Below are 57494 nucleotides of genomic sequence, written 5' to 3'. Positions count from 1 at the left end.
GCGGCGGAGGGCATCTATGAAGCCATGCGCGACAGCCTGATGCGCGCAAACCGGGCCCATGATCCCCATCAGCAACGCCGGATCGCCGAATGCGCGATCGCACTGGAAACCATGCGACTATGGATAAGCCGCGCTGCCCGCGAAGTCGAAGCCGAAGGCGCGCCCGCGGGCAAGGCAGCGCTGTCGCTGCTCGCCCGCGATGTGACCGAGACGAATTGCCTGCTCGTCATGGATCGGGCAGAGCGCGCCCTCGGCACCGTAGCCTATATCGAGGGTTCGCTGATCGAGCGCAGTTGCAGGGATCTGCGTCTGTTCCTGCGTCAGGCCGCGCCCGACGCCAAACGCGCAAAGGCCGTCGCACAGCTTCTGGAAAGCAGCACTTTGGTCGAGGGGCTGTGAGCCTGCCGGATGCCGTTGCGGGAACCGTCTTGTCGAAAGCGCAGGCCGCCCCGTTCATCGCAATCGAAGAACTCGCGCCCGGGCCTTGCCTGTTGCTCGTCGTTCCACACCCTGATGACGAGACCTTAGGATGTGGCATGGCGCTGGCTGCTGCCGCGGCGCGCGGGACACGGATCGTCATCGTCCTCCTCACCGATGGCGAGGCATCGCACCCATCGTCCGTCCGCTTCGACCGTGACGCACTCGCGCGAGTGCGGCGGCGGGAACTGTCACAGGCGCTGGCGCATCTGTGTCCCGGCAAATCTGTTACCGTCCACCGGCTCGGCTTGCCGGACGGGACGAGCCGACCATCGGACATCGGACCGCACACCATGGAACGGGTCGTTACGCTGGCCGCGGCCGCCGGAGCGTCGGCGATCTGGACGACCTGGGCCGGCGATCCGCATTGCGATCATCAGACTGCCGCTGCCCTCTGCCGCCATGTGGCATTGCGTCTTGGCGTGCCCCATTTCGCGTTTCCCGTATGGGGTCGTTTCGGAAAATCGCATCCCCCCGCCCATCTTTTCCGGTTTCACGATACACGTTTCCTCGATTGCAAGCACGCGGCCGTTGCGTGCTATCGCTCGCAAACCGGCGAGCTGATTGCCGATGATCCGGGCGGCTTCATCATGCCCCCGGCCTTCCTCGATCATTTCGCGAACCATTCGGAGATTTTCATCCGTGAATACCCAGAATGACAAGCGAACCACGTTCGAAACGCTTTACGATAACCGCCCCGATCCGTGGAATGTCGAGACAAGCGAATATGAGCGCCACAAGCGTTCCGCGACGCTCGCCGCCCTTCCACGGGACCGCTTCGCGAATGTCCTCGATATCGGTTGTTCTATCGGCGTTCTTACCGCCCATCTTTCTGGGTTAGCGGATCGTCTCGTCGCGCTCGACGTTGCGCAGAACGCGCTCGATGCGGCGCGTGGACGCCTGGGCGACAGCCGCAGCGTAGAATTCGTACGGGGTGAAGTACCGCGCGACTGGCCGGCGGGGCGCTTTGATCTGATCGTGATGTCCGAGGTCTTGTACTTTCTTTCGGCCGAAGACGTTGCGCTTGCCGCGCGCATGGCATGGGGATGTCTTGAGGCCGGCGGAACCTGCCTGCTCGTAAACTGGATTGGGCCGAACGATCTGCCGGTCACCGGTCAACGCGCGGTCGAAATCTTTGCCGATGCCGCGGATTGGACGACTGACTTCGAACTGGTCGAGCCTCGATACCGTATCGACCGGCTTCGCAAGGGGCCCTCTATCGGGGAAAAGTAAGGAGATTGGACGGAAATTGTCCGTCGTTTTCAAATCCCTCTTTGTTTTGCAGGGCGCGCCCTTCTCCGCCGATCCTCCGGCATTGAAGGCCCGCTAGTGAGTGTGTCGGTCGACAAGATGACGTTCAGAGATCGAGGTCGTTTTGAAAGGAAACATGAACCGAGGTGTTTTTTTGTAACGCCCCTTTCGCCTCAAGCCGATCATGATTCAAAGGTATGCCTAGATCGGCAAACAAACGGACCTGTTCAAACCCGAAAATGCCGCCCACATCGCAATACAGGTAAGATGCGTCTGTTGTTTCTATCGTTGTCTGGCAACCTGTTCGGCCGTTACCATGCCGGCATTGTTGTCAAAGCTGCTGCGGAGATATGTCGCGAGATTTGCGATATCCTCGTCCGAAAGACGCTTCCCATAAGCTGGCATTTTTGTGCGATTGCTCGTGAATGGCGGCGGCGGCAATTCCGGCCCGTACAGAATGACGTTGATGAGCGTGGAGGGATCCTTCGCCTGTACAAGCGGGTTTTGCCGTAGCGACACGCCCAAATTTTCGGCACCGTTCCCGTCGGGAAGATGGCAGGTCCCGCAATGAACGGTGTAAACCCTTTCACCGCTTTGTATCCCCGACCGAAGCCATGACAAGTCCAGTCGTCGTGCGGCTGGTTCGACCTCGGACAGGTAGATTCCGATTGCAGCTGCATCCTTTTCTTCGAGGTTTTTCGTCGCCTCGAATACCTCACCCATCGGCCCATGGATCACCGTATGGCGGTTGCGACCTTCCTTCAGATAGAGCGCAATATCGGATGCGTCCCATTTTGCGAGGCCGTGCGGGCCGCCTGTAATATCCGCTGCCGCCCATTGCCGATAGGCGCCGTTTGCCACCTGATCGACATAAGTTCCCCCTTGCAGAGCCTTGCCCTCATTCAATCCGCCAAGGGCGTTGCGCGGCGTATGGCACGCACTGCAATGCAGGATACTTTCGACAAGATATCGACCGCGATCATGCGCCGTATTTTGCGGATTGCCGGGTGAAGCGGTCCCATCGTGGAAAAGCCGTTTCCAGAAATAGAGCAAATCGCGATGATTGAAAGGAAAGCGCATGGCATTGTCGCGGTTTTTGACGAATTGCGCCTCTACCGTGCGGAAATAGGCATAGAGCGACGCGATGTCGCGATCATCCATCTTCGCAAAATGCGTGTAGGGAAACGCGGGGTAAAGATGCTCGCCCCCGTCGCCGACGCCCTCTTTCATCGCGCGATAGAATTGCGCGAAGTCCCATGTCCCGATTCCATAGGTCGTATCGGGGGTGATATTCGTCGAATACAGCGTTCCGAAATCCGTCTTGAATTTGACGCCGCCGGCAAATTGCCGACCTCCCTTTGCGGTATGGCAAGCATTGCAGCTGCCGATGGAGGCGAGATACGCGCCCCGCTGTGCCGAATGATCGAGCGTGGCCAACGCAGGCACAGCCATCGGCGGATGGGGGCGAAAGAAGAATGCAGCGCCGCCTGCGACCGCGAGCACCAGGACCAAAAGGACGATTGCCGCGGATTTGCGCCCGATACGCCTCGGTCCAACAGGTTTCACTGCCTCATCCCCGCTCACATGCATCCCCTGAATTCTTGTCGAGCCTTGCCATGGGTCGCTTTGTGAGCGCGGATCATCACCGGCATCCCACCGCGCCTTGTCCCAGGTCGATCGATATTGGCCGGATCGCGATCCGGCACGCGGACCTGCCTATGTCAGGCAACAAGCTCGGTTATGGTCCGGTTGGTTTCCATGGCCTGATGCCCCCATCTTTCGACCTGCACCCCCATGGCCTGCTGCACGCTCAAGCCCAGACGTGCGATGGAATCGCCGTTTCCAGCCATGTGATAGCCGGTGCGCACGGCGCCGCCCGCATTGCCGGCGACCATCGCGGGAATGCCTTCGACCGCGTGGGATTTTGCAATCGAGCAATCCGAATGGGCAAGCACCAGGCAATTGTCGAGCAGCGTGCCGTCGCCCTCTGGAATCTTGTCGAGCTCGTCTAGAAACTCTTTCCATGCCACCATGCTGTCGGTCGCGAACAGGCTATGCTGCTTTTGAAAGCCAAGCTGGCGATCGACCGGCTCTTCGTGGGTCAAGGTATGGTGCGTCGCGGTTTCGCCCGGACGGCGCAGGTTCGACGTGGTGTCGGAAAACAGCATGTTGAAAACATTGGTCTGATTGGCCTGCAACGCCTTGGCCAGAAGCTGCGCCATCAGCCGGTGGGTTTCCATCACCGTGACCACATCCGATCCGTTTTCATAAGCACCGGGTTCGTCCGGACTGACGAAGTTTTCCACCGGCGTGGGTGCCTGCAATTGCAGGTCGAGCTGCTGTTCGATCTGGCGGATCGAGGTGAAATATTCGTCCAGCCTTTGCCGGTCGCTGCTACCGACCGTTTGCATCAGCTTGCGCCGCTCATCGCCGATGGACGACAGGACGCTCCTGCGGACCATCGTGCGCGTATCGGGTTCGAAATCGAGCGAGTTGGGGTCCTGAAACCCCTCACCGAAAATACGGCGATAGAGCGCCAGCGGCGAAGTCTCGCTCGGATTGGGGGAGCCGGCCGATTGATAGGAATAAGAGCGTTGCAGTCCGCAACTGCTCATTTCGAGCGAGCGAAACCGCGTGTCGCCGCCGATTTCCTGCCCGATCAGCACGTCGAGCGTCGGCGCCTTCACGTCGAGATCGGGCACCGGTATCCCGGTACGCAGCCCAAGGCACCCTGTAATATGCGGCTTGTTCGCAACCCCGTTCAGCTTGACATCATACCCCGAAAAGATCGCCAGCCTGTCCCTGTAGGGTTCGAGCGGCGCAAGATCCTCCGGCATGAGATATTCGCGCCCGGAGGAGGTGGGTATCCATTTTTCCGGGATGAAACCGCATCCCCAGATCCACGTCCCGAACCGCACTGGAATACGCTGTCCGGTCGCGGCCAGGGCCGTTCCGTTACCGTCGAGAAAACTGTCGAGGAAAGGCAAGGCCACACCGACGGCCCCGCCGCCCATGATGCCGCGCAACACGTTCCTGCGTGAAAACCTGGTCATGTGCTCTCTCCTTTGCGTGCCGGCCCTTCTGTCATTCTTGTGCGAGGCGCCTGTGCGGGTGCTGTAACGGTAAAGAAATTCTCGCTCATCGCGATCTTGCGCATCAAGTCCGGGACGCGATAACCATCGTCGGCAAAAGCTTCGATCAGCCAATCGAGATAATAACGCTCCCCCCATGTAATATCACGTCCGACCGCACTATTATACAACCGCTCGGCAACGCAGCGCGGCGTTTCGGGATGATTGTATAATGCTTCGGCAAGCCCGTCCGGACTATCGAACTGTGTTCCGTCGAGGAATCCTTCGGTATTAATGGTGGCACCGTTCTCCTGCGTGCGAAAGCCGCCCAGCCCGTCGAAATTCTCCATCGTCAGGCCGAGCGGGTCCATGACCTTGTGGCACCCCGCACAAGACGGTTCGGTGGCATGCATCTTCAGCCGGTCGCGCGCGGTCACCATCTGGACATTGGCGTTCTGTTCCACAGCGCTGAAATCGACATTGGGCGGAGGATCGGGCACATGCTGACACAGGAAAATTTCGCGCGCCGCATATCCGCGCAATGTCGGGACGAACGCCCCGGATGCGAGTGCAGAGCCAGAAACGAGATATGCGATTGGATGCCCGCGCGGTGGGCATTCTTTGCAAAGGTCACCGGCTGCCACTCGCTGCGCGGCGCAACGGGGGTGCGATAGATAACGCCGAGATCGCGGTTCAGGAATGTATCGCGCGTCGTGAACAGCTCCCGGTAATCGCCATCGCGGTCGATAAGATGTTCCGCAATGGTTCGCAGGGTCTGTTCCTGCGCGGCGTCGGCCACGTCCGAATTGAACGCCGGGAATATCTCCGGGTCTTTCGACAGGTCCGAGAACCGGTCGAATTGCAGCATGTCGCGAAAAAACGCGGTGACCGCCACGCGATAGCGCGGCGATTCCATCAATCGGGCCACTTGCCGTTCGACACCGGCGCTGTCGTTCAGCTCCCCATCCTCGGCCGCGCGCAGCAATTCGTCGTCCGGGGTCGAATTGGTGAGGAAATAGCTCAGCCGGGATGCCTTGGAAAATGCGTCCAGCTGCCGGGTCGGTCCCTCCCCCGGTTCCGCGCGTTCGATCCTGAACAGGAAATCGGGCGACACCAGCATGGTATAGAGGCCGAGCTCCAACCCTTCGTAAAATCCGCCCAGTCGCGCATGCGCCGTGCGCGCGATCGACACGAACCTGTCCAATTCACGGGGCGCCAGCGGACGGCGAAACAGCATGCGACCTTTCTGACCCAGAAATTCGCGCGCGCATTTCTCGTCGAAACGGGCCGGGTCCGCGGGGCGGCAGGACATGAACTGATTGCGGCGTTTTTTCGATGTGACGGAAGCGGCGATGGACTGTGCGGCGGCATCGTATTGCTCCACCGCGAAGGGCGACATTCCCGCCTCGCCCGTGCCGATCGCGATCAGCCCGTCTGCGCGCACCGGCCGTTCGAACCGTGCGGCGATTTCGATATCGTCTGCGAATATGTCGGCGATCGTTGCCCGGTACTGATCCTCCGTCAGGCGCCGCATCATGGCCGGGCCGCCGACCGGTTCCGGTTCGCCCGACCCCATGCCGGACGCAATCAGCACCAGCGCCAGCAAGCCGAGCACCAACGCCATCGCAACGCGCTTTCGATCGCGCAGCAGGGCGGTGGCATCGAACGCAGAGAGATATTGCCTCATGATGTCACCGCATCCCGATCCGCTTCGGCACTGTCGACGACGAAGGCGGGGCGCGCCTCGAACGTGTACTGGGTCGAGATCGAGGTGTATTTGCCGTTCCTGGGATGACCGTCGGCAAGGCTGTTGAGCGATTGATATATGCCGGGGCACGTATGGCCAAGCGCGCCCGCCGCCCCGTTGGCGGACCCGACACGCCGGCCCAAATCCGCCAGCGTGCCATCGGCATTCTTGCCATTACGATACCCGAACTGGTAATTGTAAAGCTCTTCCACCGGCGCATATCCGCCAAGGTAGCCTGCAAGCACGCCATCGGGCGAAAGCCTGGCCCGGATGACCGCATCGCGCAGCGGTCTTTCAAGGTGCATGGCATTCACCACATTGTGAAACCGCACATCGACCGGATCGGTATGAAGTACGCCATTGCGGATCCGCCCTGTCGTTCTGGCGACAAAACGTTCGTCCGGATCGAGCGCATAGGTCGCATATTCCAATGCCTCGCGCGATGGGCTGACGCGGATGGGGTCCGCATTCGCCGCGATGACGACCTCGACATGGTCATCGTTCGTCAGATCGCCGACATCGTCCAGCCTTACCAGAATGCCCCACGATCCGGTGTACATCTCCGTCTGAAAACCATTGGCCAGACCCGACGACTGATATCCCGTATTGCACCCCACGGCGCGCCGGAACTGATTGTCGATGCCCTCGGTCCCATCGGCGCCCCTGAAATCCAGCCGTCCGCTTTTTGCATCGGTCCGGGACCGCGATATTCGGCCATCGAGGTTCATCCCCTCGGCCGTGGCCGCGGCACTGCGCAGTATTCGCGTGTGCGGATCGAATGGCGCAAGTTCGGGGTGCAGGCAGTAATCCTCGCCGCTCGGCGACGACGATATTGCACGGCTTTCCTGCTTGATCCGCTGGCCATATGCCTCATCACTTTCGCCGGGACGCTTTTGCCCGGCTTGCGATCCGGCATAGATCTGTTCGGTCGTGAGCGTGACACCGCCGCCACATTGCGCCGTTCCCGCAGCGTCCGGCCCAAGCGCATAGGCAAAGCGCGTTACGACGAAGCCAGCCTTCCCATCGCGCAGGAACGATCCCACTTCGGCCGTGGCGCGGTCTGGCGATGCGAGCGCCAATATGGCGCCGCCCACCACGATCGCACCGCCAATCCCGTACAAAAGGATTTTTTTCATCCGCCCCGAAAGGCCGCCACGGTGATTTTCCATCGTTTTATCCTATCCCAAAATCGAACGTGCCGACCAAAGCGGAATAAGACAACCGATCATCCGGTATGAATTTGTATCAGAATGTTCGCGATCGATGTTTTGATTCAGAAGATAAACGCGCCCTATGGCTATGCTTCGCGCCACTATTGTCCGAGCAGGAACTGTCAGATTTCAATGCGGCGATGACGGATGGCGCGGCCGACAAGCTCCTCGTTGGCGCCGACGCCATACATATCGGCCGTGTCGAGCAGGGTGACGCCGCGATCAAGCGCGAGATCGATTGTCGCCAGCGCTTCTGTTTCGTCACTGGCCTCGTAAAATTCGTTCATCCCGATGCAGCCGAGGCCAAGTGCCGAAACTTCGAGCCCTTGGAACCCGAGCTGGACACCCGTAACAACCGTGATTTCGGCCGCATGATGATCCGTTCGGTGTTTGAAGAGGTCAGCGTCGGCATTTGATCGGGCTAACGGGCATTGCTGGGATGCCTTTTTGTAAGCCTTTCAGCCCTTTCTGGGGATTTCAGTCGCACCTATCCCGTGGCTGCGCACCGTTGATGGAAAATCAGGCGATCGAAGTTGTAGGCGAGGTTGGCCAGCGTGAGTTTTGCCTGCGCACGGGCAATGCCGATGGTGCGGATGAACAGGCCGTAGCGGTTTTTCTGGTGCGCGAAGACATGCTCGACGCGGACGCGGATTGCTGATTTTGCCGCATTGGCCCGCGCCATTTGCTCGGGCATCGGTCTGCCCTTGGGCTTACGGCGATGGATGCGGCTCTTAAGCATTTTGGCCTTGATCGTTGAGGAACATGAGGTCGAACATTTCCGGCGGTGACACATTGGCCGAAAAGCGGGACACCTCGACCTCATCGGGCGCCTTCTTCCATTCGATATCCGCAATTGCCGTCTGCGCATTGCCGAGAATGCCATCGTGCAGGAACGACACATGGCTGAGATCGAGCAGGTTCGAGATGATCAGCCGGTAGTCCACCCGCATATGCAGATGGTCGCGCGGGACGACCGCGAAATCGTTTGCCGGATCCAGGAAATGATAGTCGGGAATCAGGGCGGGATCGGGCGTTTCGTCCCCCATCCAGATCCACAACATGCTTGTCGCGCGCGACCAGCGGATAGCTGCGAACCTTGCAGGCCGAGGGGATACGATCCTCGTGCGGATTGGCGATGCATCGCCCGTCGTCGCCGAACCGCAATCCGTGATAGCCGCACATCACCCCCCTTGCGGAAGCAGCGTCCCACGATGAAGCGGTACGAAGCGATGGGGACAGATGTCGGACAAGGCCACCGCCTCCCCGTCCGGATTGCGGTAGAACACGAAGGGTTCGTCGAGCAAGGTTCGGGCGATCAGTTCGCCGGCGGGCAGATCGTCTTCCCACATCGCGCCGTACCAGCAGTTCCGTAAAAAAGGCATTCGATCCTCCTTTTCCATACGCACCGACACGGATCGCGCGTGTCATGCTCCCGCGTCGAAGCGATCCGATAGCAATTGGGCCAAGGGTGTGTTGCTATCGGCGAGCACGGATGGATCGACCGTGAGTTGCGCCTCGACCAGCTTGCGACCCTGCACATAATCTTTGGAGGCGTTGACGCAGTCGATCGCGACGGTTTTCCCATCTTTGAGATACACGACCGAAAATCGTCCCGTGGCCGGTTCACCGCGAAGCACCGAAGCGTCATAGCCGTGATTAAGGCCCACCGTTTGCAGCTTGAGATCATATTGGTTGGACCAGAACCACGGCGTCGCGCGATAAGGTTCGCGCTTACCGATAATTGCCCTTGCCGCGGTTATCGCCATGTCATTGGCGTTCTGTACGCTTTCCAGACGGATCATCGCACCATCTGCAAAACCATTCGCATGGCATGCGCAATCTCCGATCGCATACACATGGGGCAAGCTCGTCTCGCAAAACGGGTCCACTTCGACGCCGTTCGACACGCGCGCCCCCGCCTTGACCAGAGGGTCGACCACCGGAACGATACCGATGCCGACAATCGCAAGGTCGCATGAAATCACTTGCCCATCGTCGAGCTTCACACCGCCGATCCTGCCGTCCGCATTGCCTTGAAGGCAATCGACCGTCGTCCGGAGACGTATGTCGACGCCATGGGCGCGGTGCTCCCGTTCGATGCAGCGCGAAATATCATGCCCGGCAACCCGGGCCAGCACCCTGTCGAGCGTTTCGAGCAGGACGACCTCGTGCCCGAATTTCCGCAGGACGGCGGCCGCCTCAAGGCCGATATAGCCGCCGCCGATCACGACGACGCGTTTTGGCCCGTTTGCGAGTTCCGCCATGATCGCATCGACATCCGGCCGATCGCGAACCGCACGAACACCGGCAAGTTCGTTCCCGACGCACGAAAGGCGCCGTGCCTCTCCTCCCGCCGACCAGATGAGATCGCCATAGCCGATCCGGCGTCCGTCGATGAGGGTCACCACATTTGCATTCGGGTTCACATCCACGACTTCGCAGCCGGGCAGCAGATCGACCTTCTTTTGAAGCCAGAAAGCTTCGGGGCGGATCAGGATCCTTTCGAACGGCTTTTCCCGTGCGAGATAATCCTTCGACAGTGGGGGGCGTTCATATGGCGGCTCGACCCCCTTCCCGATCATGCCGATCGTACCGCCAAAACCCAGCTGCCGCAGCGCGATCGCGGCCTGCGCACCGCCATGCCCTGCCCCTACGATCAGGGCGTCGAAATGATCCATCGCTACATTATCCCCCGAGCTTGCAAACGCGAGGATCGACCGCGCGTTCGTTCGATGACAATCCGCCTGCCGAACACCGTGCGAAATCCCCTGCCGGTTGAGCCATGCCTTTTTCGGCTTTCTATTTGTTGAGGTTGATCACGGCGTTTGCGGAACTCGCCGTCGCGACCAGCTTTTGATCTGCGTCGAAGAGACGTGCGCTGGCGAAACAGACGGTGCGCCCCGCCTTGTCGAGCGTCGCCTCGGCATAAAGGTCGCCGACCATCGCCGGACGGACCATGTTCACGGTGAAAGTGATCGACGTACAGGTCTGACCCTGCCGCAATTTGGCGAGCACGGCGACCACCATGGCCGTATCGAGGCAGCTTGTCAGTGGCCCGCCGGCGGCTATCCCGTCTCCGCGCGACATCGCATCGGGCAAGGTGAAGCGCAACCTGACCGAGGCGTCGTAACCGTCGATCAGGCGCGCTCCGATGCTGGCAAATCCTGGATTCCTATCGAGAGCGACATCGCGGGCTCCCGACGCGAGAGCCTGCGCGATCTTCACCCGGTCGTCACTGTCTGAAAACGGTTGTGAGGCATGATCCTCTTCATTCGGGTGCAAACCGCTTTTCCGCTTTGCAGTGTGCGTCCTTCCCGCGCACTTCTTGCGGCCAGCAGATTTTGCCGCTCAGCCAATGCGACTGAGCGGCGGTCTTGTATTTTCCTCTGTAGGCGAAATGGCGGTCCGAATGGAAATGCCTGTCAAAGAAGGCGTGTACCGATGCGAAGATTTGGAGCGAATTCATCTTCCGCCTGCGTAGACGGCGCTTTCTGACAGGTCTTCACAAGAGTGCTCATTGTATCACTCTCGTCAAAAACTGTGGGGTCAGTTCGGTCCTGGGCTTCGTTTGCCTGACAGCTTTTGCATCGTCGAAATCACGCGGCCCGCGAGCCCCATCGATCGGCGCGATCCGGTGAGCTTGAGAACGGCTCCCTGCAGCGTGTCGCCCACGATGGTCTTTACCCCGCCCCTGCTGCCCGCAAGCTCGCTCTCGCGCCCCATCCGCGGGTCGACCGTGCAGCGCACGGGCATGTTCGTCATCAGGCGGCGAACGCATTGGTTCTCCCGGTCGCAGCGGACGATATCGTCGGCGCGACCCGAGGCGACCTTGTCGGCATATTCCGGATCCGCCAATAAAGGCCGCGCAAGCATGGTGAGGTCGCAATAGCCCTCTTCGATCGCGCGCGGCATCGGCCGGCTCATGCAGGCCCAGAATGAGGAGCGGTACGCCGAGCGCCCTGCGGAACGCGGCGGCGTCTCCATTGACGATCGCGTCGCCGTCCTTCACGCTCATGCTCTTGTCCATCGTTTCATAGCAACCCGGAGCTATGGCCACATAGTCCAGCCCAGCGCGCTCGATTTCGGCCGCAACTTCAGCATATCCCCCGGCCCCTTGCCCGCCCTCGACATATTCATCCGAGGTGATGCGCAGGCCGATCACGAAATCGAGGCCTGCTTGCGTGCGGATCTCCTAGACTATCTCGTACAGCAACCTGGCCCGATTGGCGACGTTTCCGCCATACATGTCCGTCCGCCAGTTCGTGCGCGGAGAGAGGAAGGACGCTGCGAAATAGCTCATATGCGCGGCAAGCTCGATGCCGTCCCATCCCGCGCGTTGCATTCGCAAGGCAGCCTCGATGGTCTTTGCGCTCAGCTCCGCGATCTGCGCGGCCGTCGCGGCATCAGGAACGGGTGTTCGCTTGCCGCCCGGAACATAGATTCCTCTGGGAAAGCGGTCTTTCGCGATGAAGACTTCCAGGGGACTGGCGGAAATATTCGGCCGTTCCCATATCGCTGTTGCCATCCGACCGAAGCCCAGCGTCAGTTCCGCGATGATGGGAACACCGCATGCATGAACGGCCTCACCCAATCGGCGAAGACCGGGAAGCGCTTCTTCGTTATCCATTCTCAGCACCGGACGGAATGGAGATTCGTCCCACCCCCGCGCCGTGGCGACCGATCCGCCGACGATGACAAGGCCAACGCCGCCGCGCGCCCTCTCCTCAAAGAACGCGACCGTCTGGTCGGTGAGGCGACCTTCCGCATCGGGTGCCGTGACCGCCATCGGCCCAAAAACCATACGGTTGGCGAGTTCGAGCGTATTGATTTTGAATGGTGCGAGCAATGGACTAAGATCGGAAATAACGATAACCCGTGGTTCATTTCACGGCATTGGTCCGACAAATCCGAATGTGTCATGCCGACAAACAGGTTGGAACGGTATCATGCTCAACAGCGCAACCATGCCTGATCGTGCCTGATCCGGTTGCCTCTTCCGGCTCGAAATTTTTGCCCAGCGACGCGCGAGCGGGCACCTTGTCGAACGTCCTTAAAACACACGCCCTTTTGCCCGTAACCTTGACGTCACCGTTGAGCCGCGCCTCCGTGGGAACGGCGTAGAGATCGTCAAACTCGTCCTTGATCGTGATGCCCGGTCCGATGCCCTCGGCGAAATTCTTGCTTCTGGTGCATCCCATGCCGATCGGAAGTTCGTCCGGTTGCAGATCGCGCCCTCTGAAGTCATCGTAGATCGTGACGCCGAACAGATCGTGCGGAGTGTTTTCGGGCGTCGGATCGCTTGCATGCTGTCCTATCACTCGGCAAGGCTCCAGCTCGTAATTGATGCTCCTGACGTGTCCTGCCATGGCACCATCGCTTCGTGAGCTACCGCCATCGACCCCGCCTTGTGCGTATGAGAACAAATCCGTTCGATTGAATCGGGCGAAGGCCGACCGGTTTTTCTGGTCCAACCCTTATGGTGGCCATGCAATATCCCCAATCGCTATCGCAGCCTCATCACCGTGCGCGGTCATGACATTTTCGGCATGGTCAGTGAGGAACGATTCCAGAGACAAGGCAGTCCGCCGGGGAAATCAGTTACCGCATAGCGGCGTCCTGCGTCGCGCTTGCCGGCAAAGTAAAGCGGCGCAGAACGCGCAATATCTACGACGCGACCTCGATCCGGCTCCACAACAATTGACCGGGCGACTTCATCGTCGGGCGTGTCCAGCGCAATCCTTCCAGACTTCATTTCAAACCAGCCTCCGCGACACCTTATTATACGATTCGTATCGTATTTGTTTGCGTAGGAGTGTCGATTGCCATTGTCGGGTTGAGCTGATGCCGCTTCCAATGGCGGGGCAAGTGGCAGTAGCTGTCATTCAGAAGCAGACTGCTCTCCGTTTTGCAAAGTCCGCCCCCGGGCCATTCTTACCATGAGATGTTGCCGTTAAGCGAGCGCACTTGAGCGGCGGTTCTTGTAAGTTTCTCAATCAACGATGTCTCGTTCGGGATTGACGGGGTTGCGAAAGGTTGCGTGACCGAGGCGAACTTCTGTCGCGACTTCATTTGCCTGAAGCGCAGCATTGCTCGTTCCCTTCGATGGAATAGTCGAGGTACCATTGCTATTTTCGAAAACCGCGCATCCGATGCATGCGCTGGCGGCGCATGTTGGCCGCGAACATCGGACCAAAGCTGTTCCACCATAACCGCGCCGTCTCATGGCAGATATCAATGCCGCGCTCCGACTGTAGATTTTCGACGTTTCGTAAAGGAAGCGGGAAACGAACGCACATCATAACGACCCGTCGAATCACCTCCATCGAAGAATGGAAACACCGAACGGGTTTCCTGGTTTTCCGGCTCGGGGCATTCGCTTTCCCCCACCCTGCGCCGCGGCTTTCGTCACATGTACCATCCTTCTTACAGCGCCGGAGGATCGGACCCTTGGCGAATTTCTAAATGCCAGACTCGCCCATTGAACCGAAGTCTTTCGTATTTTCCTGTTGCGCCGCAACATCGTTTCAATTAGACAATGGTTATCGGATTCGCCCAACGTCGGGCGCAATCATTTTCGATATGATCAAACAATTTGCTGGCAACGGTGCCGCTCGACCGATCCATGGGGATCATGCGTCTGAGCGGCTTTTTTGCGTTTGCCTTTCACACCGGGAGGTCGGGAATGCGCATGGTTCGGATAGTCGGTTCGCCGACAGACTTAGGGAACGGTCGTCCTGCGTGATGGCGGATGACGGCATCTGGAGCGACTACGGATCGGTCTGGCTCGCTGGCGCCGGACCGGGCGATCCCGATCTGCTGACGCGTAAAGCGGAGCGCCTTTTGCAATCGGCCGACGTCGTGTTCCACGACGCGTTGGTTGGCATCGGCGTCCTCGATCTCATCCCCGCAAGTGTCGAACGCATTTCGGTCGGCAAGCGCTCTGGTCGGCATTCGAAAGATCAGCGTTCCATTGACCAGATGATCGTCGATGCTGCCTTGGCCGGCAAAAAAGTAGTTCGGCTCAAGGGCGGCGACCCGTCGATCTTCGGGCGCGCAACCGAGGAGCTGGCGGCATGCCGGGCGGCAGGCATTGCGGTCCGGATTTGCCCCGGCGTCACGGCAGCAAGCGCGGCAGCGGCCGATCTTGGTGTGTCGCTGACGCTGCGGGGCCTTGCACGAAGGCTGACCTTCGTGACGGCGCATGTCGTGCGCGGCGCAGTGCCGGATGTCGATTGGGCGGCACTGGCCGACCGGCAGGCAACACTGGCGGTCTATATGGGCAAGGCGGCGGCGGCTCATGTCTCGGCCGGGCTGATCGGTGCCGGCCTGCCGCCCGATACGCCGGTGGCGCTGGTGGAAAATGCCAGCCTGCCCGAACGGCTGACTTTCCTGACGCGGCTGGATCTTCTGCCGCTGGCCGCGAAATCGGCGCTGCGCGACGGGCCGGCTGTCATTCTGATCGGAGAGGCGCTGCGCGGCGCATGCCCGGTCGATCAATCCCCTTTGGGCGAGGTGCTTCATGCCGGCAACTGATATCACAACCGAGCGGGCAAATTGCTTCATCAAGGCGGCCGAGATCTGGTTGCCGGACGATGGCGTTTTGACGCTCGCCATGGCCGATCACGGTTCTGCGCATGGTTTCGCCGATGTGACGGCGCGCACGACCTTCGCCAAGGCAGAGGGCTTGCCGGGCAAGGCTTGGGAACAAGGCAGCCCGATCGTTCTGACAGATTTGAACGCGGCGAATTTCGTCCGGCACGAGGCCGCGCGGGAAGCGGGAATGACCTGCGCGATTGCGGTTCCGATCTTTGCCGGAAACGCGTTGAAGGCCGTCCTCGTCATCTTCTGCGGCGATGGTGAGAAGGCGGTGGGCGCGATCGAGCTATGGGGCGAGCGGGACGCGCGCCTTCGCCTTGAAGCGGGATATTACGGCTCCGCCACCGATTTCGAGAGTGTTTCCCAGGACGTAGTCTTTGCACGCGGACACGGCCTGCCCGGCGGCGTATGGTCGGCCGACATGCCCGTCCTCATGCGGGAGATCGGCACATCGCACGCCTTTGTCCGCAGCGAGGTGGCGCAGCAGGCGGGGCTCGATACAGGGCTCGGCATACCCTTGACGGGACCCGGCGGCGAAAACCGCGTCGTCACCCTATTGTCGGGTGGCGACACGCCCCTCGCCCGCCGTTTCGAAATCTGGGACGCGCGGGAAGAGCGGGTGGGTCCGCATCGACGCGCCGTCCGTCTTGACGGAATCTGCGAGCGAGAAGGCCCTCTCTGGCCAAAGCAGAATCCGCCGGTCGATATCGTTACCATCAATGCCTGGCAGGGTCCCGTGGGACAGGTGCTCGGCACCGGGGTTCCGCATATCGTCAACGACGGGGTCGGCCTGCCCGCAGGCTATCGCAGCATGGTCGCTCTGCCCGTGTATCGCGCAGAGACCCTCGCCTTCATCACCGCCTGGTATCTGTAAAGGAGAGCACGGCATGGAAAAACTGGTCGTCATCGGCGCAGGAATGGCTTCGGGCCGGGTGCTGGAGCATCTGTTCGAAGCGGACGCGCCCTATGAAGTCACGCTGTTCAACGCCGAGCCGCGCGGCAACTACAACCGCATCATGCTCTCCCCCGTCCTATCGGGAGAGAAAAGCTTTGCCGAGATCGTCACCCATGACGCGGCCTGGTATGAACGGCACGGCGTTACCTGCCGGTTTGGCGAAAAGGTTACGGCGATCGACCGGGCCCGCAAGGTCGTGATCGGCGCGAATGGCGACGTGCCTTACGACAAGCTGATCATCGCGACCGGCTCCGCCCCGTTCATCATCCCCCTGCCCGGGCACGATCTGCCGGGCGTGGTTGCCTATCGCGATTTGGAAGATACCAACGCGATGATCGAAGCGTCGGCAAAACCCGGTGCAAAGGCCGTGGTGATCGGCGGCGGTCTGCTGGGGCTGGAGGCGGCAGCGGGCTTGCGCCTGCGGGGGATGGACGTGACCGTCCTCCATCTGATGGGTCATCTCATGGAACGCCAGCTCGACGAGGCGGCGGGTTACCTGCTCAAGAAGGATCTCGAGAAGCGCGGCATCGAGGTGCTGCTCAAGGCATCGACCAAGGCGATCGAGGGCGATGGCAAGGTCGAACGGGTCGTGCTCGAAGATGGTACCGTGCTCGATGCGGACATCGTGTGCATGGCGGTGGGCATTCGTCCGGCCGGACAGATCGGCGCGGATGCAGGGCTGAGTTGCGGAAAGGCGATTACCGTCGATGCGCAGATGCGGACCTCCGATCCCGATATCTTCGCCGTGGGCGAATGCGTCGAGTTCGAGGGCAATCTCTTCGGTCTTGTCGCGCCGCTCTATGATCAGGCGCGGGTGCTGGCTCGGACGCTGATGGGGCAAGACGATGCGTTTGCCATGCGCGAACTTTCGACCAAGCTGAAGGTGACCGGCTGCGATCTGTTCAGCGCGGGCGAATTTGCAGAAGGAGAGGGACGCGAGGATATCGTGTTCCGCGATCCGGCGCGCGGGATCTATAAACGGCTGGTGATCGAGGATGATCGCCTGGTCGGCGCGGTCATGTATGGCGACACGGCGGACGGCAACTGGTTTTTCGGCCTCATCAAGGATCAGACCAATATCGACGATATGCGCGACACGCTGATTTATGGCCCCGCATTCCAGGGGGCTGGCGGTGCCGGCGCGGACCCTCTGGCAGCCGTTGCAGCATTGCCGCCTGAAGCGGAGATCTGCGGCTGCAACGGCGTATGCAAGGGACAGATCGTGGATGCCATCGGGGCGGGAGCGGACACGCTCGAAGGCTTGCGCGCCGAGACCAAGGCGTCGGCCAGTTGCGGCACGTGCACCGGCCTTGTCGAACAATTGCTCGCCGTGACGCTGGGCGACAGTTTCGACGCGGGCGGCGCCAAGCCGGTCTGTGGCTGCACCGATCTGACGCATGAGGACGTTCGCCGCCTGATCAAGGCGCGCAAGCTGCGCAGTCAGCCGGCCGTGTGGCAGGAGCTGGGCTGGAAGACGGTCAATGGCTGCCCCACCTGCCGCCCCGCGGTCAATTTCTACCTGCTCGCGGAATGGCCACTCGATTATCAGGACGATGCCCAATCGCGCTTCGTCAACGAACGCAATCACGCCAATATTCAGAAGGACGGCACCTATTCCGTAATGCCGCGCATGTGGGGCGGGATGACCACCCCGGACGAACTGCTGGCGATTGCGGCGGCGGCGAAGAAATACGATGCCGCGGTGAAGGTGACGGGCGGTCAAAGGATCGACCTCTTGGGCGTGAAGAAGGAAGACCTGCCCGCCATCTGGGCTGATCTCAATGCGGCGGGCATGGTTTCGGGCCACGCCTACTCCAAGGGGCTGCGGACGGTGAAGACCTGTGTGGGCACCGACTGGTGCCGGTTCGGAACGCAGGATTCCACCGGCCTCGGCATCAAGCTGGAGAAGAAGCTGTGGGGATCGTGGACACCGCACAAGGTGAAGCTGGGCGTGTCGGGATGCCCCCGCAATTGCGCCGAGGCGACGTGCAAGGACGTGGGCGTGGTTTGCGTCGATTCCGGCTATCAGATCGGCGTTGCGGGTGCAGCGGGCATGGATGTGCGCGAGACGCAGCGGCTCGTGGATGTGGCGACAGAGGACGAGGCGATCGAATGGACCGCCGCCTTCGTCCAGCTTTACCGCGAGCACGCCAAATATCTCGACCGGCCGTACAAGTGGGTCGACAAGGTCGGGCTGGACTGGGTGAAGGAGGTCCTTTCCGACCCGGCCGAGCGCGCCGCGCTGAACGAACGTTTTGAACTGTCGCAGTCCGTCTATCGCAAGGACCCCTGGGCCGAACGGGCAGCCGAGCCGGAAGCGGTCAAATTCCAGCCCCTTGCCGATCTCACGATGGAGCCTGCCGAATGAACTGGACCGATGTAGGCGCGCTGAGCGATATCCCCTTGCGCGGTGCGCGCATGGTGAAAACGGCGAAAGGCTGCGTCGCGATTTTCCGCACCGACGAGGAGGAGCTGTTCGCCACGTCCAACAGCTGTGCGCACAAGCAGGGCCCGCTGGCCGAAGGAATCGTGCACGGGCGCAAGGTGACCTGCCCGCTTCACAGCTGGACCTATTCGCTCGAAACAGGGGAAGCACAGGGCGCCGATGCGGGCAGCATCGCCACCTATCCCGTGCGGACCGAAGCAGGGCGGGTCTTGCTGGACGTGAGCACGCTGGCGCAGAAAGCCCCCGCCTGATGGTTTCTTGCGAGGCCGGAGAGGTTCGATCGACCTGCCCCTATTGCGGGGTCGGATGCGGCGTCTTGCTCAAGCCCGATGGGCAAGGCGGATTGTCGGTACGCGGCGACCCGGACCATCCGAACAATCGCGGGCGGTTGTGTTCAAAGGGCGCGGCGCTGGGCGAGACGGTGGGCCTCGCCGAGCGGCAGCTGGTTCCGCAGCTCGACGGGCAGGACGCACAATGGGACGCCGCGCTGGACCTTGTCGCCCGTCGTTTTTTGGAGGTGCGGGCCGAACACGGGCCGGACGCCACCGCGTTCTACGTGTCCGGGCAATTGCTCACCGAAGATTATTACGTCGCCAACAAGCTGATGAAGGGTTTCATCGGCAGCGCGAATATTGACACCAATTCGCGACTCTGCATGGCTTCTACCGTGGCCGGCCACAAGCGCGCCTTCGGCACCGACACCGTGCCGGGCATCTACGAGGATCTGGAAGAGGCGGACCTGGTGGTGCTGGTCGGCTCCAATCTCGCGTGGTGCCATCCGGTACTCTACCAGAGAATTGCCGCCGCGCGCCAGGCGCGCCCGCATATGAAGCTCGTCGTGATCGACCCGCGCCGTACCCCGACCTGCGACGATGCCGATCTGCATCTGCCGCTCGCCATCGGCAGCGACGTGGCGTTGTTCAACGGCCTGCTCGCCGAAATCGCCCGCCGCGGCGCCGTCGATGACACCTATGTCGATGCCCATACCCGCGGGTTCGACGAGGCTCTGGCCGCTGCCATGGCGGACAACCCGGCAACGACCGGCCTGTCTGGCGACGACATTACCGCCTTTTTCGATCTGTGGATCGGCACGCAAAAAACGGTCACCCTATTCAGCCAGGGGGTCAATCAATCCTCATCCGGCACCGACAAGGTCAATGCGATCATCAATTGTCATCTGGCGACCGGGCGGATCGGACGTCCCGGCATGGGGCCGTTTTCGATCACGGGACAACCCAATGCCATGGGCGGGCGCGAAGTCGGCGGTCTTGCCAACACGCTTGCCTGTCACATGGATCTGTCCAATTCCCGGCATCGGCAGGCGGTCGGCGAATTCTGGGGCACGCGATCTCTTCCGAAGGACGCCGGCCTGAAAGCCATCGACATGTTCGATGCCGTCGCCGACGGCCGGATCAAGGCTCTTTGGATCGTCCATTCGAACCCTGCGGTGACCATGCCCGATGCCGACCGGATCCGGCGGGCCATCGCCGACTGTCCGTTCGTGGTCGTCTCCGACATAACGCTGCGAACCGATACCGCGCGATTGGCCGACGTTTTCCTGCCGGCTGCGGCATGGGGGGAAAAATCCGGCACGGTCACCAATTCGGACCGCACGATCAGCCGGCAACGGGCGGCGCTTCCCATGCCCGGCAGCACGCGGCCCGACTGGCAAATCATGGCCGAGATCGGCCGGCGAATGGGCTGGCAAAAAGCATTCGCGTGGAATGGTCCACACGAGATTTTCGCCGAATACGCCCGTCTGTCGGCGATCGCGGGGGGCATGGCGCTCGATTTCGATATCTCTGCGATGGCGGACATGGATGCTTCCGCCTACGACCGGATGGCTCCCACGCGCTGGCCACAAGGCGCGAGCGGCGCGATCGATCGCTTCTTTGCGGACGGTCAATTCTTCCACGCGGACAAACGCGCGCGGATCGTCGCGGTGCGCTATCGCCCGCCTGCGATTGCCGCCTCGTACGATCGGCCGTTCCGGCTGAACACAGGGCGCCTGCGTGACCAGTGGCACACCATGACCCGCACCGCGCTGTCGCCCCGGCTTTCGGCGCATCTGCCCGAACCATTCGTGGATGTGCACAGCGAGGACGTCGAACGGCTCGGCCTGAAGCCTGCCGATCTGGTGCGCCTCTCGAACGATTACGGCAGCGCCATCCTGCGCCTTCGTCAGAGTGACGAGGTGCAACCCGGCACGCTTTTCGCGCCGATGCACTGGACGGGGGAAAACGCGCCCGCGTCTAGGATCGATGCGCTGGTCGCGTCGGTCACCGATCCTCTCTCGGGCCAGCCGGAAACGAAGGCGGCCACGGTGCGTGCCGACAGGTTCGATGCGCGCTGGCATGGTTTCGCAATCGCGCAGAAGCGCTTCACGCCCGATTGCGAATATTGGGCCCGGGCGCGCACGGGCGCGGGCTACAGGGCCGAGCTTGCCGGTCTGAAAAAACCGGAAAAATGGGAAGACTGGGCGCGACGCCTGTTCGACCTTCCCGATGCCGACGCGCAGATCATGGAGGATGCGGCACGCGGCTCGTGCAGGATCGGGTTCCTCGATGGCGAGATCCTTCTCGCCGCGCTTTATGTGGCGCGAAAGCCGATCGCATTGATGCGCGATTTCCTCGTCGGGCTGCCGGGCAGCGAGGCGAGCTGGGCGCTTGCGGGAAAGGCGCGCGGCGACGTACCCGATCCCGGACCGCTCGTTTGTTCATGCTTCTCGATCGGACGAAACACCATCGCGCGCGCCGTGGAAGCGGAAAAGTTGCTCAGCGTCGATGCCATCGGAGCGGCGACGTCGGCGGGCACCAATTGCGGATCGTGCAAGGCGGAATTGCGGCAGATCCTTTCGCAGTTCGTCCTAACCGAACCGGCCGAATAGCAGCACCGCCATCACCATCGACACGAGCGTCGCGATCAGGGCCCAGTTGCGCCACATCGCCTTCGACCCGCGTTCGATCAGCGGAACGAATTCGGTGGGACGCAAGGAACTGCTGCATGCCTCGCGCAACTCGCCGACAAATTCCGACATGGCCTGTTGCCGGTCGCATGGCTCGGACGACAGAGTCCTGGCGAGGACCGTGCCAACCGCAGGGGACATGTCGGGTCGCAACCGGGCGAATTCAGACCTCGTCCTTTCGCGCTGCGAAATGAGCGGCTTGCCACTCGCTTCGCGATCGAAAGGGACGGCGCCGGTCAGCATTTCCCAACAGATCACTGCAATCGAAAACAGGTCGGAGAGGTTTTGCGCCGCCTCCCCTGCGAGCACTTCGGGCGCGATATAGTTCAACGAACCCTCTGGCCATTGCGCGATTTCCGCCGATCGAAGGTCGGCGAATCCGGCAACCTGGACGGAACCGAAATCGATGATCTTCGCCGTACCATCCCGCGTCACGATGATATTCTCCGGCTTCAGATCGCGGTGGACCATCTCCATCCGGTGGAACACCCGCACCGCCGAAACGATCGACGCGACGAGCGGAAGGATGTCGTCGCACGCCGGCACTGGCTGATCGTTCATCCAGTGCCGCAGCGTCCGCCCTTCGACATGTTCCGCGACGAAATAGAGGAAACGGGTGTCCTGTGCGGGAAGCACCTGCATGACCTGCGCGTTACGAATTCGGCGCCCAACCCATTGTTCGACGGCAAAACCTTCAAGATAGCGCAAATCGTCGGCGAAATTGACAGATGGCGCCTTGAGCACATAGCGCCCCTCACGATCCGGATGCTCAACCAGATAGACATGGCTGCGTGCCGAACTGTGGAGCACCTCCACCACGCGCCAGTCGTCGAGGCGATTGCCGATTGCGAGCACAGGCGGAATAGCCCGGCGCGTCAGCCGGCCATGCGCCTCCGACAGCGTTTCTGAAGGCAGCCCTTCGATGCGCACCAGAATGCAAGAAACATTGTCCGTGCTGCCGGCCTTCAGCGCGGCATCGCACAGGCCGGATGCGGCGCGTTCCAGCTCCGCCCGGTCACGCGGCGCCGCCTCGCCCAGCATATCTTCAATGGCATCATGGGAAAGCGAACCGTGGACGCCGTCGCTGGTGAGAATAAACAGATCGTCCGCGCGCATCGGTTCCTGCCGGTAATCGACGCGCACGTTCGCATCGATACCCAGCGCCCTGGTCAAGACGTCGGCCCCGCCAAGATAGGGGGCGGTGTGATCTTCGGTCAGCAGGGCGAGCCGGCCGCCCCGGAGGCGATAGCAGCGCGTGTCCCCCACATGCACGATATGCGCCGTGGTCGAGCGCGCCACTATGCCGGTGAACGTGGTTGCGAAGCCTTCGCTATCGGCATTGCCGGAGCGGTTCTGCGAATGGAACCAGCTGCTGAGTGACGCGAGCAGGCGGGCAGCGCAATTCTGGACCGTCCAGCTTTCGGGCGCGTCATAATAATCGCGCGTGAATTGCAGGACGGCGAGCTGCGCCGCGCGATCGGCGTTGCGCGCACTCGACAGGCCGTCCGCAATACAGGCCACGATACCCTTGAAGTGCCGCTGTGCATCCCCGTCCGGCACTTTTCCGGCGATCGCGTCGTCGTTCCGAACCTTTGAACCGGCGGCACTGTAACCGCCGATGACGGCGCGCAAAGTCTGCGAGGGGAACTGGTCCGGCATTGCCGACAGGTCTGTGCTGGCCAAACTGCGTTCCCTCTCGCAATCGTTGCATTATGCGCGAAACATCACACGGCCTGCGGTTCGCCCACCGTCCGCCCGACCTGGATCATGGTCACCGTGCCGTGTTCGTCAATCTCGGCAATTTCACCGGTCGGTTCTTCCAGAAAGAGAAGCGCGATGAAACCGACAACCGCCGTACCGGCGATCACGAAGAAGAAGGTCGAGGCGTCCACCACCGAATAGACGATAAGATAGATGACCGCGCCCACATTGCCGTAGGCGCCCGTCATACCGGCGATCTGGCCGGTGAGCGAACGCTTGATGAGCGGAACGACCGCGAACACCGCGCCCTCGCCCGCCTGCACGAAGAACGAGCAGGCCATGGCAGCGACGACCGCCAGCCATAGCGGCCAGCTCGCATCGATGATGCCCATCGAAGCATAGCCGATCGCAAGCCCCCCGGTCAGGATCAGCAGCACGGATTTGCGGCCGAACCGGTCGGACAACAGCCCGCCGCCGGGGCGCGACATAAGGTTCATGAACGCATAGGCAGACGCGACTATCCCCGCGACCACCGCCGACAGGCCGAACGTATCGGCGAAGAACAGCGGAAGCATGGAAACAACGGCGAGTTCCGACCCGAAGGTCGCGAAATAGAGGATGTTGAGGATCGCCACCTGCTTGAACTTGTACCGCTGAAATTCTGGAACCTGCGTAGTGAAAAGGCTGCTGTTGGCGCGGATGGCGAGGATCGCGTCATACGCATACAGCATGGCGAGACCGATATAGACGGCGAGTGCGGTGCCGTCGCTGAAGATGCCGACATTGGTCAGGCGCCATGCCAGGGCACCGAGGGCGAGGTAGAGGGGGATTTTCATCACCAGCAGCAGCCACAGATCGCCTTTCGACGTCACTTCCATCGCGGTGGCATTGCGCGGCTTGAAGTATTTCGACCCCTCCGGCACGTCACGGACGCTGAAATAATAGATGAAACCGAAGACCATCGCCATCGCGCCGGTCAGGCCGATCGCCCAGCGCCATCCATCCTCGCCGCCGAACAGCAGGGCGATGGTGGGCAGGGTAAAGGCCGCGGCGGCAGAGCCGAAATTGCCCCATCCGCCATAGATACCCTCTGCGGTCCCAAGCTCGTTGGCAGGAAACCATTCGGAAACCATGCGAATGCCGATGACGAAGCCCGCGCCGATGAAGCCGAGCGCGAAACGCGCAACGGCGAGCTGAACGAAATTGTCGGCGAGCGCAAAGGCGAAGCACGGGATCGACGCCCCGATCAGCAGCGCCGAATAGACCCTGCGCGGGCCGTAGAAATCGGTCAGCATCCCGATCACGATGCGCGCGGGTATGGTGAGGGCGACGTTGAGGATCAGAAGCGTGGTAACCTGATCCTTGGTCAGGCCGAAAGTCTCCTGGATCGATTGAAGCATCGGCGCAAGGTTGAACCAGACGACGAAAGTCAGGAAGAACGCGAACCAGGTAAGATGCAGCGTGCGCATCTTGCCGGTGAATGAAAACAGATTGAACGATGTCGACATGATTGGCGCTCCTCAGTCAGAACGAAAATTCGGCTTGCAGCCAGACTTTGCGGGTATCGACGGCGAAAGCGTCGGCACGGTAATCGGCGTATTTCGCCAGCAGCGCGACAGCGCCCAGTTTCACAGCGAGCGAAGCATCGTATTCGGAGCCATAATCGATAGCGCCGAAATCGCTGTCGAACCGATGGTATGTGATCGCGGCCTTCAGGCCCGGAACCGGCAAGCTCCCGCCAAAATCGTATGATAGCGTTCCATGGTAATCACGAATGCCGTTCGCGGGTGTGACGAGGAAGATATCGGCCCATCCCTGAAAGGCGTGCAGCGTGGCCATCGGCGTCTGGAATGCGGCGACCCCGGCATCGCTTCCCAATTGCTCGTAACCGGCGAGTATGCCGACACCCGCTATCTTCGCGCCAAGCCGGAGATTGTAATATTCGGCCGTGTAAGCGACAGAGTTCGCGCCATAGTCCGACTGGCTCGCAAATCTCGCTTCGGCTGAAAGACCGAGGCCGGGCAGAGGGATATTGCCGGCGATGCGCAATCCGTAGGTCTGGCTGGAAAAGGCAGGGCGCGTATCGTAATCGATCAGATAGGAGAACCCGCCCACATCCACACCCGCCATATTCGTTCCGGCATTCAAAAAGACGAAATCGCCATCGAAATGCGCGTTCGGGCTGTCGACGCCGAAAATGGTCCGCTGGCTGATGGCGTAGATGGCATCGAGCGCGACGGGCCCCACATGGACTTGTCCGCGCACCGCGTCGAATGTCTGCTCGTTCTGGCGCCAGCCGACATTGCCGACGAAGCGCGCATCGCCAAGAACGATGCGCTGGCGGCCCAGTATTGCACCGGTTCCTTCCCGCATCACCGCAAGCTGCAGGCGGTTCAGTTCGAAATTCTCCGGATCCGCGACGACGGGATACGGTTCGATCCCGTTGAAGGGCAATGTATCGTTGTACCGATCGATGGGCGCCAGCGTGCCTTCGGCTTCGGCCAGGGCGGACACGATGCCCGCCGTCATTTGTGCGCCGGCACGGACGCGGACAGTCAACGCATCGGCATCATTCCGGGCGTTATCCTGCTCCACGCCCTCGTAACGCAGAAGGGCCGTCAGGATCGGATCGATCGTTACTCCATCGGCAATCGCAACCGGCCCGAGCGGTTCCTCCCCGGCCATCGCGGGCGTCGCGAGCAGCGCGGCCGATGATACTCCCAGAATAGTGCTTCGCACGGACATCCCTCCTGCAGCCTGTCACTTCAATCGATCTCTCCCACTCCACCCGGCGATGCTGCCGGCCGCGCACGCAAAAAAACCGCCACGACATGCGATCCGGATCGGATCGGTCGGGCGGCATCGTTGCCACGCATTTTCGGAGTTTTGTGCCGGATCGAACGATGCCCCGCCATTGGGCATCACCGGCTTGCACACATTGTTATGCGATTCGATATTGCGATGCAACAAAAAGGTTACGGGTCCGGCCGAACCCGTAATATTGCTTTCAGGCCTGGAGCTGCTGCTGCAGATAGCCCTCCGCCTGATCCGGGTCGAAGATGTGTCCGTCGAAAAAACCGTTCGCGCTGAGTGTTATTTGTCCCTGCTGCGCGCCGACAGCGAGCGGCCGCGCCAGACTGCCCTCGACCTTCGAACTCGCGCCGGGCAGAAGGTCACCTGTGCCTGCGAGGGCACGGCGATAGACATCGGGCCGGAACACCGCGGCTGCCCTCTCGGCCTGGACGGGGTCGAAGGCCAGCCCTTCCCAGCGTGCGAGTTGGGTATAAAGCCATGACGCCTGGCTGATCCACGGGAAATTGGCGGCCTCATCATATTGGAACATGAAATCCGGGTAGGTCATCGGCTGCGCGCCGACCGTCAGGACCAGTTGATCGGAAATTGCACGACCGATGATATCAGCCGACCCATCCAGATATTCCGCCCTGGCCAGAATGGCTGCGGCCTGTTGACGGTTTGCCGGATCGACGAACCATCTGCCGGCCTGTCGCATGGCGCGGATCAATCCTTCGATCGCGGGCTGACGATCGGCGAGGCGCGGCTCCCGCATTGCCAGAACCTTTTCCACACCGCGCCGCCATATCTGCGCGGTGGCAAGCACGATGCGGCCCGCGCCGCGTTCGACCGCCACCGAATTCCACGGTTCGCCCACGCACGATGCGTCGATCTCGCCGTTTGCCAGCGAATCGGCGCTAAACGGCGGGGCGATGGTCACGATCTCCACGTCCTTGTCCGGGCGGATACCGCAGGCGGACAGCCAGTAGCGAAGCATGTAATTGTGGGAGGAATGGCGATGGACCACGCCAAAGCGCAAGGGGCGCCCCTGCGCACATCGCTCAAGCGCCACCTCCGCCAGTGCGGCACCCAATTGCGCAGGCTCACTCAGCCCGGGCCGTGGCCACACGGCATCGGCCAGATCCGTACGGAAGGTAACCGCATTCCCATTGAGGCCGAGCACGAATGGCGCCGCAATCGGGCGCGCCGGGCGCCCCCGGCCAAGCGTCGTGGCGATGGCGAGCGGGGCGAGCAAATGGGCCGCATCCGTATGGCCATAGAGAAGCCGGTCGAGCACGGTCGCCCACGTGACGTCGCGCGTCAACGTAAGGTCAAGCCCTTCCGCTTCGGCAAAGCCCAGTTCACGGGCAAGAATGGGCAGGCATGCATCGACCAGCGGCAGGAACCCAATCGTCAGCTTTTCGCTCATCATCCGCCCTTCATAAGCTCATGCGCGGTAACCACCGCTTCCGCGATGGCCGCGATCTTCCTGTTCGAACTCATCGCCTTCTGGCGCAGTTCGGCATAGGCTTCAGGCTCCGAGCATCGCCTCTCGTTCATCAAGATGCGTTTGGCCCGATCAACCACCTCGCGCTCGTGCAATCGGCCGCGCGCCTGGGCCAGCTCGTCTTCGAGACGGGAGAACGCATCGAAACGCCTGACCGCGAGATCCAGCAACGGCCGTATTCGCGGCGCCGACAGCCCGTCGACAACATATGCGGACACACCGGCATCGATCGACGCCGCAATCGCGTCGTCGTCACTTTCGTCGACGAACATGGCGATGGGGCGGGCGAGCGCGCGGCTGACCGCGAAATACTCTTCGAGAACGTCGCGGGCCGGATTGCCGAGGTCCATGATAACGATGTCCGGGTCGATCTCGGCAATTCGCGCCAACAAACCAAGCCGGTCGGACAGGACGAAGATTTCGGCATCTTCGAACGCCCGTAATCCTTCCTCGATTATCGTAGCCCTTGCCCGGCTTTCATCGATCACGACTATCCGCATCCTGCAATTGTGCAGCGCAGCATCCGATTAAGCAAGGGAACTCGGATAAGAAGCCTCATGCAATGAGGGATGGTTTCGATGACAAACCGTGATTGAGAAGCTTTTGGATGGATGTGTCAGTCGAATGCGAAACTCTTCCGGTTTTGCAGAGTGCACCCTCCCCCGCTTATTCGTCAGCTTGTCAAAATCTGCCATTCGGCCAAGGCGGCTGTGCGGTCCGTCATCTGTCTCTGCTCACAACCAAGGTCGGCCATCGCAGCTTTGTAGGAGCGGAGGAAACGGACATGGATCATTCGAGAAGGGAGGATTACCTTGGGCGAAGAGCGGAAATACCGAAACGGGCGTGCAGGGTTTCCGGCTCGGGGCAGGTCAGATCTTGATGACCCAGCCTTTGCGTCGCAGCCCATCGATAAAGAACCCGATGAGCAGCAGGTACGAGAGTATCGGCAGCAGTGCCGCCAAAGGTTCCGCAAGCAGCGCGCGAGCCGCTTCATACGGCAGCAGCAGCATATCCCACGTCGGTAACCCGGCGGTCACCATATGCAGCGCATAGGCCGCGATGGCATTGATCCCGAAACCGGTGCCGATCGCAACGAACGAACGCGCGGCCTTCACATGCGGCCTGCCTTGGTCGAGCCAGGCGCTCAGCCCCGCCAGAACTATCGTGGTTATACCGCAGGTCACCAGAACGAAGCTGCCCGTCCACAAAGCCTTGATGATCGGGAAGACGAGGCTCCAGCAAAAGCCGGCGCCGATCATCCCCGAACCGATGAGGAGGAGCGCACGGGTTGCGGCCCGTTTGCCACGCGCGACGATCACCTCTCCGATCGCGACCCCTATCAACCCATGCGCAATCGCCGGCAGGGTGCTTAGCAATCCTTCCGGATCGAAGCCGGCCGGACCTTTGACATAAAGATGGGGAGCAAAAAGCATCCGATCGACAAAAGCCGCCGCGTTCATCCCCGATACGAATAGATCGGACGAAGCCCCGCCCACAGGCAGCAAGAGCAGCGGCCAGTAGAGCACCAGCACGGCGACCAGCAGCGCCCCCCGCGCACGCCACCCAAGCGGGAGATAAAGCAGACAGCAGCTTCCATACACAAGGCCAATGCGCTGAAGAACGCCGAACAATCGCCATTCGTCCACGGGGAGATCGCGAAGCCAGTGCAAGTTCGAGAGAAACAGGCCGAGCAGAACGAGACGCAAGGTCCGCCAGCCGATCCGGCGGTACAGGTCGGCGTCTGGCTCGCGTCGTCCCAATGCGAACGGGATCGACACCCCCACCATCATGACAAAGGCGGGAAAAACCCAGTCGGCTGGTGTCAGGCCGATCCATTTCGCATGGACCAGAAACGGCGGCACATCCACATTCGCGCCGTAATGCAGCGCGGCCGCGGGATTGACGATGATCATCCCCGCAACGGCGAGCCCGCGCAGCACATTGCTGTTCGATCTGCTCGCCCGGCTGCCCGATGTATGGACGATCGGCGGCGAAAGCCATGTCGTACATCGTCAGTTCCCCCACCTTGCGGCGGAGAATGCCGTGTTCGATTCCGGTAAGCTGGACGAGCGGCACGCCGATCCGGAGACGGTGCGGATGTTCCGCTGCCTCGTCCTCGCGATGCTGCGCAACCGCGATGGGGCGCTGCTGCACGATAGGCCGGCGCATGAAGCATCTGGCACGACCGCCCCGCTCATCGTGGAAAAACGCCGCGTAATGCGCTGAACCTGTCGTTCTTGCGCCGCGTATTTCCATCGGCACGTTTCGTGTTTCTCTACCGCGAGCCGCGTGAAACGATCGCGAGCCTGATCGAAGGGTGGCACGTGGGCGAACGGACCGGACAGTTCGTGACCTTTCGCAATCTTCCCCGCTGGGATCGCGATGTCTGGTGCCTCGCGCTGCCAAGCGGCTGGCGGGCGATGAAGGGCAGATCGCTCGCCGAAATTGCCGCCTTTCAGTGGCACGGCTGCAATACGGCGATCCTGAAAGAACTTACAAATATGGCGTCCGAACGCCTCGCAGGCCTCAGCTATGGCGCGCTTATCTCGCATCCGGCCGATGCGTTGGCGCCGGTGGCGCGGCTGATGCAGATATCACCAGACGCATTCGAGTGGACGGCCGCGACCTTGCCGCTCTCCGCCTCGACGATCTCGCCGCCCCGTGCGGAAAAATGGCGCTTGCGCGAGCCGGAGATCGCCCCCTCGATCGAAGATGTCGAGCCGCTCTATCGTCAAATGCGCAAATGGAGTGCGCACTATTGAGCGACCGGCAGGGCGGATAAAGCGAGAATTACAGGTTCTTGACGAAACTGACTTCGGTTTGGTTCGCACTTCATAGATTGCATCGTCATCCTGCATAGTTCGATGCGGGATCGCAATGTCGCTCGCCGGAAAGGCGAGTCGGATGCACACCGTTCTTCGTTTTGCAGAGTTCGTCCTTCCCGGGTTATCCTTGGCGGATATCATAAGTCTGACGGTCGGCGAGGTGACGCTCGGAAATGAATTGAATGTGGAAGGTTGGGTGAACCGAGGCGAACTTCTGTAGCGACTTCATTGGTCGGAACCGCAGCATCGCTCGTTCCCGTCGTCGGAATGGCAGGCGTGGGTTTTCAGATCGGTTTTTAGCCAAGCGGCCTGTTTACTGCTTTTGCTCGCAGCCAAGCTCTTACCTCGCGGCTTTGTCGAAGCGCAATCCCAGCGGATTAATCGCATCCGGCGAAGAACGACATACCGAAACGGGCTTCCTGGTTTGCTGGCTCGGGATAAACAACTCCCCCTACCCTGCGCTCCGCAATTCGCCATGGGTACCGTCCTTCTGACAGCGCCCTTCGGACTTTTTCCTGAACCGATCACATTTTTTGGCGGGCACGTCAGTTTCGTTTGCCCCACCCGTCTCCCCGAATTCGTGACGCGCGCTTTTCCACCATGTTTCTGCTTTGTTAAGTGCTATCGGATCGTCGACATCGATCCAGTCGAGATCGCTGCAATCAAGCGTGGATGCCAGCCCCACCCGGCCAAGTTGTCGCATGCCATCGCTCAGCGAGGGTGCGCTCTGCGTCCGCAACGCATCGAAGAGGCCCTCTGCAATGGCGAACACCCCCATGTCGTAGCAGTCGGGATCGGTCAGGCCTTTTCCGATATCGGCGATCATCCCCTCGCGCGTTCGCACGCATGTTACATCATCCTTGTCGATCCACGGATGATCGAGCCGCCGATCGACCGCAAGGCATGCGCCGCCCCCCGCACCGCGCCGGGCAATGCGCGCGTATAATTCGGGCACGACGAGGTGATCGCACATGGCCAGCACGCCATCCTGCCCCGCCAGCGCCCGCTCCGCCGCAAGAACCGACACGCCATTGGGCAAGGTGGGGTCGGGCGTCGGCACCACCTCCACCAACGGGCCGCGACGGCGTCCGGAAATATGCCGCCGGATGGCATCGGCTTCGTGGCCAACGACCACGATCACGCGCTCCATCCCCGCCAGCCCCATCCCGTCGAGCGCATGATCGATCAGCGCGCGCCCACCCACCGGGCACAGCGGCTTGCACGGGGCGGCGGCGCGCAACCGGCTTCCGAAACCGGCCGCCAGCAGGATGCCTGTCCGGATCATCGCGGCGACCACACGATCATGCGTCGGCGATAAAGCGTTCGAGCGCGGTGTGCGCGAGGTCATCCGTCGTCTGCGTACGCGGGCGCTTGCAGAAATAGGCCGAAGCCGGATCGATCACCCCCTTCAACCCGCGGTCCCGCGCGATCCGCGCGCAACGGATCATGTCGATGGCAACGCCTGCGCTATTGGGCGAATCCTCCACCGAAAGACGCAGTTCCAGGTTCATAGGGACGCCGCCGAACAATTGCCCCTCCATCCGCACGAAACACACCTTGTTGTCGTTCAGCCACGGCACGTAGTCGGATGGCCCGATATGGACATCGTCATGCGCAAGCGGGCGGGCCGCGACCGATTGCACCGCCTCTGTCTTGGAACGCCGCTTGTCCGCCAGACGGTCGTGATTGGACATGTTGAGGAAATCGGTATTGCCGCCGGTATTGAGCTGATAGGTCCGGTCGAGCGTTACCCCACGCTTGGCGAACAGGTCGGTCAGGACACGGTGCACGATGGTCGCGCCCAGCTGCGCCTTGATATCGTCACCGATGATCGGCACCCCCGCCTCTTCGAAACGGGCCGCCCATTCGGGATCGGAGGCGATGAACACCGGAATCGCATTCACGAAGGCGACGCCTGCGCGAAGGGCGCATTCGGCGTAGAACTCGGTCGCTTTCTGGCTCCCTACCGGCAGGTAGTTCATCATTACCTCGGCGCCGGATGCCTTCAATTCGGCCACGACCGCTTCGGCATCCGGTTCATCGGCATCGGCGATGACGAAGCTGCGGTCCTCGCCCGTGTCCGCCATATGCTCCGCCACCCCGTCGAGCACCGCGCCCATGCGCACGAGTGTACCGGTTGGCGGAACGTTGTCGCAGAACACGATCGTGCAATTGGGTTTGGCACCAATCGCCTCGGCAACGTCGCGGCCGACCTTGCGGCGGTCGATGTCCCATGCCGCGACGACGGCGATATCCTCGGGTCGGTAACCACCCAGATCGGCATGCATCAGCCCGACCGCGTTGCCGCCCCCGCGCCGGTAATGTTCGAGCCCCTGGACAAGACTGCTCGCGCAATTTCCGATACCGACGATGGCGACGCGAATTTTATTCATTTTTCTTCCTGTCCTTGGGTGTTTTCATTGGGGGGGGTTCGGCGATATTGTCCCGACCGCCTCCTATTTCGTAAGGGCGCGCTCTATCCCGCGGTGCCAGATCATTGCGGCCGCCGCGGCGAGGGAAAGCAAGACGATCTCGAACCACCAGAAGAGGCGCGGATCGCCGAGCGAGGCCGCAACGAAGATCGCAAACACGCGCACATTCGCGGTTTGAACCCACATCAGCCGCATCGGCCCGGTCGCCGCCCCGGTATAGAGGGCGATGATGGCGCCCCGATCCTTCGCGGCGGCAAGGCGGCTTTCAAAGCGACGAGACCCACGATCCGGAGCGGTAGAAAGCCTGTCGTAAAGGCGCAGGATGCGGCTCTCCGCGGATGCAGGCGATTGCGGATCGAGGCGCCCCGCCGCCCGCCTGTGAAAACGGGCGCGCTCCCCTTCGTAAAGGGCGGACTGAACCGCGTGGACGGCACCGGCTGCGATCGCCAGCATCCACCCCTCGCCCGTGCCAAGTCGCAGCGCAAGCGCGACATAGATCATCACGAACACACCATGGTCGCACAGCCCGTCGAGAAGCCGCCCCGCAGCGCTCTGCGTTCCGCGCGCCCGCGCGACCATGCCGTCCAGCCCGTCCAAGATCAGCCAGCATGTCGAGAGCGCCAGTCCGGCAAGCAAGGCAGCGGACGACCGCCCCATTCCATAGGCTAATGCCGCCCCTGCCCCGAACAGAAGCCCCAGGAGCGAAACGCTATTGGCGGAAAGGCCGGCCCGCAACGCAAGCGGCAACACAGACCGCCCCAAAGGATGGATGAGCCAGCGGTTGGACGGCTCCTCGATCCGGGGGTCGCGAACGTCGCAGTGGGCCGTGACAGGCATCGCCACGCCCATCATCAGGCCGCGGACCGCGAATGCCGCGGCCTTGCGCGAACGCCAGCCACCAGCACGCCGAGAGTTACCGCCAACCACGCGAGCGCAACCACCGCCGCGCCGATCAACAACGCGTGCATGAAGCCCATCAGCACCATGACCGCACAGGCCAGCGCAAGAAAATCCCGCATCGTCAGGCGGATCGCCGTCTCGATCAGGAAGGACGGCTTGCCGTCATTGCGCAGCGCCTTTTTCACGACGTCGAAATTGATCGGTTCCCAATTGGCGCGCGCACGCCCGCCCATCAGCGCGAGCCCGACGGCCAGCGCGATGAGCGTCACGCCGCCGGCCACCGCTCCCTCCACATCGCCCGCCCTGCGCGCCGCGAAAATCAGCCCGATCAGGAACGCAAGATTGGTCATCGCATCGACCATGCTATCCAGCGTGGCGCCCTGTCTGGACGTGCGAAAGATGGCGCGCGCCATCTCTCCATCGACACCGTCGAAGACCGATGTCGCCTGAAACAATACGGCACCGGCGATCACACCCGCTTCGCCGCCGCCGATCAGCGCCGCAAACATGCAAAGCGCGAGAAGCGCCGTGCCAAAGGTTGCGTGGTTCGGCGACAGTCCCGGCATGCGAAGCAGAAGATTGGTGATCGCCTGCGATATCGGGCGGTTGAGATAGCGCGAAACGATGCCGTCCGCGTCCTTCCCCGTTGCCGCCACGATCCGCCGCCCGGCCCGCCGCAGATCGCGAAGCGTCGCCCCCTGCACCGCATGCGATCGCGCCCGTGCCAGCGCCTGGCGATCCCCCGATCCTTCCGCCAATGCCATGATCAGAGTTTCACCATTGATGACATCGCCGCCCATCGCTGCGGTGGCAAAGCCTTCGAAGATCACCGCGATTTGCGGGGCCAGACGCGCGCATTCGGCACGCGTATGTGCATCCGGCGTCCAGTCGGGATCGGCCAGAGTGATGCAGCGACACGTGCCGGCAAAACCCTCAATCCGCGCAATCGCATGGAGCGCACGCGCCACCGCAGGGACGCCCGCCACACGATATTGTGCCGTCTTCATGCCGGAAAAGGTGAGAATGATGTCAGCCATGCGCGGTTGTCCACAGTTCCATCTATGGCCTTAGACGGAGCAGACCGCCCTCGCCCTTGATCAGCGTTGCGAATTTCCTGCGCGGGCCAGGGTCTGGCGGTAAAGGGCGAGGTTCGCGGCGGCGAAATCGCGCCATCGCATGCCGCGCGTGCGCGCGAGCCCTGCATCACGCATCCGCGCCGCCAGCGATGGCGAGCCCATCACCTGACGAAGGCGGACCGCAATGGCACCGGTATCGTGCGGATCGGCGAGCAGCGCCGCACCACCTGCGACCTCCGGCATGGCCGATACGTCGCTGGTGACCACCGGACAGCCACAGGCCATCGCTTCGGCAACCGGATTGCCGAAACCCTCGGCAAAGGAGGGGTGAAGCAGCACGCTGGCCGCATTATAGAGCGAGACCAATGCGTCATCGTCCACCGTACCGAGGAAGCGCACCCGTTCCCCCACGCCCAGTGCGGCGGCGAGATTCTGTAGCCGGTTCCGGCCCAGACCCTGACGCTGAACCAGGATATGTTCGACATCGCTATTGCCCGGAAATGCTTCGGCAAAGGCGCGCAGTGCCCCGTCGTGATTTTTATACGGTGCGTCCTGCCCCACGGTCAGGACGAATGGCCCTCCCCCCGCAATGCCCCGGGCGGCGAGCGTTGCATGGGCCGTCTCGCGGGGAAGCGGCCGGAAACGGTCCGCCACGCCCGACAATGTGACCGCCGTGCGCGCCGCCGCAGAAGGATCCCAAACGGCGATTTCATGCGCGGTTGCCGCACTGATCGCGGCGATGCCGGCGGCATGGCGGATCGCGCGGCGCAGGCCATGGCCGTAAAACGCGCGCTCGACCACACCAGCCGGTCCCGTCCGACACCATGCCGGATGGGTCAGGCGCATGATGTCGTGAACCGTGACGACGCTGGGCATGGGCAGGCGGGCGGGCATGATGTTGAATGTCGCGTGGAACAGATCGACGCCGCTGAGATCCGCGACACGGGGCAGCCACCACATGGTCACCGGTCCGTTGGCGGGGCGGTGCACGACCCGTTCCCTCGTGTTGGGCGCCTCGCTCAATCGTCCGTGATGCTCCGCATTTTTCAACAGCAGGAACCGAAGATCGGGGGCGAGCGCGGGCAGGTGGTCGATCAAACCGCGCACGACCTCCGCAATCCCGCTTGGACGCGGGCCGATGTAGCGGCAATCGATACATATTTGCGGCACCCTTTTCTTCCCCTCAGGGCACCGCATTGCCGATACCGGTGACGGAGAAGGCCGCACTCGACACGATATTCAGGAATTTCTGCAGATCGACCGCCGGCGCATTGGAGACATAGATGACATCGCCGTCGCGCACGCCGAAATCCTGCGCGGTGAACAGCGCCGAACCCTCGCTCATGTCGAGGCGATAAACCGTAGGCACGCGCCCGTCGGCGGTATGCCGCGCGGTCTCCGCGATCGAGGGGGGAAGCACGCCTGCGTGCTCCATGCGAAAGAGGAACACGCCCCTCAAATCGGCGCGCTCGTCCCTGAGGCCGCCGATCCTGCCCAGCGCCTGTGCGAGCGAGATGCCACCGCCCTCGAACGGTATTTCCGCATTCTGCCCCACCGCGCCCAGCGCGATGAAGCTGTAGGGTTGAAAGATCGCGGTGAGCACATCGCCCGGCTGCAGCGTGACGTTCTGCGCCGGATCGCGAACGATCGTGTCGAGCGGCATGGACGCGGTACGCCCGCCGCGCGTCATTTGCATGGTGATCTTGCCCACCGGCTGCCGGGTTCCGCCGGCCGCGGCAATCGCGTCGAGCAATGTTTCCCCCCGCGCGGTCAGGGGCAGCCGCCGGGTCGCGCCGACCTCACCGATGACCGTCACCGCCCGGCTTTCGTTCTGAACGATCCTGACCACGGCCTGTGGCGCGTGCGCCTTGCCCCACAGGCGCCGTTCGATCGCCGCGGCGACCGCGCGGGGCGTTTGCCCGCGCACCGCGACGGTCCCGGCGAAGGGCACGGCAATCGCCCCATCCTCGCCCACGACCTGTTGCGGGATGCCGACATTCTGTCCCGGCGAACTGCCGATCGGCGTGCCGGGCGCGGTCACGCCGAACAATGTGGCGGGCGGTGCCTCCCATATGGCGATATCGAGAATGTCGCCGACCCCGATCGTCGTATCGCCCGGCTGCGCATTGCCGAACACGTCGGAAAATCGCTGCGCCTCGACAAACGCGGCGGTGCGCCTTGCGCTGTTCTCGTTCAGCGGGACGATCACGATCTGGCGCTCCGCGGCGCCGGATTGCCCCGCCTCGACGATCGCGTCCGGCGAAGGTCCCGACGCGCCAAGCGTGGAACACCCGGAGATGACGATGGGAAGACAAGCGGCGAAGGCCCGCGCGCGCAGGTTCATCAAGAAACCCTTTCGTATAAAGAGGCAAGACGCACGCGGTAGCGTTCGGCCGAGAACAGCTCCGCCTGCACCCGGCCTTTTGCCGACAATTCGGCGCGAAGATCGGCGTCGGCGTCGAGTATGCGAATGCCCTGTGCGATTTGTGCGGTGTCGTAAGGGTCCACCTGCCATGCGGCCTCCCCCGCCACTTCGGGAAGCGATGCAGTGTCGGAGCACAAGACCGGCGTGCCCAGAGACATCGCCTCCAGCACGGGCAGGCCGAACCCTTCGTAAAGCGAGGGGAACAGCGCCGCCTTCGCCCCGCGGATCAGGCTGACGAGCAGGCTGAACGGGGCGTAGGGCAATTGAATGATGCGCCCGCGCCGTGTGGCCTTTGCGCCGCGCTCCCTGCGCGCCGACAGCGTATCGAGGAGTTTCAATTCCTCTTCGCTGCGCCAGGCCCGTGCGCCCACGATGACGAGCGGCGTCGTCACCCCGCTCGCAAGATAGGCCTCGACCATGCGGCCGACATTCTTCTTTGGCTCGATTGAACCCCAGAACAGGAAATAATCCTTAAACCCTGTATCAAGGGCGCCCTCGACCTCGCGCGCGACGGCGTGTTCGGCCTTGACACGATAGTGATCCGGAATGTCGACCGATTGATAGGTGTTGGTGATACGGTCGGGCGCGACGCCTGCAAGATCGATGATGTCGCGGCGCGAACATTCGGACACGGTGACGATATGGTCCGCCCGGCGCGCGATCCGCCGGATCAACGAGAGATAGCGCCGCTTGTTATCGAGCGTGGTATAGGGCAGCCGCAGCGGCACCAGATCGTGCAGCGTGTAGATATTGACCGCCCCCGGCACCGTCACCGGCAGGGGATAGGTCCAATGCGCGATATCGGGCGCGTCCTGCGCATCCGCCATGCGCACGGGCGTAAATTGCCCCCATGCATGGTAACGGCCATGCGCGCGGCGAAAGACATCGGCCGCATTATAGAGCGCATCGTGCGCGGGCAGCCGTGCATCGAATTGCCGTCGCAACACCTGCCCGCTCAGGAGAATGCGCCGCGCAAGGGTCGCGCGGGGGGACAGGATCGCCGCCCCATCGCGCAGCGCGCCACGCCGGGCGCGCGAATGTTCGTCGAAAAACGCAATTTCCTGCAACAGGGGGTCGCGCGACGGTGCGGCGCCATTGCCATACAGAACCGATACCCGGTGGCCGAGTTGCCCCGCCTCTCGGCACAAGTTGCGGGCATAGGTCGCCACCCCGGTGCCCTTTTCCAGGCTGAGATTATATCCGTCGATCAGAACATGTTTCATCGGTCCAACGCCTTTCGCGTCATGGGCCAGTCGCGAAAGGCATCGGCCATCACAGGTTCCGGTGCATTCTCATCCGGCCCGATCATTTGCTCGACACGCTGCTCACCGGTTGCGGGCGGCATGTGCGCAAAGGCGAGAACCCGGATCGCATCCTTGTGAACGAAGCCGGTTGGCACGGGACGCGCGCCCGACCGTTCCGCGTTCTGTCCACCACCGACCATCGCGGCGGCCAGCGCATCGCAGCTGCCATGGCGGCGCAAGAGGTCGCACAACACATCGTCGGACAGTCCGGTTTCGCCCCTTATGAGCCAGGCCAGCGCCTCCGCATCCGCGCGGCCCGGAACCTGCGCGCTGGCGGCCGTCTTTGCGTAGGGGTGGATAGGCCACGCATCCGGATCAGCGCCGCCCTGCGCCACGGTGAAGCGCAGGAATGCGTCCACATCCGCCGCAGGTTCGCCCAGCGCGCATGCGGTACGATACGATATTTCCGCCCGCGCAAACGCCCCGCTTTCCTTTGCCATGTGAGCGTGTTGCACCCAATAGGAACGCTGAAACGGGTGGAGCGCGAGGGCGGCGGCGTAATGACGCTCCGCCTCCTCCCACTTGCCCGCATCCCGCGCCCAGTCGCCGTCGCGCACCAGCATGCGGAACTGCTCGTCCGCCAGCGCGCGGTGCTGCGCCACTTCGATAAGGGCGGCACGGTCCGGTGCGGCACCGCGATCGACCGCAGATGGCGCATTGAGGCCGATGACGTCGCGAAACCGGTCATAGGCCACGTCGAAATCGTCGAACAACGCCAGCCTTCCACCGTGAAGAAGGGCGAATCGGTTGCAATGATCGCGCAGATAGCCGGGATCGTGGGAAATCAGCACCATCGCGCGGTCGCCCCGTTTGCGAAACAGCTCGTCATTGCAACGATCGTGAAAGCGCGCATCGCCCACCGCGCCGATCTCGTCGATCAGGAAACAGTCGAATTCGATGATCATCGATATCGCAAAGGCCAGCCGCGCCCGCATTCCCGACGAATAGGACCGCACCGGCTCGCGCAGATAGGACCCCAGTTCCGAAAAATCCGCCACGAACGCCAGATTGCGTTCGAAATCCTGTGCATAGATCCGGCTGATGAAGCGGATATTGTCGATGCCGGACAAGGTCGGCTGTAACGCGCCGCCGAACGCCAGCGGCCAGGATACCGACATCTCCCGTTCGATCCGCCCCGCCGTGGGCCGTTCCGCCCCACTGATCAGGCGGACCATCGTGGATTTGCCCGCGCCATTGCGGCCCAGAATGCCGAGCCGCTCCCCCATGCGCAGTTCGAACCCGACCTTGTCGAGCACCACATTGTCGCCCGACCGGGTGCGGTAGATTTTTGTCACGTCATCGAGCCGGATCATTCGGGCACCACCCGCCGCGCGACCCAGCGCGTGGTCATCAACGCAAGAAGCGTCAGCACAAGACAGAACGGCACGACATAGCCGAGATCGTAATGGGCGGTGATGCGCGTGCCGAAGAAACCTTCGCGCACGATCTCCGTCCCGTGGACCATGGGGATGTAAAGCACGTATTCGCGCGCCACCGGCGGAAGCGCATCGACCAGAAACGCCGCGCCCGACAGGGGAAAGATGAGATAGGACGCCGGGTGCCACAGCTTGTCCACCAGCTCGCTTTCATGGCTGAGCGCGCCCAGGAATATCGCGAGGGCCGCCCCGATCCACGCGATCAGCAGCCAGCCGCCGACCACCTCCAGAATGTTGCGCGGCGGATCGATCGACCCGATGGCGATGAACAGCAGCGACAGCCCCGCGAACGAGATCGTCGCCCCCCCGAATTCGAGCAAGACACGGGCCACATAGATGTCGAGCACGCGAATATTGCGGTGATAGAGCAGCGAAAGATTGCTCCACAACGCCCCGATGCAGCGTCCCGGCATGTTGCGCCATAAAAGCACGCTGGAATATCCGGTGAGCGCAAAGGCGACGATGGGCAGATCGCTGCCGTGATACGCCTCCGCCGCGGTCCACAGCGCCGCCACGCCCAAAGTGAACAGCATCGGTTCGACGAACAGCCACAGAAAGCCGATATTGTGGCGGCCATAGCGGGTCAGCATTTCACGCAGGAGCAGAGCCTTGAGCACGCGGCCCTGCACGCGCCAGCTGCCCGGCGGGATGGACGATGACGAGGACACGGGGTTTGCCACGATCAACCCTCGCGATGTTCGCGCACGCCCGCCAACAGCACGGTCAGTATCCCCCATGCGAGCAGGCCGAGCACAAATACCGCCAGCACCCCGCCGATCCGGCGCGGGCGGATCGGATAGTCGGGCAGGCTGGGCGGGGCGATGCGTTCGACATAGGCCCGCTTGCCCCGCGCCTCGGCCTGTGCATCGCGGAGCGACACCATCGCGGCGGCCAATTGCTTGGCGGCAAGCTCGCTGTCGAGTTGAAGCACCTGATATCGGGCGCCCGCCGATGACAGCGAGGCGCGGCTTCCCGCGACGCCCGACCGGCGCCGCTCTATCTCCCGGTTCAGCGTTTCGACCTGGCTCTGGAGATAGGGAATTTGCGGGGCCTGGGGCGTGAACTGCCGCAACTGGTCGAGCTGGCTTCGGGCGGAAATCATCTCGTCTTCAAGCCGGGCGATGCTTTCGAGCCGGGCGATCGCTTCCTTTTCCGGGTCGATGATACCGGTGCGGCTGCGATAATTGGCGAGTTCGACCGCCGCCGCGCGCGCCCGTTCCTGCGCCTCGCGCGCGTCGCTTTCGGCCACTTCCAACGCGTCGGCACGTGCCCTTCCCGACAATCGGTTGACCAGGTCTTCGGAGCGTTCGAGCAGGCGTTCGGCGATGCGCTGCGAATCCTGCGGCCCGAACGCGCTGACCCGCAGATGCAGAACCTGCGTCGTGGGATCCGGTTCGAGTTCCACCTTATCGAGGTAATAATCGAAGAACCGTTCCTGATTGGGGGGTAGAAGCCCGCCGAACCGATCGAGCAGGAAAATATCGCCAGCGGTGTAGGCCCGGCTCAGAAGACCATCGCGGTTCGCGTCGTCGAGAGCGCTGCGCGATTCCAGATATTCGATGACCGCGTTGCTTTCCTCGCTCGCCCCGCCGATGCCGCTGCCGCTCAGCATCTGGCCGAGCGAGGTTGCCGCCACCTTTGCCGGGCTGCGCACGACGAACCGCGCCTCGGACACGTAGATATCGCTGGCAAGGAATGCGAAATAGACGAACGCCAGCACCGTGGGAACGACCACGGCGGCAAGGAACAGCGGCGCCAGGAAAAATGGCCGGGGCTGGGTCAGATGAAAGGGCACGTATCGGTCTCGGTTCAAAAGGGGTGGCCGGTGGGGAGGACGGCGGTGCGAGGACCGATCCCGGCGCGATCGGCGGGCGGGTTTGCAACGGCGCGCGCGGCGATCATGGGCATCCAGCGCTCCAACGCATCGAAATGATCGGTCCAGCGGGTCGGGCGATAGGCGCGCAGGGCATCGACATGACGTCTGCGAACATCCGCATCGGTATGGAAGGCGGCGATCCGCGCCTCCCACGCATCGCGGTCGCCGGGCGCGATCAGGCAGGCCAGACCCTGCCCCACCTCGCGCAGCGCGGGCAGATCGCTGGCGATAACAGGCACACCCTGCGCCAGCGCCTCGGCCATGGGCAGGCCGAACCCCTCGGCCAGGGTCGGCATCAGAATTGCGCGCGCATTGCGCATCAACGTCGCAAGCCGGGCGTCGTCGCAATGTTCGAGGATCGTGATATGGCCGCCCGCGTGGCCCGACATGGCAAGACTGCGGCGAAACGCCTCCCCCCCATGGCCGAACCGCCCCACCACGATCAAATGCGGCGCCGCCGTGCCGAAACGGGCACGCAGCCGTTCCCACAGGTCGAGCAGCAACAGATGGTTCTTGCGGCTTTCGATGGTGCCGACGCACAGGAAATGGTCTCCGCTCACATCAACCGACGGCGACGTGCCGGCAAGCGGCGCGCCAGCCAGCGGCGCAAACAGGATCGGCGGCGGCGTCAGGTGCCAGAGCGCGGCCTGTTCGCGCAGGTCGTTTTCGACCGCGGCGCCGCCGACGATGATCCCCGACCCGTGCAGTAACGCCATGCGAACCCGTTCGGTATGACGGCGCACCGCGTGGGGACGGCAATGTTCGGGAAAGCGTATTGGGATAAGATCGTGGATCAGGTAGATCGCATGCAACCCGTTTCGCCCGGTCCATGCGACATGGGCCGGAAGGTCGAAATCGGTGTGACCCACGTTGAGATAGATGCCGCCGCCAACATCGACGTGCGATTTTGCCAGACATCTGCCGATATGCATGGCGATACGACCGCGCGGCGGGCGGGGCCGATCCTGTGCCAGCAATTCGAACAGGCGCGCCGAACCTTGCTCGTCCCACATCCGCACGACGCCGCGATGTTGCACAACCGCCCGCGCCCGCCCCCCGAAATGGCGAAGATATTCAAGGCTCACGCGGTCGATCCCGTTCGCGGGACGCCCGCTCCAGCGCAGTGCCACGAGCCGTGTCACATCGAACAGCAACGGGACATCACCGCCCATGCGGTTCGGGGATCTTTGCGATAACATCGAAACCCATGACGGAGACGGCTCGCGAAAGCCTTGATTCCCCGCCGCGAAAACCGCGCCATGCGCACTTCCACGCTTGGGATTTATGCGCCCGCGCACCCTCCGCGCAGGGCGTGACGGTTCGGCCACGCGGCCATTACGCGGGTGACCCATCTGCGCTCTTGCACCCATGCATCATGTCTCATAATGCGAATGGATGTGCGAAGCGGGTTCGGTCCGACGACGACGATCGATATCCGCGCGGGGGTGGGCGTGGCGAACGGTCGATGTTCGGGTCGCAAGCGAATGAAAGTTGGCGGTGGCAAACTCCGGTCATCCTCATAACGAATTGAAAGCGGTCTTCATTGCGCAGCGCGAGACGATCCTGCGCTTTCTTCGCGCGCGCGGGGCCGGCGACGATGCAGAGGATGTGCTTCAGGATGTCTGGCTCAGGATCGATCGGGCACAGCAGGTGCCGGTGGGCACACCGCTCGCCTATCTCTACCGCGCCGCAAACTCGGTCATGATCGACCGGTATCGCTCCCGGCGGCAATCTTCGCTGCGCGAGGCCGCCTGGGCGGAAAGCCAGACGGGCGGCGATTTCGCGGCGGGCGGTGCCGTTTCCGTCGAACGGATCGTCACCGGGCAGGATTTTGCACGCAAGGTCGAAGACACGCTTTCCACATTGCCGGAAAGAACCGCCGCGATTTTTCGCCGCAGCCGCGTCGACGGCATTCAACAACGCGTCATCGCCGAAGAATTCGGCATCAGCATCAGCACGGTCGAAAGCGATCTGCGCGCGGCCTACCGCGCGTTGAGCGATTTGAAAGAGCATTGGAATGAGGATTGATCGGGGGGACTCCGTCTAATGGCAGGAGCGACAATCTATGACGATCGATGACACGGTGCGGAACGAGGCGGCGGCATGGGCGGTCCGCACGGTCGAGGACGACTTCGACGATTGGACCGCGTTCACCGCGTGGCTCGAACAATCGCCCGACCATGCACGCGCCTATGATTTGACGATGGCGGCGGCGGCCGATGGCGCGCAGGCTGTTGCCACGGAGCCGCGGTCGCGGTCCACCGCACCGGGATCGGTGTCGCACCCGCTTCCGGCCAATGACTTCGAACCCGTTTTCGATCATGCTCCGCGCCGCTGGCTTGGCCCGGCGATCGCGGCTTGTCTGGCTGTCGTTGCGGCGCTGTGGCTGTGGCAATCGTTCGACAGGGCCACCGTCTATCGCACCGAGGCGGGCGAGATGCGGAACATCGCGCTTGCGGATGGCAGCACGATCCGGATGGCGGGGGCAACGCGGCTCGTGCTCGACGCTGGCGAACCGCGTCATGCCCGGCTCGAACAGGGGCAGGCCGTTTTCGATATTCGCCATGACGAGGGCAATCCCTTCGAGGTCGAGATCGGCGGCGCACGTCTCGTCGATGCAGGCACGGTTTTCGAGGTGAATGTCCGCGACGCGGAGGTCGACGTCGCCGTGGCCGAGGGAGCGGTCATCTACGACCCTGCGGGGCGGAACGCCCGGATCGAGGCCGGTCAGACACTCGTCTTCGCCAGGGACGGAAATTCGATCCGAAGGGGCAGCGTGCCCGTCGCGCAGATCGGGGAATGGACCACGGGACGACTGACGTTTCAGAATGCCCCCCTCGCCCGCGTGGCGGACGATCTTTCCCGCGCCACGGGACATGTCTATCGGGTCGGGCGCGGTGCGGACGGCCATGTCGTTTCGGGAAGCGTCACGATCGACCCGCTTCGCAGCGATCCTGCTTCGGCGGGCCCGCTACTCGGCCTGAACGTGCGGCGAGAGGGCGATATTTGGTTGCTCGACCGGATATAGTTCATGCGGCACGCGCCCGCCCTCATCGCGATCGTCGCCGCCAGTTCTGCCGTCCCGGCACACGCGCGCGAACGCATCGTCGACATACCGCCGGGCACCGCCGCGCAATCCGCCATCGCCCTCGCACGGCAGATCGATGCAAGCATCGTCGTGACAGGCTCCAGCCTTTCCAACCGGCGCATCCCGCGCATCCGCGGCAGGATGAGCAGGGAGGCCGCGGTCCTCCGCCTGGCCGAGGCGGCGGATGCGCACGCGATCCGCATCGGTTCGGCAAGCTGGCGGCTGGAGCCGCGGCCCGCCCGCCGCGCCGCGCCGCGCACCGCTGCGCGCCCGCCGCAGCCCCGCCCGGCGCCCTCCCGCATGCAGCCCGCCCCGACCCGATCTCCCCCGATCATCGTGACGGCGACGAAGCGCGACCTGCAGTTCCTCAATACGCCCGTTCAGGTTTCGCTTCTGGATGGCGAGGAGCTGACGATGGGCGGCACGGGCGGCACGGAGGAAATCACGCAGCGTGTGGCGACGGTTTCCTCCACATCTCTCGGCAGCGGCCGCAACAAGCTCTTCATTCGGGGGATCGCGGATTCCAGCTTCACCGGACCGACGCAGGCCACCGTCGGCCAGTATTTCGGCGATATCCGGCTCAGCTATAATGCGCCCGACCCCGATCTTCGCCTGTCCGATCTCGACCGCGTCGAGGTGCTCGAAGGGCCGCAGGGCACGCTCTACGGTGCAGGGTCGCTCGGCGGGATCATCAGGCTGGTGCCGAACGCGCCGCAATTCGGCATCGCATCGGGAACCCTCGCGATGGGCGCCGCCGTTACCGCCCACGGCGCGGGGAGCGGTGATTTCGCCCTCGTGGCGAACCTGCCCGTCATCGACGACCGGACCGCGCTGCGCGTGACACTCGATGCGATCAGCGAGGGGGGGTATATCGACAAACCGTTCCTGAACCGCGAGAACGTGAACCGCACGTCGATCCTTTCGGGCCGGGCCATGATGCGCCGGGAAATTGCCGAAGACTGGTCCGTGGATGTCATCGGCATCGGCCAATTCACCGATGTCGCCGACAGCCAGTATTCGATGCGGAACCGCCCCGGTTACGATAGCGCCGCCCGCGTCGAGGAAGGCTCGAACGCGGAATATCTCCACACGCAAACGGTTGTGGAGGGAACGCTTGGCGCGACGCGTCTGCGCTCCTCGACCGCCATCGCCACTCAGAATCTGGAGGAACGTTACGACGCGACCATGCCGGGCGAACCGGACCGATTGTTCGTGCAAAGCAACGATACGCGGATGATCGCGCATGAAACGCGCCTGTGGCATCAGGCCGAGAACGGCACAGGGTGGCTTGCGGGTTTCAGCGTGACCGACAATGAAACCACACTGCGCCGTGCGTTGCAGCAGCGTGCGTTCCGCAATGCGACCGCGGGTGTCACCAATGCGGTGACGGAGGGGACCGTCTATGGCGAAAAATCCTTCGCACTGCTCGACAGGCTGATCGGGACCGTTGGCGCACGCTACACCATCGCGCGCCTGGCCGGTGGGGCGGAGGATATTTCCCCCGAACTCGCCCTGACGGCCGAACGCGCCCAGATCACCGTAAGCCGTAACCAGTCGGCCTTTCTCCCATCGGCCTCACTGCTGGCAAAGCTGACGCCGAAGGACAGTGCCTACATTCGCTATCAAGAAGGGTTCCGGCCGGGCGGGCTGAGCATCGAGAACGAGTTCGTGCGCCGGTTCCGCCGCGACGATACCGCCACGGTGGAGATTGGGGCACGGCACGGGGAACCGGGCCGCGGCCCCTTCGATTTCGGCATCAACCTGTCCTATACGCGGTGGAGCGATATCCAAGCCGATTTCATCGACGCGTCCGGCCTGCCGAGTACCGCCAATATCGGCGACGGCCGCGTATGGAGCGCAAGCGGATCGGGGAGCGTGAGGCTCGGCGAAGGTCTACGGATGAATGGCGGGGCCACCGTCAACAGAAGCCGGATCGACGAGGCCTATTTCCTGCCGGCGTCAGCCACCCGCCATGTCCCCAATATCGCGGCATTCTCGGGCCGGCTGGGCCTTGAGTTTTCCCGGTCGATCGCGACGCGGCTCGACCTCGATGCGCGGCTCTGGGGCAGCTATGTGGGCAAGTCCCGGCTTGGGATCGGGCCGGATCTCGGCGATCTGCAGGGGGATTATTTCGATAGCGGGTTGATCGTGCGTGTGCGTTCGGACGACATCGCCGGGACGCTGTCGATCACGAACCTGACGGATACGCAGGGTAATCGCTTCGCCTTCGGAACGCCGTTTGCCGTGATCCGCGCACAGGAAACACCTCTGCGCCCGCGAACGTTGAGACTGGGCGTGAATTTCGCCTTCTGACGGGATCGTAGTGGCTGCAAATGATGATCGGATGCACAACGCTTTCCGTTTTGTAGACGGTGCCATTCTCCGGCTATTCGTCAGACCATGAGGTTACACCACTGGCGCCCTTATGTCCGCGGCGAACACCGGACCAAGGCGATTCCACCAAAGCCGGTTCGTTTGATGCAAATATCGATCCCACGGTCCGACGATACATCTTCCACGTTCCGCAGCGAAAGCGGAAATCAGACAAACGGGTTTGCGGGTTTCTTGCCGCGAGCAAGGCATACGTTTCCCCTGCCCCGTGCCGCACGGTTTGCCACAGTTACAATCGTTCTGACAGTGCTGTGCCGGGTTATGCAGGAGCAACGCGCGGTCTTATTGCACGCCTTGCCCAACCAGCCCCAAGTTCAGATCGTCGTTCTCTGCGTTCGTGAATTTGGGGGTCGGCCTCGCAGGAGCTTTCTCGCCTTCGTAGGTTATGCGATAGATCAAACCATTCTCGTCGTCAGAGAGATACAGCGCGCCATCCGGCCCTTGCGCCATCCCTGCGAGCCTGCCCATCTGACCCCAGCCGGTCGGGCTTTCCGCGTCCTCCATCAGAAATCCGGTTAGGAACGGTTCCATGCCCACCGGCTGGCCGTTTTCGAAATCCACCCGCAGCACCTCAAAACCCGAGGGTGGCTGACGATTCCAGGAACCGCGTAGTGCGACGAAGGCGTCGCCCCGATACTCGCCAGGCAGCGCCCCCCGGCCATCGAACGCCAACTGCATCGGCGCGGAATGAGGTGTATGCAGCCCTATCGGCTCGACACTGCGGGCCGCGTATTCGGAAAAACTGCTATCGGGCGGAACGTCCTGCGGATTGAAGCGCGACAACGCATAAACATACGGCCAACCATAACGTGCGCCTTCCGTAAGACGGTTGAACTCCTCGTGCTGCTCATTGTCTCCAAGCCAATCGATTCCATGGTCAAAACCATAAAGCTGCCCCGTTCCCGGTGCAAAACCATAGCCGATCGTATTGCGTAGACCCGATGCGAAGATGCGACGATCGCTGCCGTCGGGATTGAGCGAAACGATCGTCGCATTCTCGTCATCGGTCTCGGCGCACGCGTTACAGGTTGAGCCAACCGACACATATAATCGATTATCCGGTCCCATTACGACCATGCGGTTGGGATGCTGACCTCCTGCCGGGAAGTCGGTCGCAATCGTTTCCAGTTTACCCAGAGTGCCATCTTCCTCGCGAACCGCGCGGTAAAGATCGTTGACGGTCATCAGATAAACCGTATTTCCGACAACTTCGATACCGTGCATTCCCTCCTTTTGCGCAACGATCTGCTGCACATCCGCCACGCCGTCCTCATTGGTATCCCGCAGCATCAGCACATCACCTTGCGTGCGCCGCGTGAGATAAAGCGTGCCATCGTCATGCACTCGCATCATGCGCGCATTCTTGAGGTCTCGCGCAAAAACATTGATCGCGAAACCCGGTGGCAAGGCCAGCTGCGCCATACGCTCTTCGCTCCATTCGAGAGGGATGGGTTTGAGCACGTGGCCCGTTATTTCCACTCCCTGCCGACCTCGATCCTCGGCCGCCGCGGGATCGCTGCTCCCTGCTCCCGCCTGCGCGAAAACGGCAGTGGGTATGGTAAAGGCTATCGCGACCGATAATGTCATTGGAAGGCGCATGAATGAGGGCTCCGGAAAAATTCGTTCGCTTGTCAAACCGTGGCGGGAGGCCGGGGTTCCCCGACACCTCGCATGGGAGCAGTCAGTTGAATGCAAACCATTCCCGGCTTTGCAGGGTACGCCCTTCCCAACCTATTCGTCGGACCAGGGTTTTGTTACTGGGGTCGGGGAGCTAGGCGATGCGTCTTGGATGTTTGACGTTCGCCGAGGTGACGTTCGGAATTATAAGGATGCGTTTACTGAGACGGATTTCGGTAGCGACTTCATTTGCCTGAAATCTCGAAACGGATTTGCTGGTTCTTGGCGCGGGTCATTCGCCCCCGCTACCCTGCACCCACCTTGGTTCTGACACCCCATGTCCATCAAACGGTATATGCCCAAAACCGCGGTGACACCATTTCGGCGCGAGAGCGTTGGGACGGTATGAAGCCTGTTACACCCGATCCCGTCGGCCCAGGTCAGGAGAGCGTTTGGAGCTATCCCCGCCCTGCCATCGCCGAACCCACCGCTGTCCATATTCAGATCGTGTTCGGCGGTCAGATCATAGCCGATACACGGCACGCAATTCGCACGCTCGAAACAAGTCACCCGCCCACCTACTATCTCCCGCCCGATAGCATCGAAGCCAGCGTGCTCGAAGACTCCGGCGGTACGAGCTTCTGCGAATGGAAAGGCATGGCCCGATACTTCGACGTCATCGCGTGCGCAGAGCGGCGAGAGCGCGCGGCCTGGTCTTACCCCGACCCGACGGCATCGTTCGAGATCCTGCGCGACCATGTGGCTTTCTATCCCGGGGCGATGGATGCCTGTTATGTCGATGGTGAACGGGTGACGCCGCAGCCGGGCGATTTCTATGGAGGCTGGATCACCTCATCCGTGGCCGGTCCGTTCAAGGGCGTTCCGGGCAGCCGGTTCTGGTGAAAACCGATCCCCTCGTCACGCCGGACGGACGCTATGTCGTCGTACGGGGGCGGTTATGGCGACGCTCCGACCCGCGGCTGTCGGATGCGCAGCGGCAGGAACTCGTCGACCGATTGATGAATGCCCGCCGGGCTGTGGGACGGGCGTTGCGTTGCGATGGTGGGAACTTGTCCGATGCCCGTGCGCAGGTCGATGCCGCCAAGACCGCGCTGGGTGAGCGGGGGCCGGTCTAGTGGTCCGACGGCGCGCCCGATCTGACGCGCCGCATGGCACGTAACACCATATACGCGGACTGGTATGCGCAAAAGGCGGACCAGACATAAGCGAAAGGCATCGTTTGCCGGTCGGTTCGTTCGACAGGGTCGCCGATGGAGGCCGCATTGTACTTGGCGCATGACCGCTCCACCCACTGATTTCACGTGCGACAGCGGTTTGACAGATGACTGATGTCAGGCCAGCGTCGATTGATGTGCAATCTGTATCGCATGACCAGCGCCGTTACAGAGGTGGCCGAAATGTTCGGCGCCGCAGCCCCGCATGGAAGCAATGTCAGCGGCGAGATCTACCCCGCACAGCGGGCTTGGCCTACGATGGCGATGGCCTGCGTTCCAAGGGTTGGGGCTTTCCGCTGACGCTTAAAGGCAAGCAGGGACAGCCCTTGAAGCCGAAGCCATTGAATAACACGCGCGCCGACAAGCTTGGCAGCGGGTTCTGGAAAGCGAGCTTTGTCAATCGCCGGTGCCTGATACCGCTCAATGCCTTTGCCGAAGCGGAAGGCGCCAAGGGCAGCAAGACGCGCACATGGTTCAGCCTGCCCGACCAACCGGTTTTTACAGCCGCCGGCATATGGCGAGACAGCGCGGAATGGGGCCGGGTCTATTCGATGGTGATGACCGATGCCTGCATCGCGGTAGAGGACATTCACGATCGTTCGCCAGTGCCGATTTCGCCAGGCAACAGGACGCTCCGGCTTGCAGGCGACCCCGAAGAGGCGAAGGCGCTATGTGCGCCTTACAGGGGCGAAATGGCCATCGACCGAACCCAAACGCCTTGAACGCGCAAATGACGCTGTTTGCCGCTCCTATCAGTCGAAATGGAGCTGGTTGACAAGGATGGGCTGTTGATTTTTTTGCGCCCTGTCCAAACCTTGTTATTGTTCCATGCGTATGACCGCTGCGACATATGGCGATAGAAAAGCGGTCAGTCCGGAAACGACCCAATGCTGCCGTTCCGATTGCTTGCACAAATCCCCTAAACCCGTCATTCTCGCTGAATTACAGGAGGGCGCAAATTGCAAATCAAATCGGTCATCTCTCGCAATTGGTTTTATGCGCTTCTTCCGGTCTGCCTTCTTGCATCGTGGGGTTTTCGAACCACCCACCCTTGGGACGCGCAACCCCAGCTTGGTGAAGCCGTCACCCTTTTCGATTGGGTTGTTTTCGTCCCTCTGACTTTCGCGATTTGTTATCGAAGCATGTCAGGACGAGCTCTGACGCTTCGCGTCCTGGCCTTGGTATGTGGTGGAATCTGGTTGGCTGGAAAGCTGGTCCCGTCAGATGCCCAGAACCTGTTGCTTGCCATCAGTCCGATGCGTTGGATTGGCTTGTCGGTGCTGATGCTGGTCGAAGTGGTCGCGTTCGTGGCAATTTTGGGCGTGGTTTTTGGGGCGAAGCCGGACCCTCGCGTCCTAGAAGAGCAAGGCATCCCACCCATCGTAGCGAAACTGATGATCGCCGAAGCAAAGCTCTGGCGGTGGCTTTGGGGCTGTTTGACCAAAAAGTAGCTCCTTGCTTTAAAACCTTCTGGTCCGCTTCCCCCATTCCCGCCATAACACCGTAGATTGGCCAATCCAAAAGCTGCCGTCGGCAGGCGCATCATCTGCCGGCAGATCATGCTCCGGGGTGAGATTGTCCGCTTTCGTCCTGTAAATGACGCAAACGAACATTTCAGGAATTGCCGGACGTGTGGCCTTTTTTCCCGCAGCTTCGTGTGCCCGCACGTTTTTTCCAGCGCAAATATCCGGTCACGAACAATACGAACGGCAACAGACCTGCAAGGAATGTGACGATCCGTCCGGGGAGGCCCAGGCCCGCCTCGGCGTGGACCGTGTGCAGCCAATTGGTGATGCTGCGCCCTGGCGAGGCTCGCCGCGCATCGACGATGTGCACCACCGCGCCGTTTGACGCGTCAATATGGACGTAGCTGTGCGGAAAGCGGTAACTGGGATCGCCCGCGACCTGCATTCGGAACCGATAGGTCGCGCGCGCGGCGCCCGGTGTCTCGATCCATGCGAGCCGCGCTCCGGGCAAGGCGGCAAGCGCGGTCGCGATGGCCCGGCTGGGCGCGATGGGCTGGCTGCCGGCTGGTGTGGGCGGGGCAACGGGCGCCGCGGGATCGGCTACCGTCAGTCCCGCCGCGTCCCAGGCCGAATCGGTTTGCGCGGGAAGCTCCAGCATGATTCCCGTGCTTGTCAGCAGGATCAGTAGCCCAAGCCCCATCAGCCCAGCACCCTTGTGCCAGTCGCGCAACGCGCGCTGAGGATGGCCGCGCAGCCGAAAGCGTAACGCTTTCGCCCAATGAACCCATCGGCCACCACGCCCACAACCCGCTCGCCAACAGGGCCAGCATGGCAAAGCCCAGCCAGCCGACAACTTCGCCAGCGCTCTCGCCCAGCAGCAAGCGGTAGTGAAGGTCGTAGACGAAGGTCACGGCGTATTCGCCCCAGTAATCGCGCCGCAGAATGCGCGACCCGTCTTGCGAGAGCCACACCATCATCGGCGCGAAATCCCGGCCCGCCGTTTCCGCCGGATCGTAGTAGCGCGCCGGGATCGCGCCGGGGGCATCGGTCACTTCGAAGTGCCACGGCCCAGCCTTATCCGGATAGGCCGCACGAACCGTACGCAGCGCGGCGTCCCAGTCGGGCGGGGTGTCACTCCCCGCCGCGATCTCGGGATTCAGCAGCGCGTCGATCTCCGGATAAAATACCAGCGCCGATCCGGTGAGGCCGAGCAGGACGAACAGCGCGCCAACGCTCAGCCCCAGCCACAGATGCGCGAGGCGCACCGTCCGGCGCAGGCCGCGCCCCTCGATCAGCCGCGAGGGGGCGCCCGTGCCGCGCATCAGAACCGCGTCCGGATACTGGCGAAGGCGCTGCGGCCCTCACCCGGGCTGTGGAGCGTCTGCGATCCATCGAACCAGACATATTCGTTGTAATCGCCCATCAGGTTGCGCACCGTCAGGCCCAGTGCGAACCGGTCGGTCAGATCGTATGTCGCGGTCGCGTCGCACAGGGCGGACCTGCCCCAGCGTCCCTCGGCATTGGCGGTGGTGAGGAAATAGTCGGACTGCCCGGTGGCAATCATGCCTAGAAGCAGGCGAGCGGTGGCGCCATACTCGGCGCCGGCCGACCACAGCCAGCCGGGCACGTGATCCAGCGCATTGCCCGCCAGTTGCGGCGAGGCGGGATCGGGTGTGTCGATCCTGGCCTCCTGCCAGGCGAGCGCACCCCATAGCGACAGGCCGGGCAGCGGGCGCAGATTGCCCTGTACATCCACGCCGCGCCGGTAGGTTGCACCGACATTCTCGAAATCGCCCAAGGGATCGTTCAGGCGCCGCGCGATCTCGCCTGTCGCACTCTGCTCCCAATAGGCGGCGCGCGCCTCGAAAACCTTGCCACGCCGCCACGCGATGCCCGCTTCGAAACCTTCGTTGACTGAGGGCGCGAGGTCGCGCGTGCGCGGCGCAATCAGATAGGCGCCCGAACCGAGGCCGATCTGGAACGTCCGCCCGTAACTGCCATAAAGCGTCAGATTGTCGCTCGGCAGCACCGCGATCGACAGCCTGGGCTGTTCGATCGTACCGTAATCGTTGATCGGCGCGGTGGTGCGGTTCAGTCGGTTCTCGAAATCGCCGCCCACCCAATCGACGCGGTACGCGGGCGTGATGCGCAGCCAGCGGGCCGGTTCGATCTCCGCCTGCACATAGATGCTACCGGTGCTGAGGCCGAACTGCTGATCACGGGTCTGCCGGTCGAGCCGGCGTTCGGTGGTCAGCCAGCGAAGCGAGCGATTGTCCTGCCATTCGATGTCACCGCCCACCTGCACGGCCAGCGGGATGCCGATACCAGTCGTTTGCCAGCGCAGCGAGGCGCGAAGGCCGAATTGATCCTCCCGGGTCAACCGCCGTTGCTGCTGCGCGCTGGCGGAAAACTTGACGAAGCGATCTTCGCGCACGCGATTGTGGTAGCCAAGCGCGTTCGCCGAAAGGCCTTGTGCAAGACCACTCTCCAGCGTCAGCGCATATTGCCGAAGGTCGCGCGTGCCCCCGTCGGTCGCGTTGAAACTGTTGGTCTGGCGCGGGTCGGCGCGGCTCGCGGCAAAGGTCAGATAGCCCGGTTCCTGCACCTCGGCTTCGTAATAGCGCGCGACCGCGCCCAGTGTGACCAGACCGATGTCGGCGCGCCATTTCCCGCCAAGGCTCAACCGCTCGCTCTCGCTGTGCTCGCGATAGCCGTTGCTGTCGCGGTAGCCCGCAAAGTAGTTCTGCGTGACGGCGCGGGTTTCCAGCCCGACCGCAGCCTGCGCCTGCACGGTCGCGAAGCTGCCGGCCGAAACGCGCGCATCGATGAAGGAGCCACCGGTGCGCGTCAGGATGTTGGCGCTGCCTGCGATATTGTGCAGGCCGTAGCGCGGATCGGACGTGCCACGCACCACTTCGATCGTGCGGATATGCAGCGGGAACACCGCGTCGATGAAGGGCATGTTGCCGTTGTTCTCGTTCGACGGGACGCCGTCGATCAACAGCTTCACCCCGTTGATCGTCCCCTCGCCATTGAAAGCGCGGAACGAGAACTTGCCGCCCGTGGTGCCTTGATTGAATTCCGTCACCTGCACGCCCGGCATCTGGCCGACGAGTTCGTAGACATTTCCAACATCGGAGCGCTGCGCGATCTTGGGATCGAGGCGGTCGACCGAGGTAAGAATGGTGTCCGGCAGGTCGGACCGGCCCCGCGCGGTGACGACGATGCTGTCGACCGAAAAGCTGGTGTCGGCACGGCGGGTATCGTCCGGCCGCGCTTGAGCCGTTTGCGCGGACAGGGACGAAGCAAGCGAGGCGAGCACGAGCGTCGTGCTCGCACAGATACGATAAGGCATGGGTCATCCTGTTCGGGATCGAGATTGGGAAAACGGGCACGATGACGCGTGCATCCCGAACCGGATTGGCCCCGCCACCGGCAATCGCGGCGGCAGGCACGACCGGGCGTCTCTCAGGGTGACGGCAGGGCCGCCCGCGTCAGGCGGGCAGCGGGGGCGCTCTCGACGGAGGCTGCCAGCGCAGCGCGCGCCGGATCGCCATTGGCGGCAGCGGCCGCAGCCACAGCAGCATGACGAAGGCGATCGCCGCCATCAGCAGATCGACATCCGCACCGGCGAGCGACGCCATGGTCAGTGCCGTAAAGAGGCACTTCTGCTGCTCGGCATGGCTGCCGTCCGCATGTCCGCTTTGGGAACCGGCCGCGTTTTGGCGCGCCTGCGCATCCGCATGTTCGCTGCCGCGCGCGGCGTGGCGCATACTCGCATGCATCTGCCCATCCGCCTGATCGACGTTGGAGACGGGCAAGACGGCGACAGTGCCCGAACAGATTTGCAGCCTAAGGCCCTGTGGCCCGCTAGTCAGCATATATCCGGCCGGAACCGCTATCTTCACGGCAAAGGCGCAGAGGACGAGGAAGAATGCCAGGTCGCGAAAGCGCAAGATCAGGTGGCGAATGCGGTCCATAGCGCAGGCGCATTTAGCCTCGATCGAATATCAAGTCACCCGGCTATGTGGCAGGCAAGCCGATAAGAGGCGGCCTGAGATAAGCCGTGGAACTGCTGCCGTCACCGAATGTCCGGGCGGATTTCGTGCGTCTTAAAAAGCTCAAACATTGGATTTTTGCGTAAGCCGCGTTTTGCTTGATTGCCGACATCATGGAACGCTTTGCATTCGAAGCTACCCGCAGTCCGCTTCGAGCAGGCGCCGAAAACGTAAAGAGGCGCGCTAGGCTGGAAACGAACAGCCGATAAAAAATAGAAACGAAATGACCCGCGTCGATTTTCTTTCGGCACAGACATTCGAGGCGGTCGCACATGAATAGCCAGATGGTGGCATGCAACGGCGTCCCAACCGCGCAAAAATCAATGATGACTTAAAGGGAGGAGGTCTATCGAAGAGTTGCGGGACAAGCGGCGAACGCTATTCCCTTTTTTGCATAGACCATGACACAACGCGGATCCAATGAGGTCGGCCCGTTGGAACGGTATCCTCTGCCCGGTCGACGAAGCAACGTGGACAAGCCGCCAACGATAGCCTGGAAACCTCACATATCGGGCTTCGCAAGGCACTTCGGCAGATTCTCGGCTCCAGCCGCGCCGCTCTTCGTTAACGCAATTCGAAATTGGTCGTCAGCGTGCTATTGGCGATGCATGGATGACGCAGGACCAGCGCGGCGCGGCCCCCGGGGTCAGGTTGACAAGGGCAGCGCCTATTTCGGGGCGTTGGGCATGGAGGTCGCACATTTTGCGCCGCTGTGGCATTTGCTCAAGATATCGCAATTGCTGGAAACCGAACTGAACCGGATCTGTGCCCGCTACCAACTCAGCATGGCCGACTTCCATCTGCTGTGCGCCTTGATGATGGAGGGGAGCAGACCGCCCGCGCGACCGATCTAGCGTTTGCGCTCAACGTGTCCGATGCTACGTTATCGATAAGGATGCGCAGACTTTCCGCCGTCGCGATGATCGAGCGGCGGCAAAGCCCTGACGATAAGCGGGCGCAGCTTCTTACCATCACGCCCACGGGGATCGAGGCGGTGCGAAGCGTCGCCCATGCGATCGAAAACGATGCAAGCTTCATATCCTGGTTTCGCCGCATTCCGGATAAGGACCGGGAGGCCTTGGCCCGCATCCTCGGCGATTTTCACGCCTTCCTCAACAGGGGGTTTCTTCCGGTTACCCGCCGCGGATGATCGGCGGCTTTGGCGCGTGTCGGACATTCTGCATCAACCGTTGCCGGGCTCGACGCCTTCGACAATGAACGCCTGATATTCCCCGGCCTTCAAGCGATGGGGCAGAGCTTCTTGATAGGACGGATGGTCATACCATGCGCGCGCATCGTCCACGCTGTCGAAACGCAGCATGACGACTCCGTCGGGTGCCTGCCCCTCCAGGGCTTGAACATCGCCGTAGACGACGAGCGGTTCGAGCGGGACCGATGGTGGTTGCAGCCTTGTGCGCCGTTGATACTCGGCAAGGGCATCCGCATCCCGAACCGGTCCGATACGACTGACGATGAGATAGGCGGCCATAGTTTCCTCCGTTGGGTTCGGGATAGATGCCGTAGAAGGCGAGCCTTTGCAAAAGCACGTTGGTTAATGCCCTAACCCGTCGTATTCACCAAACCGGTCCTAAAGGGTTAACGGGAGTGGCCTAAGCCTCTGATCTGAATTAGGAACTGGGTGTCT

General features: G+C 62.3%; 56 protein-coding genes and 4 pseudogenes (1 of these 60 running past the window's edge). 19 read left to right on the top strand and 41 right to left on the bottom strand.

The annotated features are described in order from the left end of the window. The 3 genes in view from K4G67_RS13590 to K4G67_RS13580 are tightly spaced (each overlapping or abutting the next) and all read left to right on the top strand, a layout consistent with a single transcriptional unit that may run on beyond the window. Positions 1–399 carry the 3' portion of an acyl-CoA dehydrogenase family protein gene (locus K4G67_RS13590; protein ID WP_239806901.1) on the top strand. 699 nt of this gene lie to the left of the window's left edge, so 399 of the gene's 1098 nt are visible here — the last part of the coding sequence; the start codon falls outside the window, past its left edge; the stop codon is at positions 397–399. Further along, complete coding sequence (locus K4G67_RS13585; protein WP_338026438.1) at positions 396–1136, top strand: PIG-L deacetylase family protein; 741 nt, start codon at positions 396–398, stop codon at positions 1134–1136. Before K4G67_RS13590 ends, K4G67_RS13585 begins: the two co-directional genes overlap by 4 nt. Next, on the top strand, positions 1120–1710 hold the full coding sequence (locus tag K4G67_RS13580; protein ID WP_239806899.1) for a class I SAM-dependent DNA methyltransferase: 591 nt from the start codon (positions 1120–1122) through the stop codon (positions 1708–1710). Before K4G67_RS13585 ends, K4G67_RS13580 begins: the two co-directional genes overlap by 17 nt. Positions 1711–2010: 300 nt before the next feature. Here the strand turns inward: K4G67_RS13580 and K4G67_RS13575 are convergent, their stop codons facing one another. The 16 genes and pseudogenes from K4G67_RS13575 to K4G67_RS17790 form a co-directional block, all read right to left on the bottom strand. Then, positions 2011–3180 carry a c-type cytochrome gene (locus tag K4G67_RS13575; protein WP_239806898.1) on the bottom strand — a complete coding sequence of 390 codons (1170 nt, stop codon included), beginning with the start codon at positions 3178–3180 and terminating at the stop codon, positions 2011–2013. A gap of 269 nt (positions 3181–3449) precedes the next feature. Beyond that, on the bottom strand, positions 3450–4781 hold the full coding sequence (locus tag K4G67_RS13570) for a DUF1552 domain-containing protein (RefSeq protein ID WP_239806897.1): 1332 nt from the start codon (positions 4779–4781) through the stop codon (positions 3450–3452). After that, complete coding sequence (locus K4G67_RS13565; RefSeq protein WP_239806896.1) at positions 4778–5299, bottom strand: DUF1588 domain-containing protein; 522 nt, start codon at positions 5297–5299, stop codon at positions 4778–4780. The genes K4G67_RS13570 and K4G67_RS13565 overlap by 4 nt, the downstream gene beginning before the upstream one ends. Beyond that, positions 5233–6486 (bottom strand): DUF1592 domain-containing protein, encoded by a 1254-nt coding sequence (locus tag K4G67_RS13560; RefSeq protein WP_239806895.1) that lies wholly within the window; start codon positions 6484–6486, stop codon positions 5233–5235. Before K4G67_RS13560 ends, K4G67_RS13565 begins: the two co-directional genes overlap by 67 nt. Further along, positions 6483–7715, bottom strand: a complete 1233-nt coding sequence (locus K4G67_RS13555) for a hypothetical protein (protein ID WP_239806894.1) — start codon at positions 7713–7715, stop codon at positions 6483–6485. Before K4G67_RS13555 ends, K4G67_RS13560 begins: the two co-directional genes overlap by 4 nt. A gap of 164 nt (positions 7716–7879) precedes the next feature. Further along, positions 7880–8044, bottom strand: coding sequence for an aldo/keto reductase (locus K4G67_RS13550; protein WP_239806893.1), 165 nt, complete (start codon positions 8042–8044; stop codon positions 7880–7882). A 200-nt stretch (positions 8045–8244) separates the two neighbouring features. Then, the gene (locus K4G67_RS13545; protein ID WP_275588888.1) at positions 8245–8496 is read right to left on the bottom strand and encodes a transposase; all 252 of its coding nucleotides are present in this window, start codon (positions 8494–8496) and stop codon (positions 8245–8247) included. Then, positions 8489–8818 carry a hypothetical protein gene (locus K4G67_RS13540; RefSeq protein WP_239806891.1) on the bottom strand — a complete coding sequence of 110 codons (330 nt, stop codon included), beginning with the start codon at positions 8816–8818 and terminating at the stop codon, positions 8489–8491. Before K4G67_RS13540 ends, K4G67_RS13545 begins: the two co-directional genes overlap by 8 nt. A 120-nt stretch (positions 8819–8938) precedes the next feature. After that, positions 8939–9139 carry a Rieske 2Fe-2S domain-containing protein gene (locus K4G67_RS13535; protein ID WP_239806890.1) on the bottom strand — a complete coding sequence of 67 codons (201 nt, stop codon included), beginning with the start codon at positions 9137–9139 and terminating at the stop codon, positions 8939–8941. A gap of 42 nt (positions 9140–9181) precedes the next feature. Beyond that, positions 9182–10435, bottom strand: a complete 1254-nt coding sequence (locus K4G67_RS13530) for an NAD(P)/FAD-dependent oxidoreductase (RefSeq protein WP_239806889.1) — start codon at positions 10433–10435, stop codon at positions 9182–9184. 121 nt (positions 10436–10556) lie between these two features. Further along, complete coding sequence (locus K4G67_RS13525) at positions 10557–11039, bottom strand: PaaI family thioesterase (RefSeq protein WP_239806888.1); 483 nt, start codon at positions 11037–11039, stop codon at positions 10557–10559. Positions 11040–11303: 264 nt separating this feature from the next. Continuing rightward, on the bottom strand, positions 11304–11741 hold the full coding sequence (locus K4G67_RS13520) for a hypothetical protein (RefSeq protein WP_239806887.1): 438 nt from the start codon (positions 11739–11741) through the stop codon (positions 11304–11306). Positions 11742–11949: 208 nt separating this feature from the next. Then, the gene (locus tag K4G67_RS13515; protein ID WP_239806886.1) at positions 11950–12603 is read right to left on the bottom strand and encodes an oxidoreductase; all 654 of its coding nucleotides are present in this window, start codon (positions 12601–12603) and stop codon (positions 11950–11952) included. A 70-nt stretch (positions 12604–12673) separates the two neighbouring features. Next, a complete protein-coding gene (locus tag K4G67_RS13510) occupies positions 12674–13228 on the bottom strand; it encodes a fumarylacetoacetate hydrolase family protein (RefSeq protein WP_239806885.1) in 555 nt (184 codons plus the stop codon). 59 nt (positions 13229–13287) lie between these two features. Beyond that, complete coding sequence (locus K4G67_RS13505; protein WP_239806884.1) at positions 13288–13509, bottom strand: hypothetical protein; 222 nt, start codon at positions 13507–13509, stop codon at positions 13288–13290. A gap of 376 nt (positions 13510–13885) precedes the next feature. Then, a pseudogene (locus tag K4G67_RS17790) lies at positions 13886–14080 on the bottom strand (IS6 family transposase); the annotation flags it as partial. A gap of 418 nt (positions 14081–14498) precedes the next feature. Here K4G67_RS17790 and cobA point away from each other — a divergent pair. From cobA to K4G67_RS13480, 5 genes are read left to right on the top strand one after another with little or no spacing between them, the layout of a single operon-like run. Further along, positions 14499–15290 carry a uroporphyrinogen-III C-methyltransferase gene (gene cobA, locus K4G67_RS13500; protein ID WP_239806906.1) on the top strand — a complete coding sequence of 264 codons (792 nt, stop codon included), beginning with the start codon at positions 14499–14501 and terminating at the stop codon, positions 15288–15290. Next, a complete protein-coding gene (locus tag K4G67_RS13495; protein ID WP_239806883.1) occupies positions 15277–16227 on the top strand; it encodes a GAF domain-containing protein in 951 nt (316 codons plus the stop codon). Before cobA ends, K4G67_RS13495 begins: the two co-directional genes overlap by 14 nt. Before the next feature lie 13 nt (positions 16228–16240). Continuing rightward, complete coding sequence (gene nirB / locus K4G67_RS13490; protein WP_239806882.1) at positions 16241–18676, top strand: nitrite reductase large subunit NirB; 2436 nt, start codon at positions 16241–16243, stop codon at positions 18674–18676. Further along, the gene (nirD, locus tag K4G67_RS13485) at positions 18673–19005 is read left to right on the top strand and encodes a nitrite reductase small subunit NirD (RefSeq protein ID WP_239806881.1); all 333 of its coding nucleotides are present in this window, start codon (positions 18673–18675) and stop codon (positions 19003–19005) included. The genes nirB and nirD overlap by 4 nt, the downstream gene beginning before the upstream one ends. After that, positions 19005–21641, top strand: coding sequence for a nitrate reductase (locus K4G67_RS13480; RefSeq protein ID WP_239806880.1), 2637 nt, complete (start codon positions 19005–19007; stop codon positions 21639–21641). Before nirD ends, K4G67_RS13480 begins: the two co-directional genes overlap by 1 nt. On the opposite strand, the gene K4G67_RS13475 is transcribed toward K4G67_RS13480, so the two are convergent. The 6 genes from K4G67_RS13475 to K4G67_RS13450 form a co-directional block, all read right to left on the bottom strand. Further along, the gene (locus K4G67_RS13475; protein WP_239806879.1) at positions 21621–23402 is read right to left on the bottom strand and encodes a bifunctional protein-serine/threonine kinase/phosphatase; all 1782 of its coding nucleotides are present in this window, start codon (positions 23400–23402) and stop codon (positions 21621–21623) included. The genes K4G67_RS13480 and K4G67_RS13475 overlap by 21 nt on opposite strands. Before the next feature lie 41 nt (positions 23403–23443). Then, positions 23444–24928, bottom strand: a complete 1485-nt coding sequence (locus K4G67_RS13470; RefSeq protein WP_239806878.1) for a NarK family nitrate/nitrite MFS transporter — start codon at positions 24926–24928, stop codon at positions 23444–23446. Between the two features lie 16 nt (positions 24929–24944). Then, on the bottom strand, positions 24945–26165 hold the full coding sequence (locus tag K4G67_RS13465; protein ID WP_420830042.1) for an alginate export family protein: 1221 nt from the start codon (positions 26163–26165) through the stop codon (positions 24945–24947). Between the two features lie 262 nt (positions 26166–26427). Beyond that, entirely contained in the window at positions 26428–27642 is a 1215-nt protein-coding gene (locus tag K4G67_RS13460) for an ABC transporter substrate-binding protein (protein WP_239806905.1), read from the bottom strand. Beyond that, positions 27642–28220: an ANTAR domain-containing response regulator gene (locus K4G67_RS13455; RefSeq protein WP_239806876.1), complete on the bottom strand. Its 579-nt coding sequence runs from the start codon at positions 28218–28220 to the stop codon at positions 27642–27644. The genes K4G67_RS13460 and K4G67_RS13455 overlap by 1 nt, the downstream gene beginning before the upstream one ends. Before the next feature lie 369 nt (positions 28221–28589). Next, the gene (locus tag K4G67_RS13450) at positions 28590–29633 is read right to left on the bottom strand and encodes an acyltransferase family protein (protein ID WP_239806875.1); all 1044 of its coding nucleotides are present in this window, start codon (positions 29631–29633) and stop codon (positions 28590–28592) included. On the opposite strand from K4G67_RS13450, the gene K4G67_RS13445 reads away from it, so the two are divergent. Continuing rightward, positions 29626–29946 carry a hypothetical protein gene (locus K4G67_RS13445; RefSeq protein ID WP_239806874.1) on the top strand — a complete coding sequence of 107 codons (321 nt, stop codon included), beginning with the start codon at positions 29626–29628 and terminating at the stop codon, positions 29944–29946. The two genes, K4G67_RS13450 and K4G67_RS13445, sit on opposite strands and share 8 nt — an antisense overlap. A gap of 11 nt (positions 29947–29957) precedes the next feature. Next, on the top strand, positions 29958–30482 hold the full coding sequence (locus tag K4G67_RS13440; RefSeq protein ID WP_239806873.1) for a sulfotransferase family protein: 525 nt from the start codon (positions 29958–29960) through the stop codon (positions 30480–30482). A 184-nt stretch (positions 30483–30666) separates the two neighbouring features. Here the strand turns inward: K4G67_RS13440 and K4G67_RS17785 are convergent. The 12 genes and pseudogenes from K4G67_RS17785 to K4G67_RS13385 all read right to left on the bottom strand — a co-directional run. Further along, positions 30667–30855 (bottom strand): annotated as a pseudogene (locus K4G67_RS17785) (IS6 family transposase); the annotation flags it as partial. 141 nt (positions 30856–30996) lie between these two features. Then, the gene (locus K4G67_RS13435) at positions 30997–31830 is read right to left on the bottom strand and encodes a phosphocholine cytidylyltransferase family protein (RefSeq protein WP_239806872.1); all 834 of its coding nucleotides are present in this window, start codon (positions 31828–31830) and stop codon (positions 30997–30999) included. Positions 31831–31846: 16 nt separating this feature from the next. Further along, a complete protein-coding gene (locus K4G67_RS13430) occupies positions 31847–32938 on the bottom strand; it encodes an inositol-3-phosphate synthase (protein ID WP_239806871.1) in 1092 nt (363 codons plus the stop codon). A gap of 63 nt (positions 32939–33001) precedes the next feature. After that, positions 33002–33814, bottom strand: a complete 813-nt coding sequence (locus K4G67_RS13425) for a CDP-alcohol phosphatidyltransferase family protein (RefSeq protein WP_239806870.1) — start codon at positions 33812–33814, stop codon at positions 33002–33004. A gap of 14 nt (positions 33815–33828) precedes the next feature. Next, on the bottom strand, positions 33829–34914 hold the full coding sequence (locus K4G67_RS13420) for a CDP-alcohol phosphatidyltransferase family protein (RefSeq protein ID WP_239806869.1): 1086 nt from the start codon (positions 34912–34914) through the stop codon (positions 33829–33831). 60 nt (positions 34915–34974) lie between these two features. Next, the gene (locus K4G67_RS13415; protein ID WP_239806868.1) at positions 34975–36123 is read right to left on the bottom strand and encodes a glycosyltransferase family 4 protein; all 1149 of its coding nucleotides are present in this window, start codon (positions 36121–36123) and stop codon (positions 34975–34977) included. A gap of 13 nt (positions 36124–36136) precedes the next feature. Then, a complete protein-coding gene (locus tag K4G67_RS13410; RefSeq protein WP_239806867.1) occupies positions 36137–37297 on the bottom strand; it encodes a polysaccharide biosynthesis/export family protein in 1161 nt (386 codons plus the stop codon). Beyond that, complete coding sequence (locus K4G67_RS13405) at positions 37297–38601, bottom strand: glycosyltransferase family 4 protein (protein ID WP_239806866.1); 1305 nt, start codon at positions 38599–38601, stop codon at positions 37297–37299. The genes K4G67_RS13410 and K4G67_RS13405 overlap by 1 nt, the downstream gene beginning before the upstream one ends. Beyond that, the gene (locus K4G67_RS17685; RefSeq protein ID WP_338026437.1) at positions 38598–39995 is read right to left on the bottom strand and encodes an ABC transporter ATP-binding protein; all 1398 of its coding nucleotides are present in this window, start codon (positions 39993–39995) and stop codon (positions 38598–38600) included. Before K4G67_RS17685 ends, K4G67_RS13405 begins: the two co-directional genes overlap by 4 nt. Continuing rightward, entirely contained in the window at positions 39992–40798 is an 807-nt protein-coding gene (locus K4G67_RS13395; RefSeq protein WP_239806865.1) for an ABC transporter permease, read from the bottom strand. Before K4G67_RS13395 ends, K4G67_RS17685 begins: the two co-directional genes overlap by 4 nt. Positions 40799–40800: 2 nt before the next feature. Next, on the bottom strand, positions 40801–41913 hold the full coding sequence (locus K4G67_RS13390) for a KpsE/RkpR family capsule polysaccharide export protein (RefSeq protein ID WP_239806864.1): 1113 nt from the start codon (positions 41911–41913) through the stop codon (positions 40801–40803). Positions 41914–41927: 14 nt separating this feature from the next. Next, a complete protein-coding gene (locus K4G67_RS13385; protein WP_239806863.1) occupies positions 41928–43166 on the bottom strand; it encodes a glycosyltransferase family 4 protein in 1239 nt (412 codons plus the stop codon). 355 nt (positions 43167–43521) lie between these two features. Between K4G67_RS13385 and K4G67_RS13380 the strand changes: the two genes are divergently transcribed. The 3 genes from K4G67_RS13380 to K4G67_RS13370 are packed head-to-tail and all read left to right on the top strand — an operon-like array spanning position 43522 to position 47395. After that, a complete protein-coding gene (locus tag K4G67_RS13380; RefSeq protein ID WP_239806862.1) occupies positions 43522–44022 on the top strand; it encodes an RNA polymerase sigma factor in 501 nt (166 codons plus the stop codon). Positions 44023–44059: 37 nt separating this feature from the next. Beyond that, complete coding sequence (locus K4G67_RS13375; protein WP_239806861.1) at positions 44060–45022, top strand: FecR family protein; 963 nt, start codon at positions 44060–44062, stop codon at positions 45020–45022. 3 nt (positions 45023–45025) lie between these two features. After that, positions 45026–47395, top strand: coding sequence for a TonB-dependent receptor (locus tag K4G67_RS13370; protein ID WP_239806860.1), 2370 nt, complete (start codon positions 45026–45028; stop codon positions 47393–47395). 108 nt (positions 47396–47503) lie between these two features. Here the strand turns inward: K4G67_RS13370 and K4G67_RS17780 are convergent. Then, positions 47504–47622 (bottom strand): annotated as a pseudogene (locus K4G67_RS17780) (IS6 family transposase); the annotation flags it as partial. 133 nt (positions 47623–47755) lie between these two features. Then, positions 47756–49072, bottom strand: a complete 1317-nt coding sequence (locus K4G67_RS13365) for a PQQ-dependent sugar dehydrogenase (protein WP_239806859.1) — start codon at positions 49070–49072, stop codon at positions 47756–47758. Between the two features lie 423 nt (positions 49073–49495). On the opposite strand from K4G67_RS13365, the gene K4G67_RS13360 reads away from it, so the two are divergent. The 4 genes from K4G67_RS13360 (at position 49496) to K4G67_RS13345 (ending at position 51776) form a co-directional block, all read left to right on the top strand. After that, on the top strand, positions 49496–49993 hold the full coding sequence (locus K4G67_RS13360) for a DUF427 domain-containing protein (RefSeq protein ID WP_239806858.1): 498 nt from the start codon (positions 49496–49498) through the stop codon (positions 49991–49993). Next, on the top strand, positions 49990–50226 hold the full coding sequence (locus K4G67_RS13355; protein WP_338026436.1) for a hypothetical protein: 237 nt from the start codon (positions 49990–49992) through the stop codon (positions 50224–50226). Before K4G67_RS13360 ends, K4G67_RS13355 begins: the two co-directional genes overlap by 4 nt. Before the next feature lie 206 nt (positions 50227–50432). After that, a complete protein-coding gene (locus K4G67_RS17680; RefSeq protein WP_338026435.1) occupies positions 50433–51047 on the top strand; it encodes an SOS response-associated peptidase family protein in 615 nt (204 codons plus the stop codon). Between the two features lie 237 nt (positions 51048–51284). Next, entirely contained in the window at positions 51285–51776 is a 492-nt protein-coding gene (locus K4G67_RS13345; RefSeq protein WP_239806856.1) for a hypothetical protein, read from the top strand. A 163-nt stretch (positions 51777–51939) separates the two neighbouring features. On the opposite strand, the gene K4G67_RS17575 is transcribed toward K4G67_RS13345, so the two are convergent. From K4G67_RS17575 to K4G67_RS13330, 4 genes and pseudogenes are all read right to left on the bottom strand, one after another. Beyond that, entirely contained in the window at positions 51940–52521 is a 582-nt protein-coding gene (locus K4G67_RS17575; protein WP_275588893.1) for a PepSY domain-containing protein, read from the bottom strand. A gap of 88 nt (positions 52522–52609) precedes the next feature. Next, positions 52610–53113 (bottom strand): annotated as a pseudogene (locus K4G67_RS17570) (PepSY-associated TM helix domain-containing protein); the annotation flags it as partial. Beyond that, positions 53113–55146, bottom strand: a complete 2034-nt coding sequence (locus K4G67_RS13335; protein ID WP_239806855.1) for a TonB-dependent receptor — start codon at positions 55144–55146, stop codon at positions 53113–53115. The pseudogene K4G67_RS17570 and the gene K4G67_RS13335, both read right to left, overlap by 1 nt. A 139-nt stretch (positions 55147–55285) precedes the next feature. Continuing rightward, on the bottom strand, positions 55286–55612 hold the full coding sequence (locus K4G67_RS13330) for a hypothetical protein (RefSeq protein ID WP_239806854.1): 327 nt from the start codon (positions 55610–55612) through the stop codon (positions 55286–55288). An 845-nt stretch (positions 55613–56457) separates the two neighbouring features. Between K4G67_RS13330 and K4G67_RS13325 the strand changes: the two genes are divergently transcribed. Further along, the gene (locus K4G67_RS13325) at positions 56458–56703 is read left to right on the top strand and encodes a hypothetical protein (protein ID WP_239806853.1); all 246 of its coding nucleotides are present in this window, start codon (positions 56458–56460) and stop codon (positions 56701–56703) included. Continuing rightward, positions 56655–56999, top strand: coding sequence for a MarR family winged helix-turn-helix transcriptional regulator (locus K4G67_RS13320; RefSeq protein WP_476695958.1), 345 nt, complete (start codon positions 56655–56657; stop codon positions 56997–56999). The genes K4G67_RS13325 and K4G67_RS13320 overlap by 49 nt, the downstream gene beginning before the upstream one ends. A 33-nt stretch (positions 57000–57032) precedes the next feature. On the opposite strand, the gene K4G67_RS13315 is transcribed toward K4G67_RS13320, so the two are convergent. Continuing rightward, positions 57033–57338 (bottom strand): DUF1330 domain-containing protein, encoded by a 306-nt coding sequence (locus tag K4G67_RS13315; protein ID WP_239806851.1) that lies wholly within the window; start codon positions 57336–57338, stop codon positions 57033–57035. Positions 57339–57494 lie beyond the last annotated feature (156 nt).

Source organism: Croceicoccus hydrothermalis, assembly GCF_022378335.1.
In the GTDB taxonomy this organism is placed as follows: Bacteria; Pseudomonadota; Alphaproteobacteria; order Sphingomonadales; family Sphingomonadaceae; genus Croceicoccus; species Croceicoccus hydrothermalis.
Note: the sequence above shows the minus strand (reverse complement) of the source record. Positions and strands in the feature narration are given on the sequence as shown.

Excerpts from the sequence above, each read along its gene's own strand:
- K4G67_RS13575 (WP_239806898.1), bottom strand. The coding sequence starts at position 3,180 with ATGGCTGTGCCTGCGTTGGCCACGCTCGATCATTCGGCACAGCGGGGC.
- K4G67_RS13570 (WP_239806897.1), bottom strand. The coding sequence starts at position 4,781 with ATGACCAGGTTTTCACGCAGGAACGTGTTGCGCGGCATCATGGGCGGC.
- K4G67_RS13560 (WP_239806895.1), bottom strand. The coding sequence starts at position 6,486 with ATGAGGCAATATCTCTCTGCGTTCGATGCCACCGCCCTGCTGCGCGAT.
- K4G67_RS13555 (WP_239806894.1), bottom strand. The coding sequence starts at position 7,715 with ATGGAAAATCACCGTGGCGGCCTTTCGGGGCGGATGAAAAAAATCCTT.
- K4G67_RS13550 (WP_239806893.1), bottom strand. The coding sequence starts at position 8,044 with ATGAACGAATTTTACGAGGCCAGTGACGAAACAGAAGCGCTGGCGACA.
- K4G67_RS13545 (WP_275588888.1), bottom strand. The coding sequence starts at position 8,496 with ATGCTTAAGAGCCGCATCCATCGCCGTAAGCCCAAGGGCAGACCGATG.
- K4G67_RS13540 (WP_239806891.1), bottom strand. The coding sequence starts at position 8,818 with ATGTTGTGGATCTGGATGGGGGACGAAACGCCCGATCCCGCCCTGATT.
- K4G67_RS13535 (WP_239806890.1), bottom strand. The coding sequence starts at position 9,139 with ATGCCTTTTTTACGGAACTGCTGGTACGGCGCGATGTGGGAAGACGAT.
- K4G67_RS13530 (WP_239806889.1), bottom strand. The coding sequence starts at position 10,435 with ATGGATCATTTCGACGCCCTGATCGTAGGGGCAGGGCATGGCGGTGCG.
- K4G67_RS13520 (WP_239806887.1), bottom strand. The coding sequence starts at position 11,741 with ATGGAGACGCCGCCGCGTTCCGCAGGGCGCTCGGCGTACCGCTCCTCA.
- K4G67_RS13505 (WP_239806884.1), bottom strand. The coding sequence starts at position 13,509 with ATGAAGTCTGGAAGGATTGCGCTGGACACGCCCGACGATGAAGTCGCC.
- cobA (WP_239806906.1), top strand. The coding sequence starts at position 14,499 with ATGGCGGATGACGGCATCTGGAGCGACTACGGATCGGTCTGGCTCGCT.
- K4G67_RS13495 (WP_239806883.1), top strand. The coding sequence starts at position 15,277 with ATGCCGGCAACTGATATCACAACCGAGCGGGCAAATTGCTTCATCAAG.
- nirB (WP_239806882.1), top strand. The coding sequence starts at position 16,241 with ATGGAAAAACTGGTCGTCATCGGCGCAGGAATGGCTTCGGGCCGGGTG.
- nirD (WP_239806881.1), top strand. The coding sequence starts at position 18,673 with ATGAACTGGACCGATGTAGGCGCGCTGAGCGATATCCCCTTGCGCGGT.
- K4G67_RS13480 (WP_239806880.1), top strand. The coding sequence starts at position 19,005 with ATGGTTTCTTGCGAGGCCGGAGAGGTTCGATCGACCTGCCCCTATTGC.
- K4G67_RS13470 (WP_239806878.1), bottom strand. The coding sequence starts at position 24,928 with ATGTCGACATCGTTCAATCTGTTTTCATTCACCGGCAAGATGCGCACG.
- K4G67_RS13465 (WP_420830042.1), bottom strand. The coding sequence starts at position 26,165 with ATGTCCGTGCGAAGCACTATTCTGGGAGTATCATCGGCCGCGCTGCTC.
- K4G67_RS13460 (WP_239806905.1), bottom strand. The coding sequence starts at position 27,642 with ATGAGCGAAAAGCTGACGATTGGGTTCCTGCCGCTGGTCGATGCATGC.
- K4G67_RS13455 (WP_239806876.1), bottom strand. The coding sequence starts at position 28,220 with ATGCGGATAGTCGTGATCGATGAAAGCCGGGCAAGGGCTACGATAATC.
- K4G67_RS13445 (WP_239806874.1), top strand. The coding sequence starts at position 29,626 with ATGATCATCCCCGCAACGGCGAGCCCGCGCAGCACATTGCTGTTCGAT.
- K4G67_RS13450 (WP_239806875.1), bottom strand. The coding sequence starts at position 29,633 with ATGATCATCGTCAATCCCGCGGCCGCGCTGCATTACGGCGCGAATGTG.
- K4G67_RS13435 (WP_239806872.1), bottom strand. The coding sequence starts at position 31,830 with ATGATCCGGACAGGCATCCTGCTGGCGGCCGGTTTCGGAAGCCGGTTG.
- K4G67_RS13430 (WP_239806871.1), bottom strand. The coding sequence starts at position 32,938 with ATGAATAAAATTCGCGTCGCCATCGTCGGTATCGGAAATTGCGCGAGC.
- K4G67_RS13425 (WP_239806870.1), bottom strand. The coding sequence starts at position 33,814 with ATGCCTGTCACGGCCCACTGCGACGTTCGCGACCCCCGGATCGAGGAG.
- K4G67_RS13420 (WP_239806869.1), bottom strand. The coding sequence starts at position 34,914 with ATGGCTGACATCATTCTCACCTTTTCCGGCATGAAGACGGCACAATAT.
- K4G67_RS13410 (WP_239806867.1), bottom strand. The coding sequence starts at position 37,297 with ATGAACCTGCGCGCGCGGGCCTTCGCCGCTTGTCTTCCCATCGTCATC.
- K4G67_RS13405 (WP_239806866.1), bottom strand. The coding sequence starts at position 38,601 with ATGAAACATGTTCTGATCGACGGATATAATCTCAGCCTGGAAAAGGGC.
- K4G67_RS17685 (WP_338026437.1), bottom strand. The coding sequence starts at position 39,995 with ATGATCCGGCTCGATGACGTGACAAAAATCTACCGCACCCGGTCGGGC.
- K4G67_RS13385 (WP_239806863.1), bottom strand. The coding sequence starts at position 43,166 with ATGGGCGGTGATGTCCCGTTGCTGTTCGATGTGACACGGCTCGTGGCA.
- K4G67_RS13375 (WP_239806861.1), top strand. The coding sequence starts at position 44,060 with ATGACGATCGATGACACGGTGCGGAACGAGGCGGCGGCATGGGCGGTC.
- K4G67_RS13370 (WP_239806860.1), top strand. The coding sequence starts at position 45,026 with ATGCGGCACGCGCCCGCCCTCATCGCGATCGTCGCCGCCAGTTCTGCC.
- K4G67_RS13365 (WP_239806859.1), bottom strand. The coding sequence starts at position 49,072 with ATGCGCCTTCCAATGACATTATCGGTCGCGATAGCCTTTACCATACCC.
- K4G67_RS13360 (WP_239806858.1), top strand. The coding sequence starts at position 49,496 with ATGAAGCCTGTTACACCCGATCCCGTCGGCCCAGGTCAGGAGAGCGTT.
- K4G67_RS17680 (WP_338026435.1), top strand. The coding sequence starts at position 50,433 with ATGACTGATGTCAGGCCAGCGTCGATTGATGTGCAATCTGTATCGCAT.
- K4G67_RS13335 (WP_239806855.1), bottom strand. The coding sequence starts at position 55,146 with ATGCCTTATCGTATCTGTGCGAGCACGACGCTCGTGCTCGCCTCGCTT.
- K4G67_RS13325 (WP_239806853.1), top strand. The coding sequence starts at position 56,458 with ATGGATGACGCAGGACCAGCGCGGCGCGGCCCCCGGGGTCAGGTTGAC.
- K4G67_RS13315 (WP_239806851.1), bottom strand. The coding sequence starts at position 57,338 with ATGGCCGCCTATCTCATCGTCAGTCGTATCGGACCGGTTCGGGATGCG.